General features: G+C 72.8%; 53 protein-coding genes and 1 pseudogene (1 of these 54 cut by a window edge). 17 read left to right on the top strand and 37 right to left on the bottom strand.

Features of this window, described 5'->3' with window-relative positions:
* Positions 1 to 669, bottom strand: partial view of a S8 family peptidase gene (locus tag ACFYO8_RS19125; protein WP_354865473.1) — the 5' portion only. It extends 552 nt beyond the left edge of the window; only the first 669 of its 1221 coding nucleotides appear in the window; its start codon is at positions 667 to 669; the stop codon falls past the left edge of the window.
* A gap of 180 nt (positions 670 to 849) precedes the next feature.
* Between ACFYO8_RS19125 and ACFYO8_RS19120 the strand changes: the two genes are divergently transcribed.
* Together ACFYO8_RS19120 and dtd are read left to right on the top strand one after the other, a co-directional pair.
* Positions 850 to 2334, top strand: a complete 1485-nt coding sequence (locus tag ACFYO8_RS19120; protein ID WP_354865475.1) for a methyltransferase — start codon at positions 850 to 852, stop codon at positions 2332 to 2334.
* Positions 2334 to 2756, top strand: a complete 423-nt coding sequence (dtd, locus tag ACFYO8_RS19115) for a D-aminoacyl-tRNA deacylase (protein ID WP_354865477.1) — start codon at positions 2334 to 2336, stop codon at positions 2754 to 2756. Before ACFYO8_RS19120 ends, dtd begins: the two co-directional genes overlap by 1 nt.
* On the opposite strand, the gene ACFYO8_RS19110 is transcribed toward dtd, so the two are convergent.
* Positions 2753 to 3541, bottom strand: a complete 789-nt coding sequence (locus ACFYO8_RS19110) for a sporulation protein (RefSeq protein ID WP_354865479.1) — start codon at positions 3539 to 3541, stop codon at positions 2753 to 2755. The two genes, dtd and ACFYO8_RS19110, sit on opposite strands and share 4 nt — an antisense overlap.
* Positions 3542 to 3762: 221 nt before the next feature.
* Between ACFYO8_RS19110 and sigB the strand changes: the two genes are divergently transcribed.
* Complete coding sequence (sigB, locus tag ACFYO8_RS19105; RefSeq protein ID WP_116504930.1) at positions 3763 to 4749, top strand: RNA polymerase sigma factor SigB; 987 nt, start codon at positions 3763 to 3765, stop codon at positions 4747 to 4749.
* Positions 4750 to 4832: 83 nt separating this feature from the next.
* Positions 4833 to 5240, top strand: a complete 408-nt coding sequence (locus ACFYO8_RS19100; protein WP_357707756.1) for a VOC family protein — start codon at positions 4833 to 4835, stop codon at positions 5238 to 5240.
* A gap of 3 nt (positions 5241 to 5243) precedes the next feature.
* Here the strand turns inward: ACFYO8_RS19100 and ACFYO8_RS19095 are convergent, their stop codons facing one another.
* The 3 genes from ACFYO8_RS19095 to ACFYO8_RS19085 are packed head-to-tail and all read right to left on the bottom strand — an operon-like array spanning position 5244 to position 9908.
* Entirely contained in the window at positions 5244 to 7838 is a 2595-nt protein-coding gene (locus ACFYO8_RS19095) for a GNAT family N-acetyltransferase (protein WP_387187522.1), read from the bottom strand.
* Positions 7825 to 9006 carry an acetoin utilization protein AcuC gene (locus ACFYO8_RS19090; protein ID WP_357707752.1) on the bottom strand — a complete coding sequence of 394 codons (1182 nt, stop codon included), beginning with the start codon at positions 9004 to 9006 and terminating at the stop codon, positions 7825 to 7827. Before ACFYO8_RS19090 ends, ACFYO8_RS19095 begins: the two co-directional genes overlap by 14 nt.
* Positions 9007 to 9053: 47 nt before the next feature.
* Positions 9054 to 9908, bottom strand: a complete 855-nt coding sequence (locus ACFYO8_RS19085; protein ID WP_354865488.1) for a sulfurtransferase — start codon at positions 9906 to 9908, stop codon at positions 9054 to 9056.
* A 97-nt stretch (positions 9909 to 10005) separates the two neighbouring features.
* On the opposite strand from ACFYO8_RS19085, the gene ACFYO8_RS19080 reads away from it, so the two are divergent.
* Complete coding sequence (locus ACFYO8_RS19080) at positions 10006 to 10692, top strand: metal-dependent transcriptional regulator (protein ID WP_354865490.1); 687 nt, start codon at positions 10006 to 10008, stop codon at positions 10690 to 10692.
* A gap of 10 nt (positions 10693 to 10702) precedes the next feature.
* Here ACFYO8_RS19080 and ACFYO8_RS19075 read toward each other — a convergent pair whose 3' ends face one another.
* The 7 genes from ACFYO8_RS19075 to nrdR form a co-directional block, all read right to left on the bottom strand.
* Positions 10703 to 11251, bottom strand: coding sequence for a hypothetical protein (locus tag ACFYO8_RS19075; protein WP_354865492.1), 549 nt, complete (start codon positions 11249 to 11251; stop codon positions 10703 to 10705).
* An 86-nt stretch (positions 11252 to 11337) separates the two neighbouring features.
* Positions 11338 to 11571, bottom strand: a complete 234-nt coding sequence (locus tag ACFYO8_RS19070) for a DUF5522 domain-containing protein (RefSeq protein ID WP_354865494.1) — start codon at positions 11569 to 11571, stop codon at positions 11338 to 11340.
* 61 nt (positions 11572 to 11632) lie between these two features.
* Entirely contained in the window at positions 11633 to 12274 is a 642-nt protein-coding gene (locus ACFYO8_RS19065) for a methyltransferase domain-containing protein (protein WP_354865496.1), read from the bottom strand.
* A gap of 131 nt (positions 12275 to 12405) precedes the next feature.
* Complete coding sequence (locus ACFYO8_RS19060) at positions 12406 to 13341, bottom strand: DUF2332 domain-containing protein (RefSeq protein WP_354865498.1); 936 nt, start codon at positions 13339 to 13341, stop codon at positions 12406 to 12408.
* 58 nt (positions 13342 to 13399) lie between these two features.
* Positions 13400 to 14725, bottom strand: a complete 1326-nt coding sequence (locus tag ACFYO8_RS19055) for a polysaccharide pyruvyl transferase family protein (protein ID WP_354865500.1) — start codon at positions 14723 to 14725, stop codon at positions 13400 to 13402.
* Positions 14726 to 14950: 225 nt separating this feature from the next.
* Positions 14951 to 17839, bottom strand: a complete 2889-nt coding sequence (locus ACFYO8_RS19050) for a vitamin B12-dependent ribonucleotide reductase (RefSeq protein ID WP_387257378.1) — start codon at positions 17837 to 17839, stop codon at positions 14951 to 14953.
* A gap of 44 nt (positions 17840 to 17883) precedes the next feature.
* Positions 17884 to 18384 (bottom strand): transcriptional regulator NrdR, encoded by a 501-nt coding sequence (gene nrdR, locus ACFYO8_RS19045; protein WP_013284751.1) that lies wholly within the window; start codon positions 18382 to 18384, stop codon positions 17884 to 17886.
* A 489-nt stretch (positions 18385 to 18873) separates the two neighbouring features.
* Between nrdR and lexA the strand changes: the two genes are divergently transcribed.
* Complete coding sequence (lexA, locus tag ACFYO8_RS19040) at positions 18874 to 19656, top strand: transcriptional repressor LexA (protein ID WP_013284750.1); 783 nt, start codon at positions 18874 to 18876, stop codon at positions 19654 to 19656.
* 56 nt (positions 19657 to 19712) lie between these two features.
* Here the strand turns inward: lexA and ACFYO8_RS19035 are convergent, their stop codons facing one another.
* Positions 19713 to 21449: a hypothetical protein gene (locus ACFYO8_RS19035; RefSeq protein ID WP_387257371.1), complete on the bottom strand. Its 1737-nt coding sequence runs from the start codon at positions 21447 to 21449 to the stop codon at positions 19713 to 19715.
* Positions 21450 to 21499: 50 nt separating this feature from the next.
* Entirely contained in the window at positions 21500 to 22963 is a 1464-nt protein-coding gene (hflX, locus tag ACFYO8_RS19030) for a GTPase HflX (RefSeq protein ID WP_355094188.1), read from the bottom strand.
* A 196-nt stretch (positions 22964 to 23159) separates the two neighbouring features.
* Between hflX and ACFYO8_RS19025 the strand changes: the two genes are divergently transcribed.
* The gene (locus tag ACFYO8_RS19025; protein WP_354865508.1) at positions 23160 to 24632 is read left to right on the top strand and encodes an NAD-dependent malic enzyme; all 1473 of its coding nucleotides are present in this window, start codon (positions 23160 to 23162) and stop codon (positions 24630 to 24632) included.
* Positions 24633 to 24689: 57 nt separating this feature from the next.
* Here the strand turns inward: ACFYO8_RS19025 and dapF are convergent, their stop codons facing one another.
* The 3 genes from dapF to ACFYO8_RS19010 are packed head-to-tail and all read right to left on the bottom strand — an operon-like array spanning position 24690 to position 27167.
* A complete protein-coding gene (gene dapF, locus ACFYO8_RS19020) occupies positions 24690 to 25538 on the bottom strand; it encodes a diaminopimelate epimerase (RefSeq protein WP_354865510.1) in 849 nt (282 codons plus the stop codon).
* Positions 25539 to 25545: 7 nt separating this feature from the next.
* Positions 25546 to 26451 (bottom strand): tRNA (adenosine(37)-N6)-dimethylallyltransferase MiaA, encoded by a 906-nt coding sequence (miaA, locus tag ACFYO8_RS19015; RefSeq protein ID WP_354865512.1) that lies wholly within the window; start codon positions 26449 to 26451, stop codon positions 25546 to 25548.
* Entirely contained in the window at positions 26448 to 27167 is a 720-nt protein-coding gene (locus tag ACFYO8_RS19010; RefSeq protein WP_354865514.1) for a hypothetical protein, read from the bottom strand. Before ACFYO8_RS19010 ends, miaA begins: the two co-directional genes overlap by 4 nt.
* 206 nt (positions 27168 to 27373) lie before the next feature.
* Here ACFYO8_RS19010 and ACFYO8_RS19005 point away from each other — a divergent pair, with 206 nt between their 5' ends.
* Together ACFYO8_RS19005 and ACFYO8_RS19000 are read left to right on the top strand one after the other, a co-directional pair.
* On the top strand, positions 27374 to 28582 hold the full coding sequence (locus ACFYO8_RS19005) for a DUF349 domain-containing protein (RefSeq protein WP_354865516.1): 1209 nt from the start codon (positions 27374 to 27376) through the stop codon (positions 28580 to 28582).
* Positions 28583 to 28897: 315 nt separating this feature from the next.
* Complete coding sequence (locus ACFYO8_RS19000; protein ID WP_354865518.1) at positions 28898 to 30517, top strand: cellulase family glycosylhydrolase; 1620 nt, start codon at positions 28898 to 28900, stop codon at positions 30515 to 30517.
* 67 nt (positions 30518 to 30584) lie between these two features.
* Here the strand turns inward: ACFYO8_RS19000 and miaB are convergent, their stop codons facing one another.
* Positions 30585 to 32084 carry a tRNA (N6-isopentenyl adenosine(37)-C2)-methylthiotransferase MiaB gene (gene miaB / locus ACFYO8_RS18995; protein WP_354865520.1) on the bottom strand — a complete coding sequence of 500 codons (1500 nt, stop codon included), beginning with the start codon at positions 32082 to 32084 and terminating at the stop codon, positions 30585 to 30587.
* 20 nt (positions 32085 to 32104) lie between these two features.
* Between miaB and ACFYO8_RS18990 the strand changes: the two genes are divergently transcribed.
* Positions 32105 to 32254 (top strand): DUF2277 family protein, encoded by a 150-nt coding sequence (locus ACFYO8_RS18990; protein ID WP_354865522.1) that lies wholly within the window; start codon positions 32105 to 32107, stop codon positions 32252 to 32254.
* 85 nt (positions 32255 to 32339) lie between these two features.
* Here the strand turns inward: ACFYO8_RS18990 and ACFYO8_RS18985 are convergent, their stop codons facing one another.
* Both ACFYO8_RS18985 and selD read right to left on the bottom strand, forming a co-directional pair.
* A complete protein-coding gene (locus tag ACFYO8_RS18985; protein ID WP_354865524.1) occupies positions 32340 to 32819 on the bottom strand; it encodes a hypothetical protein in 480 nt (159 codons plus the stop codon).
* Positions 32820 to 33032: 213 nt separating this feature from the next.
* On the bottom strand, positions 33033 to 34022 hold the full coding sequence (gene selD / locus ACFYO8_RS18980; protein WP_354865526.1) for a selenide, water dikinase SelD: 990 nt from the start codon (positions 34020 to 34022) through the stop codon (positions 33033 to 33035).
* A 198-nt stretch (positions 34023 to 34220) separates the two neighbouring features.
* Here selD and ACFYO8_RS18975 point away from each other — a divergent pair, with 198 nt between their 5' ends.
* The 4 genes from ACFYO8_RS18975 to ACFYO8_RS18960 all read left to right on the top strand — a co-directional run bounded on the left by ACFYO8_RS18975 (position 34221) and on the right by ACFYO8_RS18960 (position 37571).
* Positions 34221 to 34976, top strand: a complete 756-nt coding sequence (locus ACFYO8_RS18975) for an amino acid ABC transporter ATP-binding protein (protein WP_354865528.1) — start codon at positions 34221 to 34223, stop codon at positions 34974 to 34976.
* Positions 34977 to 35028: 52 nt separating this feature from the next.
* Positions 35029 to 35964 (top strand): glutamate ABC transporter substrate-binding protein, encoded by a 936-nt coding sequence (locus ACFYO8_RS18970; protein WP_354865530.1) that lies wholly within the window; start codon positions 35029 to 35031, stop codon positions 35962 to 35964.
* A 78-nt stretch (positions 35965 to 36042) separates the two neighbouring features.
* Positions 36043 to 36699: an amino acid ABC transporter permease gene (locus ACFYO8_RS18965; protein WP_354865532.1), complete on the top strand. Its 657-nt coding sequence runs from the start codon at positions 36043 to 36045 to the stop codon at positions 36697 to 36699.
* Entirely contained in the window at positions 36696 to 37571 is an 876-nt protein-coding gene (locus ACFYO8_RS18960; RefSeq protein ID WP_355096652.1) for an amino acid ABC transporter permease, read from the top strand. Before ACFYO8_RS18965 ends, ACFYO8_RS18960 begins: the two co-directional genes overlap by 4 nt.
* Before the next feature lie 67 nt (positions 37572 to 37638).
* Here ACFYO8_RS18960 and rny read toward each other — a convergent pair whose 3' ends face one another.
* From rny to ACFYO8_RS18925, 7 genes are all read right to left on the bottom strand, one after another.
* A complete protein-coding gene (rny, locus tag ACFYO8_RS18955; RefSeq protein ID WP_354865536.1) occupies positions 37639 to 39405 on the bottom strand; it encodes a ribonuclease Y in 1767 nt (588 codons plus the stop codon).
* Positions 39406 to 40109: 704 nt separating this feature from the next.
* Positions 40110 to 40847: a 3-keto-5-aminohexanoate cleavage protein gene (locus ACFYO8_RS18950; RefSeq protein WP_354865538.1), complete on the bottom strand. Its 738-nt coding sequence runs from the start codon at positions 40845 to 40847 to the stop codon at positions 40110 to 40112.
* A gap of 47 nt (positions 40848 to 40894) precedes the next feature.
* Complete coding sequence (locus tag ACFYO8_RS18945) at positions 40895 to 41587, bottom strand: regulatory protein RecX (protein ID WP_354865540.1); 693 nt, start codon at positions 41585 to 41587, stop codon at positions 40895 to 40897.
* 11 nt (positions 41588 to 41598) lie between these two features.
* The gene (gene recA / locus ACFYO8_RS18940) at positions 41599 to 42648 is read right to left on the bottom strand and encodes a recombinase RecA (RefSeq protein WP_354865542.1); all 1050 of its coding nucleotides are present in this window, start codon (positions 42646 to 42648) and stop codon (positions 41599 to 41601) included.
* Between the two features lie 185 nt (positions 42649 to 42833).
* Complete coding sequence (locus ACFYO8_RS18935; protein WP_354865544.1) at positions 42834 to 43034, bottom strand: DUF3046 domain-containing protein; 201 nt, start codon at positions 43032 to 43034, stop codon at positions 42834 to 42836.
* A 4-nt stretch (positions 43035 to 43038) separates the two neighbouring features.
* Positions 43039 to 44337: an MFS transporter gene (locus ACFYO8_RS18930; RefSeq protein WP_354865546.1), complete on the bottom strand. Its 1299-nt coding sequence runs from the start codon at positions 44335 to 44337 to the stop codon at positions 43039 to 43041.
* A gap of 69 nt (positions 44338 to 44406) precedes the next feature.
* The gene (locus ACFYO8_RS18925; protein ID WP_354865998.1) at positions 44407 to 45549 is read right to left on the bottom strand and encodes an acyl-CoA dehydrogenase family protein; all 1143 of its coding nucleotides are present in this window, start codon (positions 45547 to 45549) and stop codon (positions 44407 to 44409) included.
* Positions 45550 to 45867: 318 nt separating this feature from the next.
* Between ACFYO8_RS18925 and ACFYO8_RS18920 the strand changes: the two genes are divergently transcribed.
* Positions 45868 to 46242 (top strand): VOC family protein, encoded by a 375-nt coding sequence (locus ACFYO8_RS18920; protein ID WP_354866000.1) that lies wholly within the window; start codon positions 45868 to 45870, stop codon positions 46240 to 46242.
* A gap of 222 nt (positions 46243 to 46464) precedes the next feature.
* Here ACFYO8_RS18920 and ACFYO8_RS18915 read toward each other — a convergent pair.
* Both ACFYO8_RS18915 and ACFYO8_RS18910 read right to left on the bottom strand, forming a co-directional pair.
* Positions 46465 to 46759, bottom strand: a pseudogene (locus ACFYO8_RS18915) (uracil-DNA glycosylase family protein); the annotation flags it as partial.
* Between the two features lie 89 nt (positions 46760 to 46848).
* Complete coding sequence (locus ACFYO8_RS18910; protein ID WP_354865548.1) at positions 46849 to 48186, bottom strand: aminotransferase class I/II-fold pyridoxal phosphate-dependent enzyme; 1338 nt, start codon at positions 48184 to 48186, stop codon at positions 46849 to 46851.
* A gap of 38 nt (positions 48187 to 48224) precedes the next feature.
* Here ACFYO8_RS18910 and ACFYO8_RS18905 point away from each other — a divergent pair, with 38 nt between their 5' ends.
* Both ACFYO8_RS18905 and leuE read left to right on the top strand, forming a co-directional pair.
* Entirely contained in the window at positions 48225 to 49472 is a 1248-nt protein-coding gene (locus ACFYO8_RS18905) for a bifunctional pyridoxamine 5'-phosphate oxidase family protein/GNAT family N-acetyltransferase (RefSeq protein WP_387257368.1), read from the top strand.
* A complete protein-coding gene (leuE, locus tag ACFYO8_RS18900) occupies positions 49469 to 50131 on the top strand; it encodes a leucine efflux protein LeuE (protein WP_354865552.1) in 663 nt (220 codons plus the stop codon). Before ACFYO8_RS18905 ends, leuE begins: the two co-directional genes overlap by 4 nt.
* Positions 50132 to 50173: 42 nt before the next feature.
* Here the strand turns inward: leuE and ACFYO8_RS18895 are convergent, their stop codons facing one another.
* The 8 genes from ACFYO8_RS18895 to ACFYO8_RS18860 form a co-directional block, all read right to left on the bottom strand.
* Positions 50174 to 51103 (bottom strand): sporulation protein, encoded by a 930-nt coding sequence (locus tag ACFYO8_RS18895; RefSeq protein ID WP_354865554.1) that lies wholly within the window; start codon positions 51101 to 51103, stop codon positions 50174 to 50176.
* A 100-nt stretch (positions 51104 to 51203) separates the two neighbouring features.
* Entirely contained in the window at positions 51204 to 52268 is a 1065-nt protein-coding gene (locus ACFYO8_RS18890; RefSeq protein ID WP_354865556.1) for a hemolysin family protein, read from the bottom strand.
* Positions 52265 to 53620 carry a hemolysin family protein gene (locus ACFYO8_RS18885; RefSeq protein WP_354865558.1) on the bottom strand — a complete coding sequence of 452 codons (1356 nt, stop codon included), beginning with the start codon at positions 53618 to 53620 and terminating at the stop codon, positions 52265 to 52267. The genes ACFYO8_RS18890 and ACFYO8_RS18885 overlap by 4 nt, the downstream gene beginning before the upstream one ends.
* A 163-nt stretch (positions 53621 to 53783) precedes the next feature.
* Positions 53784 to 54116: a monovalent cation/H(+) antiporter subunit G gene (mnhG, locus tag ACFYO8_RS18880; protein WP_354865560.1), complete on the bottom strand. Its 333-nt coding sequence runs from the start codon at positions 54114 to 54116 to the stop codon at positions 53784 to 53786.
* Positions 54117 to 54177: 61 nt separating this feature from the next.
* Positions 54178 to 54441 (bottom strand): monovalent cation/H+ antiporter complex subunit F, encoded by a 264-nt coding sequence (locus tag ACFYO8_RS18875; RefSeq protein ID WP_013284715.1) that lies wholly within the window; start codon positions 54439 to 54441, stop codon positions 54178 to 54180.
* A gap of 11 nt (positions 54442 to 54452) precedes the next feature.
* A complete protein-coding gene (locus tag ACFYO8_RS18870) occupies positions 54453 to 55085 on the bottom strand; it encodes a Na+/H+ antiporter subunit E (protein WP_354865563.1) in 633 nt (210 codons plus the stop codon).
* The gene (locus tag ACFYO8_RS18865) at positions 55082 to 56587 is read right to left on the bottom strand and encodes a Na+/H+ antiporter subunit D (protein WP_354865565.1); all 1506 of its coding nucleotides are present in this window, start codon (positions 56585 to 56587) and stop codon (positions 55082 to 55084) included. Before ACFYO8_RS18865 ends, ACFYO8_RS18870 begins: the two co-directional genes overlap by 4 nt.
* Positions 56584 to 57063: a Na(+)/H(+) antiporter subunit C gene (locus tag ACFYO8_RS18860; RefSeq protein ID WP_387189102.1), complete on the bottom strand. Its 480-nt coding sequence runs from the start codon at positions 57061 to 57063 to the stop codon at positions 56584 to 56586. Before ACFYO8_RS18860 ends, ACFYO8_RS18865 begins: the two co-directional genes overlap by 4 nt.
* Positions 57064 to 57085: the final 22 nt, after the last annotated feature.

The following is a 57085-nucleotide window of genomic DNA, read 5'->3' as shown; positions in this document are numbered from 1 at the left end:
GGCCACCAGACGCACACCCTTGGCCACGCCGTACTTGGTGCCGCCGACAGTGCCGGCGACGTGCGTGCCGTGGCCGTTGCAGTCGGTGTTGTTGGTGTCCACCGTGTTGGTGCCCCAGGTGGCCCGGCCGCCGAAGTCGCTGTGCGTGGTGCGGATGCCGGTGTCGATGATGTAGGCGCGCACGTTGCTGGCGGTGTTCGGGTAGGTGTAGGTGCTGTTCAGCGGCAGGTTCCGCTGGTCGATCCGGTCCAGGCCCCAGGTGGCCCCGGTCTGGGTGCCCTGGGTGGTCATGACGCGGTCCTGCTCGACGTACGCGACGGCCGGGTCGGCGGCCAGCCGGCGAGCCTGGGCGGGGGTCATCTTGGCGCTGTAGCCGGTGAGAGCGGAGCTCCACACCGTGCCGACGTTGCCGCCGTAGCGCTTGGCCAGCCCGGCGGCCCGGTCCGGCACCGCGGTGCGGGCGGCGAGGGTGTTCGCGGTGCCGACCGCGTCGCCCTTGAGCACGACCACGTAGCTGCCGCTGATGGCGTCGGCGGCACCGGCGTACCGGATCTCCCCGGTGGGCGCGGCGAGAGCGGGCGTGGAGGCGGCGGCGGCGAAGGCCGCGGCGGCGGCCGTGACGGCGAGCGCACGCAGCGCGCGCCGCCGGGGAAGGGACACGTCGGGCATCGTCTGGCTCCCTACCGGGGCGGCCCGGTTTGTGTCCGGATCACCCCATCGACGGATGTTGGCAGGAATGCTAACCAGAGATCGACACACATGAAAGAGATAGCTGCCAATAGATGCGGTTCACGTTATGGATCGGCGGGTGCGCGCCGCGCCGGACCGCGTCCGAGGCAGGATGAACACGTGGACCGTCACGACATGCTGCTCTCCCCCGCCGGGGTCGACGCGCTGCGCACCGCGCTGACGCTTGCCCGCTTCACCGCCAACGGCATCGCCGACCGCCTGGGCCCGCAGGGCACCGGCGCGGTGGCCCGCAACGACTACCGGGCCGCGCTGCGCGCCACCGAGGACCGGGACCGGCTGGCCACGCTGATCCGGGTCTTCATCTGCGACCAGACCGAACCGGAGGCGGCGGTGGCCGCCGCGCTGGCCCCGCTCGCCGTGGACGAGGCGCTGGCCGGGGGCATCGTCGAGCGGCACGGCGACGGCCTGCGCGCCGGGGTGGACCTGGAGCCGTACGGGGACGACTGGTGGGTGCTCGCCGACGTGCCCGCCAGTGCCCGGCCCGGACAGCCGCTGCACGCCGAGCACGTGCTGGGCATCGGCGGCGCCACCCAGACGCTGATCTCGGCCACCGTGCGTCCGACCGTGGACACCGCGCTCGACCTCGGCACCGGCTCCGGCGTCCAGGCGCTGCACCTGGGCACCCACGCGCGCCGGGTCACCGCCACCGACGTCTCCGAGCGGGCGCTGCGGTTCGCCGCGACCACCGCCGCGCTCAACGGGCAGGACTGGGAGCTGCTGCGCGGCGACATGGTCGCCCCGGTGGCCGGGCGCCGCTTCGACCTGGTGGTCAGCAACCCGCCGTTCGTGGTCGGCCCGGGCACCACCACGCACGTCTACCGGGACTCCGGGCGGGTCGGCGACGCGATCGGCGCGGAGCTGGCCGCCGCCGCGCCAGACCTGCTCACCGAGGGCGGCACCATGCAGTACCTGGCGAACTGGGTGCACGTCACCGGCGAGGACTGGGCCGAGCGGGTCACCGGCTGGTTCGCCGGCACCGGCCTGGACGCCTGGGTGATCCAGCGCGAGGTGGCCGACCCGATGGCGTACGTGAACCTCTGGCTCACCGACGTCGGCGAGAGCGCCGACCCGCAGCGGATGGCGGCGTGGCTGGACTGGTTCGACGCGCACAAGGTGGAGGCGATCGGCTTCGGCATCGTCTCGCTGCGCCGCTCCGGCCACGAACAGCCGATCGTCCGGGTGGAGGACCTGCGCCAGCGGGTCGAGCCGCCGCTCGGCGACCGGATCGGTGAGTGGTTCACCAGGCAGGACTGGCTGCGCGCCCGGGGCGCCGAGGGTCTGCTGGCCGCCCGGTACCGCGCCGCCGAAGGGCTCCAGCTGCGGCAGGAGGCCACCATGGGCGACGAGGGCTGGGCGGTGGACCGGCAGGTCCTGGCCATGCCGCGCGGACTGCGCTGGTCGGAGGAGATCGACCCGCTGGTGCTCGCCCTGGTCGGCGGCGCCGACGGCCGGTTGCCGCTGCGCGACCAGCTCGCCCTGCTGGCCGCCGCGCACGACGTGACGCCGGACGAGCTGGCCGAGGCGGCCGGGCCGATCGTGGCGCACCTGGTCGAGCGCGGCATCGTCGAGCCGGTGACCGACTGATGCGCGCTGTGGTGCAGACCGTCGGCCGGGCCCGGGTGACCGTCGACGACGAGGTGACCGGTGAGATCACCGACGGGCTGCTGGTGCTGCTCGGCGTCACCCACACCGACACCCCGCAGGTGGCCGCCACGATGGCCCGCAAGCTGCACGAGCTGCGCATCCTCGACGACGAGCGCAGCGCCGCCGACGTCGGGGCACCGCTGCTCGTGGTGAGCCAGTTCACGCTCTACGGCGACGCCCGCAAGGGCCGGCGGCCGAGCTGGACCGCCGCCGCGCCCGCCCAGGTGGCCGAACCCCTGGTGGACGCGGTGGTCGAGCAGTTGCGCGCCCGGGGCGCGAAGGTGGAGACCGGCCGTTTCCGCGCCCACATGCTGGTGGAGAGCGTCAACGTCGGTCCCCGGACCCTCGTGCTCGACCTCTAGGAGAACAGCCCGCGGCGGGACAGCGACTGCCGCAACCAGCCGTCGAGCTGGGCGGCCCAGTCGGTGCGGTCCGCCGTGGCGTGGTCCACGGTGAACCGGCCGAACGCGTCACGTCCCTCGGTGAACAGCCCGCCGCGCTTGTCCAGCTCCAGCACCACGTGGACCTGGCGCGGATCGGTCACGAAGGTGACCTCCAGCTGGTTCATCGCGCCCGCGTACTGCGACGCCGGGTAGAACTCGATCTCCTGGTAGAACGGCAGCTGCTGGTGCAGCCCGTAGATGTGTCCACGCTCGACGTCGGCGCGCGCGAAGCGGAAGCCCAGCCGCAGCAGCGCCTCCAGCAGCCGCTCGTGGGCCGGCAGCGGGTGCACCGCCACGGCGTCCATGTCGCCCTTGTCCACCGCCCGCGCCACCTCCAGCTCGGTACGCAGACCCATGGTCATGCCGTGCAGGTGCTGGCCGTACAGGTCGGTCAGCGGCGTCTCCCAGGGCACCTGGTAGCGGAACGGCACATCGTGGCGCTGCCCCGGCTCCAGCCGGAACGCGCCGGTCATCTGGGCCCGGCCGAACTCCTGGTTGACGTCGTACTCCGAATCGGAGCTCTCCACCTCGACCCGCGTGACCAGACCGAGCGCGAGGTAGCTCACGTCCACCGGGTGCTCGCCCCCGACCACCTGGATCCGGCCCTCCAGAACGCCGCCCGGGCGGCAGTTCGGGTTGGCGAGCACCGTCTCCACCGACGGCCCGCCCACACCCATCGCCTGCATGAGCCGCTTGAAGACCACCGCGTTCTCCGATCATCAGTGCCGTGCCGGCCCCGACGGCCGGTCGCTGGCACGGTAACCGCGCCGGGCAAGCGGCCGCGGGATTCCACACCGGAATCCTGTCGGTTCCCCGATCGCCTCACTCCCGTCTCACGCCCCGACCGCCAAGCTGTTTGTCATCGGCCACCACGGCGTAGGCGGCACGGGGCCGGTACGGCACGTCGGACACGGGGAGAACAGAGATGACCCAGCAGATGATCGAGCACCAGGACATGGACGTCACCCTCACGGACCTCGACGCCACCGACGAGCGCGGCGTCTCCACCGACCTGGTCCGGGCGTACCTGAACGGCATCGGCCGCACCAAGCTGCTCACCGCGGCGCAGGAGGTCGAGCTGAGCAAGCGGATCGAGGCCGGCCTCTTCGCCGAGGAGAAGCTGTCCACCTGCACCCCCGTCTCCGCCGAGCTGCGCGCGGACCTGGCGCTGATCGCGGCCGAGGGCCGCGCCGCCAAGGACCACCTGCTGGAGGCGAACCTGCGGCTGGTGGTGAGCATCGCCAAGCGTTACACCGGCCGTGGCATGGCCTTCCTCGACCTCATCCAGGAGGGCAACCTCGGCCTCATCCGCGCCGTCGAGAAGTTCGACTACACCAAGGGCTACAAGTTCTCCACCTACGCCACCTGGTGGATCCGCCAGGCCATCACCCGCGCCATGGCCGACCAGGCCCGCACCATCCGCATCCCCGTGCACATGGTCGAGCAGGTCAACCGGATGGTCCGGGTACGCCGCGAGCTGTCGGTGTCGCTGGGTCGCGAGCCCACCGTCAGCGAGGTGGCCAAGGCGCTGGAGATCCCCGAGTTCCAGGTGATCGAGCTGATCTCCTACGACCGGGAGCCGGTCAGCCTGGACCAGGCCGTCGGCGAGGACGGCGAGAGCGCGCTCGGCGACTTCGTCGCCGCCGTGGACCCGCGTACCGAGCCCGGCGACGCCGCCACCAACGGCGAGCTGCGCAACGAGGTCCGCATCGTGCTGGCCACGCTGTCCCAGCGGGAGCAGGCGGTGATCCGGCTGCGCTTCGGCCTGGACGACGGCCGGCAGCGCACGCTGGACGAGGTCGGCCGCGAGTTCGGCCTGTCCCGGGAGCGGATCCGGCAGATCGAGAAGGTCACGCTGCTGAAGCTGCGCGACCCGGAGCGGGCGAACCGGCTGGAGGCGTACGCCTGCTGACCCACCCTGCCCCGAAAGGCCCCGGCGGTTCGCCGGGGCCTTTCGCGCTTGATGTGGCCGCCTCGGGCGACCACCCTGGGGCCATGAACTGGACGCTGGAAGTGGTGGTCGTACCGGTCTCCGACGTGGACCGGGCCAAGGAGTTCTACGCGCGGCGGCTCGGCTTCGCCGTCGACCACGACACCGACCTGGGCGGCGCGGGGCGGATCGTCCAGCTCACACCGCCGGGCTCCGGCTGCTCGATCGTCCTCGGCCGGGGCGTCGTACCGGAGATGCCACCCGGCTCGCTCAAGGGCCTGCAACTCGTCGTGCCGGACCTGGAGCGGGCCCGCGCCGAACTGGTCGAGCGGGGCGTCGAGGTGAGCGAGATCCAGGTGCTCGGCCAGAACCCGCGCCCGGTGCCGCACCCGCTGGACAACGTCGGCTTCGTCTTCCTCCGCGACCCGGACGGCAACGAGTGGGCGGTGCAGCAGATCTCCGCGCGCGGCTGAGGTCTACAGCCTTCGAGGGCCGGTGTCCGGGCGGGCGGCCTCCGCGCCGGTGCGGACCGTGGCGTGCAGCACCGAGATGCCGTCCGGCCGGGCCAGCACCGGGTTGAGCGTGAGCGACCGCACCCGGGGCTGCTCGTCGGCGAGCCGGCCGATCCGCACCAGCAGGTCGACCAGGGCCGCCCGGTCCACCGGCGCGGCGCCCCGGTGCCCGCGCAGCAGCGGCGCCGCGCGGGGCTCGTCGACCAGCTCGGCGGCGTCCCGGTCGGTCAGCGGCACCGCACGCCAGGCCCGGTCGCCCAGCAGCTCGGTCGCCACGCCGCCCAGCCCGAACCCGACCACCGGCCCGAACGCCGGGTCCTCCACCAGCTCCACCACGCACGCCACGCCCGGCGCGACCATCGGCTGGACCAGCACCTCCGCGCCGAACACCGGCGCCATCTCGGCGTACGCGCGGCGCAGCGCGGCGGCGTCGGCCAGGTCGAGGCGTACCGCGCCGAGGTCGAGGCGGTGCCGCAGCCCGGGGGCGGCGGCCTTGAGCGCCACCGGCCAGCCGAGCCGATCGGCCGCGGCCAGCACCTCGTCGACGGTTCCGGCCGGCACCGACTCCACCACGTCGATCCCGTACGCGCGCAGCAACGCCGCCGAGTCGGCGCCGCCCGGGCGCAGCGCGGCGTGCCCGGCCGCCCGGTCCACGTCGGCCAGTTCCGGCAGCACACCGGGCGGCCGGCGCAGCCAGTCCGCGTACGCGGTGACCCGGCCCAGCGCGCGTACCGCCTCCTCCACGCTCGGGTACGCCGGCACCCCGGCCGGCACCAGCCCGGCCAGGAACGTCGCCACCACCGGCTTGCCGGTGACCCGCGCGTCGGGCAGCGCCGCCGCGAAGTCGGCCCCCGGATCGGCGAGCTGGCCGGGCAGCGGCGGCGCGAACACCGCCACCACGGCGTCCACCCGCTCGTCTGCACCCGCGTCGCGGAGCGCGGCGGCGTACGCGGCGGCCCCGGCGCTCGGCCCGACGTCCTGCGGGTAGCCGTCGGCCACGGTCAGCCCCTGGGCGGCGCAGGCGGTCGCGGCCAGCCCGGTCAGCGCCGACGAGTTGCCCACCACCGCCACCCGGCGTCCGGCCGGTAGCGGCTGGTGAGCCAGCAGCACGCCCACGTCGAGCAGTTCGGAGACGGTGTCCACCCGGATCACCCCGGACTGGGCGAACAGCGCGCTCACCGCCGCCGCGTCCAGCGCGGGCGCCTCCCCCACGCCCGGCGGCCGGGCCAGCGAGGCGAGCGCCACCACCGGCTTGCTGCGGCCGATGCGCCGGGCCAGCCGGGCGAACTTGCGCGGGTTGCCGAACGTCTCCAGGTAGAGCGTGATGACGTCGGTGGACGGGTCGTCCTGCCAGTACTGGAGCAGGTCGTTGCCGGACACGTCGGCCCGGTTGCCGGCCGACACGAAGCTGGACAGGCCGAGCCCACGGCGGGACGCCTCGGCGAGCAGCGCCACCCCGAACGCGCCGGACTGGCTGAACACGCCGACCCGGCCCGCCGCGGGCAGCACCGGGGCGAGCGTGGCGTTGAGGCGTACCGCCGGGTCGGTGTTGGCGACGCCGAGACAGTTCGGGCCGACCACCCGCATGCCGGCCAGGTGCGCGGCGCGGACCAGTGCGCGCTGCGCCGCCGCACCGGCCGGGCCGGACTCGGCGAACCCGGCCGAGATCACCACGAGGCCGTGCGCGCCCGCGCGGGCCGCGTCGCGCACCACGTCGGTCACCGCGTCCGGCGGGACCGCCACCACGGCGAGGTCGACGTCCTGACCGGCGTCGGCCGCCGACGGGTACGCGGGCAGCCCCGCCACTGTCGACGCGCTCGGGTGCACCGGCACGATCGCGCCGGTGAACCCCCCGTCGCGCAGGTGCCCGAGCAGCGCCGCGCCGACGCCCTGGCCGGTGGTGCTGGCGCCGTAGACGGCGATGCCGCGCGGCGCGAGCAACCGGGCGATCGAGCGCGCCTCGGTGCGGTGCTCCCGGCCGCGCTGCACCTCCAGGGTCGCCTCGGTCGGCGCGACCGGGAAGCTCAGGTGCACCACGCCGTCGGCGTACTGGCGCTGGACCTGGTAGCCGAAATCGGCGAAGACGCGCAGCATGGTGCCGTTCGCGGGCAGCACCTCCGCGACGAAGTGCACGATGCCGTGCCGGCCGGCCGCGTCGGCCAGGTGCTCCAGCAGCACCGAGCCGATGCCCCGGCCCTGGTAGGCGTCCTCGACCACGAACGCCACCTCGGCCTCCGGCGAGGCGGGGCCGAGGCGCTCGTACCGGCCGACGGCGACGATCCGCTCGCCGGCGAGCACCACGAACGCCTCCCGGTCGCGGTGGTCGACGTTGACGAAGCGCTTCAGGTCGCGTTCCGGAATGCGCGGGTACGGCGAGAAGTACCGCAGGTAGCGGGTGCGCTCCGAGAAACGGCCGTGCATGGCCACGATCTCGGGCGCGTCCTCGGGACGGATCTGTCGCAGCTGGACGGTCGTGCCGTCGCTGAGCAGCACGTCCAGCGGTTGTTCGACGGTGGTCACCGGTCGGTCCTCCCCTGCCGCCGGCTCAGTCGCGCGGATCGTGCGGGTCGAGCCCGAGCAGCGGGAAGACGGCCTTGCGGGTGGCCGCGACGGCCCGGTCCACCGCGTTCGGCTCGCCGCTGGGCTGCCACGGCAGGTACGACGGGTCGACGTCGTCGGTCATCCGCAGCGGGACCTCGTGCCCGGGTCGCCGCCGCGCGGCCAGGTCCCGCCAGCCCGGCGGGGTGAGCGTGGCCGGGTCGATCGGCTCACCGGTGGCGATCGCGAGCAGGTGCGTCCAGGCCCGGGGCACCACCTCGACGAGCGCGTACCCGCCGCCGCCGGTGGCGATCCAGCGCCCCTCGCACAGTTCGTCGGCGAGCGCCCGCAGCGTGCGGTAGGTGGCCCGCTGCCCGTCCACCGACAGGCGCAGGTCGGCCAGCGGGTCGCTGCGGTGCCCGTCGGCGCCGCACTGGGTGACCAGCACCTGCGGCCGGAACGCGCGCAGCACCGACGGCACGACCGCGTGGAACGCGCGCTGCCAACCGGCGTCGCCGACCCCGGGCGGCAGCGGCACGTTCACGGCGGTGCCCTCCGCGCCCGGCCCGCCGGTCTCGTCCGGGAAGCCGGTGCCGGGGAACAGCGCGAGCGGCGTCTCGTGCAGGCTGATGGTGAGCACCCGGGGGTCGCGGTAGAAGATCTCCTGCACGCCGTCGCCGTGGTGCACGTCCACGTCCACGTACGCGATCCGCTGCGCGCCGAGGTCGAGCAGGCGGGCGATGGCCACCGCCGGGTCGTTGTAGACGCAGAAGCCGGCGGCGCGGGCGGGCATCGCGTGGTGCAGCCCGCCGGCCACGTTCACCGCCCGGCGGGCCTCGCCGCGCCAGACCGCCTCGGCGGCGGCGACCGTGGCGCCGGCGATCAGCGCGCTCGCCTCGTGCATGCCGTCGAAGACCGGATTGTCCGACGTGCCCAGACCGAACCCGGCGAACAGCGGGTCGCGCGGCGCGGCCCGCACCGCGTCCAGATAGGCCGGATCGTGTACGCGGGTGAGCAGCGCGTCGTCGGCCGGCTCGGGCTTGACCAGCCGCACGCCGGGCCGGTCCAGCACACCCAGCTCGCGGGCGAGCGCCATGGTCAGCTCGACCCGCACCGGGTCGAGCGGATGGTCGCCCATGTCGTAGGTGAGGAGAGCCTCGTCCCACACCACCACCGTGTCGTCGGCCATGCGGCCATCGTCGCACGTGGGCCCCGGTGCGCCCACCCGACGTACGCTCACCGGCCGGACGGGCCGCCGGTCGCGACCGGACGGTCCGGGTCGGCCACCCACTCGCTCCACGAGCCGACGTACAACGCGGCGTCCGGACGGCCGGCCAGGTGCAACGCGAACACCGCCTGCGCGGCGGTCACCCCGGAGCCGCAGTACGCGCCGACCGGCTCGTCCGGGGCCACCCCGGCGGCGGCGAACCGATCCCGCAGCGCCTCGACGGCGGGGAACCGGCCCTGCGTGACGTACTCCGGTGCGGGCACGTTGACCGCGCCCGGCACGTGCCCGGCCACCGGGTCGACCGGCTCCTGCTCGCCCCGGTAGCGCGGGGCGGCCCGCACGTCGAGCAGCACACCGGGCCCGGCGGCGAGCCGGGCGGCAGCCGCGGCGTCGAGCACCGGCAACGCCCCGGGCGCCACCGTCACGTCGCCGGGCACCGGGGCGGGCAGGCCGGTGTCGACCGGCAGACCGGCGGCCGACCAGGCCGGGAAGCCGCCGTGCAGCACCCGCACCTGCCGGTGCCCGGCCCAGCGCAGCGTCCACCAGGCACGGGCGGCGGACATGCCGTCGCCGCCGTCGTACACCACCACGGGATGACCCGCGCGGACGCCCGCGGCCCGCAGCGCGGCCTGCAACGCCGCCGGGTCCGGCAGCGGATGCCGCCCGGCGGCACCCGGCCGTCCGCACAGCTCGGTGTCCAGGTCGACGAAGACCGCGCCGGGCAGATGATCGACGGCGTAGTCCTCGCGGCCGGGCGGCCCGGTCAGCCGCCAGCGGACGTCGAGCAGGGTCGGCGGGTCGGCGTGGTCGAGCTCGGCGGCGAGCCGGTCGGGCTCGACCAGCAGATCTGCGGTCGCGGGCATGCGGCCCAGTCAACACCATCCGGGCCGCCACCTCCGGCTTCGCCTGCGTCGATGGCCGGTGGGAGCGGGTACCATCGGAGGCCGGGAGGCCGTAGACGTGAAGCACGACCTTGTTGACACCACCGAGATGTACCTGCGCACCATCCTCGAACTCGAGGAGGAGGGGGTGCCGCCGCTTCGCGCCCGCATCGCCGAGCGGCTGAAGCAGAGTGGCCCGACCGTCAGCCAGACCGTCGCCCGCATGGAGCGCGACGGCCTGCTCACCGTCGAGGGCGACCGGCACCTGACCCTCACGCCGCAGGGCCGCAGCTCCGCCGTGTCGGTGATGCGCAAGCACCGGCTGGCCGAGCTGCTGCTGGTAAACGTCATCGGGATGCCCTACGAGGAGGCCCACGAGGAGGCCTGCCGGTGGGAGCACGTGATGAGCGACGCGGTCGAGAAGCGGGTCTTCGACCTGCTCAACCGCCCGACCCGCTCGCCGTACGGCAACCCGATTCCGGGTCTGGAGGAGCTGGGTGACCCCGGCCACGCGCCGGCCGAGGCCAGCGAGAGCGAGCGCAACCTGGCCTTCCCCGGCCTGTCCGGCCAGGTCGTGGTGCGGCGGATCTGTGAGAGCGTGCAGACCGACTCGGACGTGCTCCGGCAGTTGCACGCGGCCGGTGTCGACCCGGGCGCGACGGTGACCGTGGCGCAGGAACGCGACGGCGTCTCCATCGACCGCTCCGGCGACCGGGTGCGCCTGCCCCGCGAGGTGGCGTCCCGGGTGTTCGTCGCGGCCCGCTGAGGCGACCCTCCTAGAGCTGCCTGGTGTCGATCACCTGCGCCAGCGTGACCAGCTTGCCTGCCGTCTTGTCCGCCTCGCCCTTCGCGGTGCCGGCCGGGGCGGTCCAGCGCAGGGTGGCGAGCCGGCCCTCGGTGTCCAGCCAGCCGACCTCGGCGACCGGGCCGGACTTCGCGGTCTTGGGCAGCGTGCGCCGGTAGGCGGCCTTGCCCAGCTTGCTGATCTTCGCCGCGCCCCTGGGCTGCACGTCGAGGGCGAACGTGGCCGCGTCGATCGACGTGTCGGTCACCGACAGCGTCAGCTCCGGGAGCACCGCCCCGGCCGCGCGGACCACACAGGTGTACGTGTCGCCCCGCTCGGTGGCCGCCGCCACGTCGAACGTGCCGCCGGTGTGCTCGGCGATCACCGCGAAGTCGAGCAGCCGGCACGCCCCGCCCGAGGACGCCGCCACGACCGCGACCGGCGGGGGCGGATCCGGCGGCCCGGCCACGGTCGGCGCCTCCTCGGCGCAGCCGGCGGCGAGCAGGACGGCCGGAACGGCCAGCCAGGTTCGGGCACGCACGGGAGACCTCCGCGGTCGGCGGCGGGTCCGACCCGCCGGAGTTCCGTCGGACACCGTACGGCGTGCCCAGGCGGGGACGGAAGCCCCTAATCGGCCACGTACGGACAGTGCCGGCACCCTCGCCCGCAGCACGTGCCGCGCCGGGCCAGGAACCCGGCGCTGAGCACGAACAGCCCGGTCTCCGGGTCCAGGTAGCCGGCCTCCCCGGCCGTTAGGGCGGCGGCGTGCACGGCCAGGATCCGCTCCCGCCCGGGGTGACCCGGCGACAACCGCGACGGGTGCGGTTCGGTCAGGGGCCGGTCCGCCAGCTCGTCACGCACCGCTGGAGTCTACGGATCGGGTGTGACAGGGGTCGGTGGCCCGGGTCAGTCGCATCGAGGCTCAGCCGGCCGGACGCTGGGCGAGCAGGAATGCCTGGGACTGACGCTCGCCCTCGACCGGCTCTCGGACCGTCGTGGCGGTGACGGTGAGCCCGGCGGCGGTGAGCTGCGCGGCCAGCCGCTGCGGCGACAGCCAGTAGATGTCGTACCCGACCTGGTGGCCGTACGCCCGCTCCCGCCGGTCCCGCCGGTCGCCGGCCTTGACCGCGAGCAGCAGGTGACCACCGGGGGCGAGCACCCGGTGGAAGCCCGCGAACACCTCGGGCAGCAGCTCCGGCGGCAGGTGGATCACCGAGTACCAGGAGACCAGCCCGGCCAGCGACTCGTCCGGCGCGGTGAGCTCGGTGAGCGAGCCGACCTCGAAGCGCAGGTCCGGGTATGTCCGGCGGGCCACCGCCACCATCCCGGGCGAGAGATCGACGCCGTCGATGTCGAGGCCGAGCCGGTGCAGGTGGGCGGTGACCCGGCCGGTGCCGCAGCCCACCTCCAGCACCGGCCGTCCCGGCCCGACCAGCTCCGCGAACGCGGCCAGCAGCGCGCGGTCCAGCGGCGGCTCCACCACGTCGGGCAGCAGCCGCGCGTAGTCCTCGGCGACGGTGTCGTAGGCGGCGCGGGTCTCCACCAGCCAGCTCGGTTCGTTCACGATCACCGAACCTAGTCAACGCCTGTCCGCCCTCGCCCGGCCTTCGTCGACCATGAGGTTGGCGGCCGTCAGGGTCGGCGTGTCGCGCCGTCAACTTCATGATCGCCGGGGACGAGGGCGGGGTGGGTGGGTCAGCGGAACCAGGTGAGGGCCTGGCCGTGGCCTCTCGTCCAGGCGAGCGGGCGGCCGTCGAGGGCCAGCACGTTGTGGAGACCGTCTGCGGGCGGCTCGGGCAGCGCCGCGTGCGGCAGCACTGACTGGTCCTCGTTGGCTATCCAGTGGCCGGGCAGCGTCCGGACCAGCGCGGTGAAGGCGTCCCGGCGCGCCTTCGGCACCTGGTAGAGCACCGAGCTGTGGAACACCACGAGCGTCGCCCCGGCCGGAGCTTGCGCCGCCAGCGCCGGCAGGTCGTCGACCAGGTCACCGCGTACCAGCAGCGGCGGATCCGCGGCGGCGACCGCCGCCGCCGCGCGCAGCCGGTCCCGGCGGTGCCGGTGTTCCGGCCAGATCAGCGCGTCCAGCCAGGCCAGGGCGGCCGGGTCGGTGACGTCGAGCGGGTTCACGTCCAGCCCGGCGCGCCACACCACCTCCGGCAGCCGCTGCGGCGGCTCGGTACCGGTCAGGTCACAGTCGAGCACCGGCTCGCCGTCGCCGATCCGCCGGTCGCCGTAGCGGTAGGCGTACCGGTCCGGGTAGAGGCACAGCCCGGCGGACGCGCCGACCTCCAGCAACGCCAGCGGCTGCGGCAACGCGGCGAGCACCGGAAGCAGCAGCGCGCAACGGCCGGCCTCGTTCGTCTGCGTCGCCCGCACCCGCATCTGCGCCGCCACGTCCGGCCAGTGCGCCAGCACGTACGCGCGGAACGCCGCCGGGTCGTCCACCGGCCCGCCGCCCAGCCGCACCACACCGAACAGCAGGTTCGGCTGGCGCTTCGCCGGTGGCAGCGTGTCGAGCAGCGCGAGCAGCTTCCGGTCGCGCGCCACCGCCCGCGACAACCGCTCGTACGCCGGGGACACGCCGCGCGCCTCGCGCTCGGCGAACGCCAGATAGATGTCGGCCGTGCTCATCCCCCGAGCATTCCACTCGCGTACACGATGGGCTGTGACCGCGAGCACGGTACGACGGTCAGCGCGACAGCATCCGGCGAACCCGTCCGCCCACCGCCTGCTTGACCCGCTCACGCACGGGCTGCGCGCGGAGTGCCTTGAGGTCCTGCCGCAGCGTCCGGTTCTCGGCCCGCAGCCACTGCATGCGCGCCAGCAGTTCATCGGCGGTGTAGGCGGAGGCCGGCCGGACCGCCTGCGGGTAGACGGTTCGGCGGACCTGCTCGTCGAAGCGGGCGGCGCTGTCCCCGTCGGCGAACGAAAGGCCGAGGTCGTGCTTGGCGAGGAACCCGGTGATTCGCGCGAAGCGCTCCTTGTGGCCCTCATTCAGAGCCGTGTAGTCGGCTTCCTCGTAGAGTTGGGCGGCGTCGACGTCGGCCGGTACGTCGCGCATCAACCGGTGCGGGATGTCGAAGTAGCGGGCCAGTTCCAGGGTGCGCGAGTCGTGTGCGAGGAGATATCCGGGAGTGCCGGAGACCAGCGCCGTGATGGTGCCGTGGATCCGGGTGCCGAAGGCGAAGTCGAATCCGGACAGATATTCCATCCAGGGCCACGGGTCCACGAACATCCGCACCTTGTCCTCGACGAAGAGCGGGTGTGAGGTGTGGATCGGCATGTCGTCGGTCTTGCCGCTCAAATGTGGTGCGTCGCCATAGAGCAGGGTGCCGAGGGTGTACAGGCCCTGCGCCAGGTAGCGCAGGTTCGGGTAACGCTGGTGGTGGTGATGGACGATCGGGGCCAACGCGCGGACGTATGGCGAGATGACGAACGCGAGCCGATCCTCGGTGCCCAGGGTCGCCTTCGCCTTCTCGACCCGCAAGCTGTCGCCGTGCAGGAACATCGACGGGCAGCCGATCTGCTCGACGGCGGAGAAACCCAGCGTACGCAGGTAGCTTTCGCTGATCTCGCCGCGTACGCCGATGCTGTGCGATCGGTTCAGCACCGCCCGGCAGAACGCCTTCACCGGCTCGTCGATCGGGCGCAGGTACTCCCGGTCGCCGTCCACGTCGGTCTGCACCCCGACCCCGAGCACCACCACCGGGATCTTGAGCCGCTCGATCAGCCGGGTCATCGACATCAGCCGGTTCGCGTAGTCGTGGCGAAACGCGTTCGCCAGCGGGATCACAAAGACGTCGTACTTCTCGTTGATCTCGTCGGCATCGCGCGGATCCGCCCGGAACCGCGACGGGGTGATCTCCGCCGCCGAGGTGGACAGCAGCTTGTGCGCGGCGTGGCTGAAGACCAGGTTGCCGCTGTTCTTGCCGATCCAGTCCCGCTCGTAGGTCTCCTCGGCGGTGACGACGTCGAACGGGCCCTTGCGGGCGCGCAACAGGATCCGCTGGTGCATCCCGGGTGTCCACCCTTCGTCCCGAACGCCACGGCGCCCGGCGAGGCCGAAGCGGCGCGACCGGCCGAGCACGACCCCGTTCCGTGCAGAAGCCGATATCCTACGCCGTCTCCACGATTGATCTGCGGCCTGGTGTCGTGCTGATTCTGCACGTCAGTGCCGCAGCGACCGCCCGACCCCTACAGGATCGGGCGGTCGCTGTCCTTCAGGCGACTCAGCCCAGTTTCAGCTGCAGCCGCTGGTGGAGCCGCAGCCCTCGCAGACGTAGCAGCTACCGGCGGGCCGCATCTTCGTGCCGCAGGTGAAGCAGAGCGGCGCGTCCGCGGCCTTGCCGATCACGGCCTCCAGCAGTTCGGTGCTGGAACCCACGGCCGGGGCCGGCTTGACGGCCGCGACGTCGGCCATCTCCCGGGCCGGCTGCGCGATCGGGCCGGTCTTCGGCTCCGGCGCCTCGACCGGGGCGGAGGAGGCCATCGCGGTGAGGTCCGCACCGCTCGCCTCCGCCTCCGCCTCGGCCGCGAGCTGGGCGGCCCGCTCCTTGGCGGTGAAGATGCCCAGTTCGGCGCGGCGGTCGTACGGCAGGAAGTCCAGCGCCAGGCGACGGAAGATGTAGTCCATCACCGAGGCGGCCATGCGCACGTCCGGGTCGTCGGTCATGCCGGCCGGCTCGAAGCGCATGTTGGTGAACTTGCTGACGTACGTCTCCAGCGGGACGCCGTACTGGAGACCGATGGAGATGGCCACCGAGAAGGCGTCCATCACGCCGGCCAGGGTCGAGCCCTGCTTCGACATCTTGAGGAAGACCTCGCCGAGGCCGTCGTCCGGGTAGGACGAGGCGGTGAGGTAGCCCTCCGCGCCGCCGACCGAGAACGAGATGGTCTCCGACGGGCGCTTCTTCGGCAGCCGCTTGCGTACCGGGCGGTACTCGACGACCTTCTCCACGACCTTCTCCGGCGCGGCCTGCGCGACGGCGGTCGTGTCCGCCTTGGCCTCCGGCTTCTTCGCCACCGACAGCGGCTGGCCGACCTTGCAGTTGTCCCGGTAGATCGCCAGCGCCTTCAGGCCGAGCTTCCAGCCCTCGAAGTAGATCTTCTCGACGTCCTCGACGGTGGCCTGCTCCGGCATGTTCACCGTCTTGGAGATGGCGCCGGAGATGAACGGCTGGACCGCCGCCATCATCCGTACGTGGCCCATCGGCGCGATCGAGCGCTCGCCCATGGCGCAGTCGAAGACCGGGTAGTGCTCCGGCTTCAGGCCCGGGGCGTCGATCACGTGCCCGTGCTCGGCGATGTGCTCGACGATCGCCTCGACCTGCTCCTCGGGGTAGCCGAGGCTGCGCAGGGCGCGCGGCACGGTCTGGTTGACGATCTGCATCGAGCCGCCGCCGACCAGCTTCTTGAACTTCACCAGCGCCAGGTCCGGCTCGACTCCGGTGGTGTCGCAGTCCATCATCAGGCCGATGGTGCCGGTCGGGGCGAGGACGCTGGCCTGCGAGTTGCGCCAGCCGAACTTGTCGCCCAGCTTGTTGCCGAGCGTCCACTGCTTGGTCGCCTCGCGCTGCACGGCGGTGCCCACCGTGCCGATCGGCTTGATCGCGTCGTTGGCGGCGGCGTGCTTGCGCATGACCCGCTTGTGCGGCTCGGCGTTGCGGGCGTAGCCGTCGTACGGGCCGACGATGCCGGCCAGCTCCGCGGAGCGGCGGTAGGCGGTGCCGGTCATCAGCGAGGTGATCGCGGCGGACACCTCCCGGCCCTGCTCCGAGTCGTACGGCAGGCCGGAGGCCATCAGCAGCGCGCCCAGGTTGGCGTACCCGATGCCGAGCTGCCGGTAGGCGCGGGTGGTCTCACCGATCTTCTCGGTCGGAAAGTCGGCGAAGCAGATCGAGATGTCCATCGCGGTGATGACGAACTCGACCGACTTGACGAACTTCTCCACCTCGAAGCCGCCGTCGGCGCGGAGGAACTTCATCAGGTTCAGCGAGGCCAGGTTGCACGAGGAGTTGTCCAGGTGCAGGTACTCCGAGCACGGGTTCGACGCGGTGATCCGCCCGGTCTCCGGGCAGGTGTGCCAGTCGTTGATGATGTCGTCGTACTGCAGGCCCGGGTCGGCGCACTCCCACGCGGCCTGGGAGATGGTGTGGAACAGCTCCTTGGCGTCGATCGTCTCGATCGTCTGCCCGTCGAGCCGGCCGCGCAGGTCGAAGCTGCCGCCGTTCTCCACGGCGGTCATGAACTCGTCGGAGACGCGGACCGAGTTGTTGGCGTTCTGGTACTGCACGCTGACGATGTCGGCGCCGCCCAGGTCCATGTCGAACCCGGCGTCGCGCAGCGCGCGGATCTTGTCCTCCTCGCGCGCCTTGGTCGCCACGAACTCCTCGATGTCCGGGTGGTCGACGTCGAGGATGACCATCTTCGCCGCGCGCCGGGTGGCGCCGCCGGACTTGATGGTGCCGGCGGAGGCGTCCGCGCCGCGCATGAAGCTGACCGGGCCGGAGGCGGTGCCGCCGGAGGAGAGCAGCTCCTTCGAGGAACGGATCCGGGAGAGGTTGACCCCGGCGCCGGAGCCGCCCTGGAAGATCCGCCCCTCCTCCTTGTACCAGTCGAGGATCGAGTCCATCGAGTCGTCGACGGAGAGGATGAAGCAGGCGCTGACCTGCTGCGGCGACGGCGTGCCGACGTTGAACCACACCGGCGAGTTGAAGCTGAACACCTGGTGCAGCAGCATCCAGGTCAGCTCGTGCGCGAACACCTCGGCGTCGGCCGGGGTGGCGAAGTAGCCGTACTCCTCACCGGCGGTGCGGTAGGTCTCGACCACCCGGTCGATCAGCTGCCGCAGCGACCACTCCCGCTCCGGGGTCCCGACCGCGCCCCGGAAGTACTTGGTGGTCACGATGTTCGCCGCGTTCACCGACCAGGACTCGGGGAACTCCACCCCGCGCTGCTCGAAGTTGATCGAGCCGTCCCGCCAGTTCGTCATGACGACGTCGCGGCGCTCCCAGGCGACCTCGTCGTAGGGATGCACCCCCTCGGTCGTCCAGACACGCTCGATCTTCAGCCCCGCCCCGGCCTTGTTCCGCGACTTACTGGTCGTCACGCTCGCCCCCCTCGTCGGCACGGTCACCCACCGCGCCTCGTGTACCTGTCAGAAAAACCGAAATGTCAGCTGATCGCGCCGGCGGCGTCCGCCGCACCGGCACCGGCGCCCTCCCGGGCGCGTGCGGCGGCCCGCAGCGTCTCGATCTCGCGCTCGAAGTCGGCGAGCGAGTCGAAGGACCGGTAGACGCTGGCGAACCGCATGTAGGCCACCTCGTCGAGGTCACGCAACGGGCCGAGGATGGCCAGGCCCACCTCGTGGCTGGGGATCTCGGCCGCCCCCTTGGCCCGTACGGTCTCCTCGACCTTCTGGGCCAGCAGCGCGATCGAGTCGTCGTCGACCGGCCGCCCCTGGCACGCCTTGCGCACCCCACCGATGATCTTCGTACGGCTGAACGGCTCGGTCACCCCGCTGCGCTTGACCACCGCGAGGACCGCCTCCTCGACGGTGGTGAACCGCTTGCCGCACTCCGGGCAGGACCGTCGCCGCCGGATGAGCTGGCCGTCGTCGGCCTCCCGCGAGTCGACCACCCGGGAGTCGGCGTGCCGGCAGTACGGACACCGCATTCGCCCGACCTCCTCAGTCGATCGCGGGCACAACTGCCGGCTCCCGGGCACGCGTCGACACGGCGGGGCCATCGTCCGATGACCGTCGCCGGGTGCGCGGTGCGGGAGTGCGTTCGGTAGTCGAACCCAACCTGTAGGCAACTTACGCCCGTGTGACTACTACATCTAGGGGTCGACCGTAGGCCGAACCCCAAGCGAGGTCAAGTTGCCGGGCGTGTCCGGCGCGTCATCAGGATCACGCCCGGCACGACGCCGCCGCCGAGCCCAACGGACGGCCTCCCGTGCTAGTCACGGGCAGCCGGGATAGAACACCCGTTCGAGCGGCGTACCCTTCTATCAGAACACCAGTTCGGAAATCCAGGAATTCGGCGCGACACGCCGACAGCAGGTCGTACAGATGTTTGAAAATGGCCGATCTCACCTATACGGTCAGACCACACGCACCACGAGCCGACGAGGCACCCCAGCGCCGACCAGGGAGGGACGGACGTGACCGAGGACCGGGCCAGCCGGCAGAAGAACCCGCAGCCGAACGACGGGGCGGGTCCTCCGGCGACCCGTCGCCCCCGCACCGCCCGCAGTCGCACCGCCCCCGCGGCGGTGCGTCCGGTCACCCCGGTGGTGAGCAGCTTCCCCGACCCGGCCACTGTCGACCTGACCGCCCGGCAGCGGCGGATCCTGGAGTTCATCCGTAACTGGGTCGAGCGCCACGGCTACCCGCCGAGCGTGCGCGAGATCGGCGAGGCGGTCGGGCTGGTGTCCCCGTCCAGCGTCGCCTACCAGCTCAAGGAGCTGGAGAAGAAGGGCTTCCTGCGCCGCGACCCGAACCGGCCGCGCGCCGTCGACGTCCGCGCGCCGGGCGAGGCCGACGACGAGGCGGCCCGTGCGCAGCGGCCCGCCCCGGCGTACGTGCCGATGCTGGGTCGCATCGCCGCCGGTGGGCCGATCCTGGCCGAGCAGGCCGTGGAGGACATCTTCCCCCTCCCCCGCGAGCTGGTCGGCGAAGGCGAGGTCTTCATGCTCCAGGTCAAGGGCGACTCGATGCTCGACGCGGCGATCTGTGACGGCGACTGGGTGGTCGTCCGGCAGCAGCCCAACGCCGAGGTCGGCGACATCGTGGCCGCGATGCTCGACGGTGAGGCGACGGTGAAGACCTACCGGCGCCGCGACGGGCACGTCTGGCTGATGCCGCAGAACCCGGCCTTCGACCCGATCCCCGGCGACGACGCCACCATCATGGGTCGCGTGGTGGCGGTGCTGCGCCGCATCTGACCGACAGCGACGAAGAGGGGGTGACCGGCGACCGGTCACCCCCTCTTCGCGTCGTCTCAGTAGCGGTCGCCGCGGTACTCCCGGCCGCCGGGCACCGGGCCGTACCGACCCCTGTCGTCGTAGCCGTCGTCGCGCCGCGCGCCACGCGGATCCGATCCGCGACGCGGCGGCTCGGCCCGGCCGCCCTCGCCGCGCGGTCCGCCGCCGTTGGGCTGGCCACGGTGTCCCGGGCCGCCGCCGGAGCCGCCACCCCGGCCGCCCCGGGGGGCACCACCGCCGGGGACACCGGGACCGGCCTGGTCCGCGCCGCCGCCCTGGCCCCCGCCGCGCCCACCGCCGGCCGGGGCGCCGCCGTAGACGCCACCACCCTGCGGACGGTCAGGACCCGGGGGACGGTCAGGACCCGGGGGACGGCCACCACCCGGAGGACGGCCACCGCCCTGTGGGCCGCCGCCCTGGGGTCGGCCGCCGTACACGCCGCCGCCCGGCTGGCCGCCGCCGTAGACACCGCCACCCTGGGGACGGTCGCCGTTCGCGGCGCCGCCGTACACGCCGCCCTGGCCACCGCCTCCGTAGACCGCGCCTCTGGGCGGGACGTCCGGCCGTTCCGCCGACGGGAAGCCGCTGTTGACCGGGAACTCGCCGCTGCGCTCGGGCTCGTCGGCGGGCGCCCGGGGCGCCGGCTTGCGCCGCGCCCGCAGGATGCCGAAGACCCCCGCGCCGACCAGGAGCGCGCCGAGCACCCCGACCGCCGCGATCAGGTACGTGATCTCGTCGAGCGAGAGCCCTGCGAGCCAGGACTGCTTGGCTGCCGGTTTGGTCGGGGCCTCGCCGCCGTTGGGAAGCGCCTCCGCGCCCTTCGTGGACGGGGTGTAGCTGAGGATGTCGATCGGGTCCGAGTCGTCGAGCGTGCCGCCGTCGGAGACGGTGACGAACGCCTTGCCGTCCGGCGTGTAGGAGATCGCCTCGCCGAACGGATCGGCGAGCGGCGTGACCCGGGGCTTGCCCGTGGTGATCGCCTTGACGATGTCGCCGCCGGTGACGTCGAACTCGAACGCGTCGGCGTACGTGCGCAGCACCACCTTGCCGCCGTCGGGTGAGCGGGCGGCGCCGGTGACCAGCACCCGGCCCGGCCCGCCGAGCTTGTTGTCGGTGCTGGTCTTCGGGAGCGTGACCTCGCCGACCTTCTTCATCGGGATCGGCTCGGGGTCGCCGCCCGCCTTCAGCTTCGCCGTCGGGGTATAGAGCTCCGCCTTGCCCGAGAGCTCCTTCGTGATCACCAACGGCATGTTGTCGTCGCCGACGAGCAGTGCCTCCGCGTCGTGCGGCTCCTTGCCCGGGTAGGTGAGCCGGTGCAGCACCGGCTGCTTCGAGCCGCTCAGCGGCATCGTCCACACCGCGACCCGCTCCCGGCGGGTCTTCTTGTCGATGTTGTCGCCGGTGTCGGCGATCCAGAGCGTCTTGCCGTCCGGCCCGAGCGCCAGGTCCTCGGTGTCGAGCGGGCCGTCACCGGAGTAACGGACCTCCTTGTCCACCTTGCACTTGGAGTCCAGATAGAAGACCCGCTTGCGGGCGGGGTCGTCCGAGCTGTCGTTCACCACGACGTACCCGCCCGCGGTGGCGACGAGCCCGGACAACTCGCGGAGGCGTCCGTCCTCGACCGTGCACTTCTTCTTGGGTGCCGCGGCCAGCACGGGGGCCGCGGCGGGTGCCGCCGGGGCCGGCCCGGCCGGCGCCACGACCGCGCCGACCAGGCCGAGCGCGAGCGTGACCGAGGAGACAACGTGCCGCATGACGCTCAGTGTCGCACGGAGCGGGTTTCCGGCGGGTGACGCCGGACGGCTCACCGCCCGGCACCCACCCGCTCGTCGCTGGTCAGCCGGTCGCCCGCCCGGTAGGGCGCGAGTTCCGCGGCCAGTCCCTCGTTGACCCGTACGTGCAGCAGCGTGCCCTCGGGCAGGTGCGCGGTGCTGAGCACCTCACCCTGCCGGTGCACCCGGGCGACCAGGTCACCCCGGTCGTACGGCAGCACGGCGCGCACCTCGACGGCCGGCCGCGGCAAGCGCCGCTCGACCGTCTCGCGCAACTCGTCGACGCCGCGCCCGCTGTGGGCGGAGACGAAGACCGCATCCGGCCACAGCCGCTTGAGCCGCAGCATCGTCTCCTCGCCGGTGGCGTCGGTCTTGTTCACCACGAGTAGTTCCGGCAGCCGGTCGGCGCCCACCTCGGCGAGCACCTCGCGGACCGCCCGGACCTGCTCCTCCGGGTCCGGGTGGGTGCCGTCGACCACGTGCACCACCAGGTCGGCGTCGGCGACCTCCTCCAGGGTGGAGCGGAACGCCTCGACGATCTGGTGCGGCAGGTGTCGGACGAACCCGACCGTGTCGGACAGCGTGTAGAGCCGCCCGTCGGACGTGGTGGCCCGGCGGGTGGTCGGGTCCAGCGTGGCGAACAGCGCGTTCTCCACCAGTACGCCCGCACCGGTCAGGCGGTTGAGCAGGCTGGACTTGCCGGCGTTCGTGTAGCCGGCGATGGCCACCGCGGGCACCGCGTTACGGGTACGCCGGGCACGCTTGGTCTGGCGTACCGTCGCCATGCTCTTGATCTCGCGGCGCAGCCGCGCGATGCGGTGGCGGATGCGCCGCCGGTCGGTCTCCAGCTTCGTCTCACCGGGACCGCGCAGGCCCACGCCGCCGCCGGCGCCACCGCCGCGGCCGCTACCGCCGGTCTGCCGGGACAGCGTCTCGCCCCAACCGCGCAGGCGCGGCAGCAGGTACTGGAGCTGGGCCAGCTCGACCTGCGCCTTGCCCTCCTTGCTCTTGGCGTGCTGGGCGAAGATGTCCAGGATCAGGGCGGTCCGGTCGACCACCTTGACCTTGGTGCGCTGCTCCAGGTTGCGCAGCTGCGACGGCGACAGCTCACCGTCGCAGATGATCGTGTCGGCGCCGGTGGACAGCACCACCGCGCCCAGGTCGTCGACCTTGCCGCGGCCGATGTACGTGGCCGGGTCGGGCCGGTGCCGGCGCTGGATCAGCCCTTCGAGCACCTGCGAGCCGGCCGTCTCGGCCAGCGCCGCCAGCTCGGTGAGGCTGTTGTCGGCGTCGGACTGGGTGCCCTCGGTCCAGACCCCCACCAGGACGACCCGCTCCAGCCGGAGCTGGCGGTATTCGACCTCGGTGATGTCGGTGAGTTCGGTGGAGAGGCCGGGGACCCGCCGCAGCGCCTGCCGCTCCGACAGCTCGTACTCGCCCGTGGTGGCGTCGAGCTCGTCGTCCTCGTAGGGATGGAAGGTCTCCTGCTCGCGCAAATCGCGTCTCCTGTCCGTTATGTGCATCGCCGAGAATTTTCGGCGCGTGACAGCAATCCTGACATGTGTCAACGCCGGGCGCACCTGTCTTATGCCCGTGACGCTACCGACCGGTAGCGGGGGCGGATGCCGGGCGACCTGGCCAGGCGAGTAGAAATGCCAGTCGAGCCGCTCAGCGCCGACGGAGGAGTTTCTCGTGGCAAACACACGACTGCCGAGTGCCGGATTCTCCATCACCATCCGGATCGCGGTACCCGCCGACGCCTCCTCCATCGGCCGGCTCACCACCGCCGCCGGCGAGGCCGGCGCCATCGTCACCGCGCTCGACGTGGTCGACTCCGACCCGACGAACGTGATCGTCGACCTCACCTGCGACACCGCCGACGCCGGCCACGCCGACCAGGTGGTCGACGCGCTCACCGCGCTCGACGGGGTCGACGTGCGCAAGGTCTCCGACCGGACGTTCCTGCTGCACCTCGGCGGCAAGATCGAGGTCACCCCGAAGATCGCGCTGCGCACCCGTGACGAGCTGTCCCGCGCGTACACCCCGGGGGTCGCCCGGGTCTGCATGGCGATCGCGGAGAACCCGGCCGACGCCCGCCGGCTCACCATCAAGCGCAACACCGTCGCCGTGGTCAGCGACGGCACCGCGGTGCTCGGCCTCGGCAACCTCGGGCCGGCCGCGTCGCTGCCGGTGATGGAGGGCAAGGCGGCCCTGTTCAAGCGCTTCGGCGGGGTGGACGCCTGGCCGGTGGTGCTCGACACCCAGGACACCGACGAGATCGTGGCGATCGTCAAGGCGATCGCGCCCGCGTACGGCGGGATCAACCTGGAGGACATCGCCGCGCCGCGCTGCTTCGAGATCGAGGCCCGACTGCGCGAGGCGCTCGACATCCCGGTCTTCCACGACGACCAGCACGGCACCGCGATCTGCGTGCTGGCCGCGCTGACGAACGCGCTGCGCGTCGTGGGCAAGCAGCTCGCGGACGTCCGGGTCGTGGTCTCCGGCGCCGGCGCCGCCGGCACCGCGATCATGAAGCTGCTGCTGCGTCAGGGCGTGGGCGACATCATCGCGTACGACCGCAGGGGCGCCCTGCACCGCGGACTGCCGGACCTCAACCCGGCGTGGCAGTGGCTGGCCGAGAACACCAACAAGGAGAACTACTCCGGCGACCTGGCCGGTGCGGTACGCGGCGCGGACGTGTTCATCGGCGTGAGCGCGCCGAACCTGCTCACCGGCGACGACGTCGCCGCGATGGCGAAGGACTCGATCGTCTTCGCGCTCGCCAACCCCGACCCGGAGGTGGACCCGCGGGAGGCGCGCAAGTACGCCGCGGTGGTCGCCACCGGCCGCTCGGACCAGCCGAACCAGATCAACAACGTGCTCGCCTTCCCCGGCGTGTTCCGCGGCATGCTCGACGCGCACGCCGAGGAGTTCACCGAGGAGATGGCGATCGCCGCCGCCCGGGCCATCGCGGACGTGGTCGGCGAGGAAAAGATCAACCCGACGGTGATCGTGCCGAGCGTCTTCGACTCCCGGGTCGCCCCGGCGGTGGCCGCGGCGGTACGGGCCGCCGCCCAGAACCCGGCCGCGACGCCGGCCCCGGCGGCCGATCCCGGTCCCGCCGACCTGCCCGAGATCGCCGCCAACGCCAGCGCCACCCCCTGACGCCGTCCCCGCGCCGCCTGGTGCGAGATCACCGGCCCCGGGGCCGGCGGGCGACGGTCAGGGGCGCAGGGCGGCGGGGGTCAGGGTGCCCGTCGCCACCAGGACCGCGGGGCCCGACAGCCAGCAGGAGTCGGCCGTCACGGTGACCGTGAGACGCCCGCCGGGCACGTCCACCGCCACCGCGCCGGTGTCCAGGCCGGCGTCGCGCAACGCCACCGCCGCCACCGCGCACGCGCCGGTGCCGCAGGAGAGCGTCTCGGCGGAGCCGCGCTCGTAGACCCGCATCAGCACGTGCCCGTCGGTGCCGGCGACCGGCTCACCCGGCGTGGTGAACTCGACGTTCACCCCGGCCGGGAACATCGAGGCGTCGACCTCGGGCGCGCGGGTGAGGTCCAGCGCGGCCAGCTCCAGCGCGGCGGGCAGCGGGCACACCAGGTGCGGGTTGCCGACGTCCACCGCGGTGCCGGGCACCGTCAGCCCGCCGAGCGTGGCGGTGGCCGTGTCGTACAGCCGGGGACGGCGCATCTCGACCGCCACGTCGGCGCCCTCGACGCGGGCCCGCACCAGACCGGCGCGGGTGGCGATGGGCAGCGTCCCGCCGGACGGGGCGGCGGCCGGCGAACGGTCCAGCAGGTAGCGGACGAACACGCGGGCCCCGTTGCCGCACATCTCGGCGAACGAGCCGTCGGAGTTCCAGTAGTCCATGAACCACTCGGCCTCGCCGGCCAGCGCGACGCCCTCGGGGTGCTTGGCGGCGCGCACCACGCGCAGCACGCCGTCGGCGCCGAGCCCGCGCCGCCTGTCGCAGAGCGCGGCGACCAGGCCGGGTGTCAGGTCGAGGGCGCCGTCCGGGTCGGGCAGGATGACGAAGTCGTTGCCGGTGCCGTGCCCCTTTGTGAACTCCACGCCCCCATCATCGCCGATGCTCGGCGACCACCCGCAGGGCAGTGTCGAGAAACCCGGGCGAGGCCGAGTCCAGCCAGGTGACGCGCGGGTCACGCCGGAACCAGGAGCGCTGCCGCCGGACGAAACGGCGGGTGGCGCGGATCGTCTCCTCGTACGCTTCGGTCTCGGTCAGCTCACCGGCCAGGAACCGCAGCACCTGCTGGTAGCCGAGCGCCCGGCTGGCCGTCCGTCCCTCGGGCAGCCCCTCGCCGACCAGCGCCCGCACCTCGTCGACCAGCCCGTCGGCCCACATCCGGTCCACCCGCAGCGCGATCCGCTCGTCCAGGCGCGCGGTGTCCAGGTCCACACCGAGCTGGACGGACGGGTAGTACGGCGTGGGCGACGGCAGCGAGGCGGTGAACGGGGCGCCGGTCAGCTCGATCACCTCCAGTGCCCGTACGATCCGGCGGCCGTTGGTGGGCAGGATGCTCGCCGCCGCGCCCGGGTCCGCCTCGGCCAGCCGCGCGTGCAGCGGCAGGGGGCCGACCGCCGCCAGTTCCGCCTCCAGCCGCTCCCGCAGCGCCGGGTCGGTGCCGGGGAACTCGAACCGCTCCAGCACCGCCCGCACGTACAGCCCCGAACCGCCCACCAGCAGCGGCACCCGCCCCCGGGCCAGGATGTCGTCGACCGCCGCGCGGGCCAGCGTCTGGTACTCGGCGACGCTGGCCGGCTCGGTCACCGGCCAGATGTCCAGCAGGTGGTGCGGCACGCCCTCGCGCTCGGCCGGTGTCAGCTTCGCGGTGCCGATGTCCATGCCCCGGTAGAGCTGCATCGAGTCGGCGTTGACCACCTCGCCGCCGAGCGCGTGCGCCAGTGCGATGCTCAGCGCCGACTTCCCGGCCGCGGTCGGCCCGACCACCGCCACGACGGTCATGACTGCTCCCAGTTCGCCACGAAGTAGGCCACGCCGTAGGGGGCACTGTGGTAGCTCAGGTCACCACGCCAGTCGCCGCCCGCCGCCTCGACGGCGCCGGCCAGCACCTGCCACGGCGCCCGCCCGGCGACCCGCAGCTGCGCCGAGAGCACCGGGTCCAGGCCGCGCAGCGCCTCCGCGTCCGCGCCGGCCAGGGCCGCGGCGACCCCCTCGTCGTACGCCTCGGCGCGCGGGTCGTCGTACCCCGGCGCGGTGACGCCCCGGCACGCGGACCCGTCACCGAGCACGAGCAGCCCGACCGGCGGGTCCTCGTCGTGGAGCAGGCCCGCGCCGAAGGCCGCGCACTCGGCCGGGGTGGCGTCGTGGGCCACCGCCCGGGCGAAGCGGGGCAGGGCGGTGCCGGAGCGGTCGAGCAGCCAGGCGCCGATGGTCAGGCTCAACGGCAGACGCACACCACCCTCGCAGTTGACCTTCCAGAGCCGCACGTGGCGGTTCAGCCCGTACGGGCGCAGCGAGCCGTGCTCGGCGGTGCTGAACCGGACGGTCTCCCACCCGCCGCCGACGAGCAGGATCGCCTCGGGTCCGGCGGCGAGCAGCCGGGCCACCGCGGCGTCGGTGGCGGCGCGCAGGTCGTCCAGCTCGGGCGCGGCGGCGCCGGCCAGCTCGGGCACGATCAACGGCGGGTGGGGGCAGACGGCGGCGGCGACCAGTGGCACGCCCCCAAACCTATCGCCGATCCCCCGGTGCGTCCCCGCGCCGATCCGGCCATCGAGGGCGTACAACACCGTATGGTCACGGTCGGCGACAGGCGCTCGACACGGACGGGGGCGGACCTGTGACAATGCCGGGAGAAAGTTTGCTGCGCCGTGGCGGCGAGCGAGGGGGGCTGTCCCCTCGACGCCGGGAGAACGAGGATGGGCACATGAGCGACTGGACTGCCTACGGACGGGTCGACGAGGACGGCACCGTCTACGTCAAGACCGCCGAGGGCGAGCGGGTGGTCGGATCCTGGCAGGCAGGTGCACCGGAGGAAGGGCTCGCCCACTTCGCCCGGCGCTACGCCGACCTGGTGACCGAGGTCGATCTGACCGAGGCCCGGCTCAACTCGGGCGCTGCTGACGCCGGCCACTCCCTGACCACCATCCGCCGGATCCGTGGGTCGCTGGCCGAGGCGCACGTGGTCGGTGACATCGACGCCCTTGCCGCCCGCCTGGACAAGCTGGCCGCCGTCGCCGAGGAGAAGGCCGGCGAGGCCAAGGCGGCCCGCGAGGCCGCCCGGGTCGAGGCGCTGGCGCGCAAGACCGCCCTGGTCGAGGAGGCCGAGAAGCTGGCCGCCGAGTCGACCGGCTGGAAGACCGCCGGTGACCGGCTCAAGGAGATCCTCGACGAGTGGAAGACCATCCGCGGCGTCGACAAGAAGACCGACGGTGAGCTGTGGAAGCGGTTCGCCGCCGCCCGGGACGGCTTCACCCGTCGCCGGGGCGCCCACTTCGCCACCCTGGACCAGCAGCGCAAGCAGGCGCAGACGGTCAAGGAGGAGCTGGTCGCCGAGGCGGAGAAGCTCAAGGACTCCAGCGACTGGGGTGTCACCGCCGGTCAGCTCAAGGACCTGATGGCCCAGTGGAAGGCCGCGCCGCGCGCCGCCAAGGAGGCCGAGCAGAAGCTCTGGGAACGGTTCCGGGCCGCGCAGGACGAGTTCTTCACCCGCCGCAGCGAGGTCTTCTCGGCCCGCGACAACGAGCAGCGCGCCAACCTGGAGCGCAAGGAGGCGCTGCTGGCCGAGGCCGAGGCGCTCGACGTCGACGGCGACCCGAAGGGCGCCCAGGCGAAGCTGCGGGAGATCCAGGCGCAGTGGCACGAGGCCGGCCGGGTGCCCCGCGAGGCCGCCGCCGGGCTGGAGCGCCGGCTGCGGGCCGTGGACGACAAGGTCCGCCAGGTGATGGACTCGGCGTGGCGGCGGACCACCAAGGAGGACAACCCGCTGCTGGCGCAGATGCGCGCCCAGGTCGCCGAGGCCGAGGACCGGCTGGCCCGGGCCCAGGCCGCCGGTGACGCCCGGCGGGTCAAGGAGGCGGAGCAGGCGCTCGCCTCGAAGCGGCAGTTCCTCCAGCTCGCCGAGCAGGCCGGCTGACGCAAGCACCCAGCGACACACACCAGGTGAGCCCCCGGCCGGGTCGGCCGGGGGCTCACCTGCGTCCGGGGCCGGGTTGACGCATCGAGGCAGGCTGATCAGAATGAGCGGCGGAGCCAGGTTCCGGCACCGGCACGAGGGCATCGACGGCTGATCTTCGCCGTCGACGATCGCCGGCGCGCATTCCCGCGAGTGGCCGTCCACGTGACCGGCCCGGCGCGCGCTGTCGCGCGTACTCGATGAGGAGCGGGCCGATCCTCCTGGTCCTGCCGCCCGCGGCGCCCATGCGGCGCGGGCATCCGAAGTGGAGCTCCCATGCACCGACGCACCGCCCTCGGCGGCGCCCTGACGGCGCTCGCCACCGCCGCGGCCGGCGTTCTCGTCGCCGCCGCCGTCTCCACCGCACCGGCCGCCGCTGCGGCCGGTGGCACCGGCACCGGCTACCTGCACACCAGCGGCAACAAGATCGTCGACAGTACGGGCGCCACCGTCCGGCTGACCGGCATCAACTGGTTCGGGATGGAGACCGACAACAAGACGTTCCACGGCCTGTGGTCGAGCAACCCGTGGCGTTCCCAGCTCGACACCATGGCCCGGCTGGGCTACAACACGCTGCGGCTCCCGTACTCGAACGACGCGCTGAAGCCCGGCGCGACCGCGACCGGCATCAACGACTTCGTCAACCCGGACCTGATCGGGCTCTCCCCGCTGCAGATCCTCGACAAGGTCATCGACTACGCGGGCAGCAAGGGGATGCGGGTCATCCTGGACCGGCACCGGCCGACGTCGGCCGGGCAGTCGCCGCTCTGGTACACCTCGACGGTCTCCGAGGCGACCTGGATCAACGACTGGAAGATGCTGGCCCAGCGGTACGCCGGCAACACCACTGTGATCGGCGCGGACCTGCACAACGAGCCGCACGCCGAGGGCACCAACCCGGCCGCCACCGGCGCCTGCTGGGGCTGCGGCGACACCGCCCGGGACTGGCGGCTGGCCGCCGAGCGGGCCGGCAACGCGGTCCTCGGCGTGCAGCCGAACTGGCTGATCTTCGTGGAGGGGGTGAGTTGCCCGAGCGGCGGCCTGTCGAACGTCTGGGACAACGACCCCAGCAACGACGAGGACTGCGGCTGGTGGGGCGGCAACCTGTCCAAGGCCGGGCAGTTCCCGGTCCGGCTGAACGTGGCCAACCGGCTGGTCTACTCGCCGCACGAGTACGCCACCTCGGTGTACCGCCAGGCGTGGTTCGACGACCCGTCGTACCCGGCGAACATGCCGGCCATCTGGGACAAGTACTGGGGCTACCTCTACAAGCAGAACATCGCGCCGATCATGATGGGCGAGTTCGGCACCACGCTCCAGGACCCCAAGGACAAGATCTGGCTGCAGAACCTGATGGCGTACACCGGCACCGGGGTGAACGGCATGTCGTTCACGTACTGGTCGTGGAACCCGAACTCCGGTGACACCGGTGGCATCGCCAACGACGACTGGACCACGATCAACCAGCCGAAGCAGGACATCCTCACGCCGTACCTGATCCCGCCGACCGGCGGTGGCGGCACCACCAGCCCGTCCCCCACCGGCACGCCGAACACCTCGCCGGCGCCCACGACCCCGCCGCCGCCCACCGGTGGCTGCACCGCGAGCTACAAGCAGATCAACTCCTGGGCGGGTGGCTTCCAGGGCGAGCTGACCGTGAAGAACACCGGCACCGCCGCGGTGAACCCGTGGTCGGCCACCTGGACCTGGCCGTCCGGGGTGACGCTGGCCAGCGGCTGGAACGCCACAGTCACGCAGTCCGGCACCACCGTGACGGCCGCCGCGCCGACCTGGGCGTCGTCGCTGGCGCCGGGCGCGTCGGTCACCGTCGGCTTCACCGCCAACGGCACCGCCGCCACGCCGGGCAGCGTGAAGCTCAACGGCACCGCCTGCTGACGGTCTCCGGTAGCGGAAGGGCCCTCTTCAACACCGAGTGTTGAAGAGGGCCCTTCCTTACCCGAGGTCAGTGGGCGGCGCAGCCGCCGACCGGGGCGGGCGCGGCGGCCGGCGCACCGACCGTCGGCAGTCCGAGCAGCACCCCTGGGGTACGCGGGACCTGTCCCGCCTCGGCCGCGTCCCCGGCCCGGGTGCGCCGGTGCGCCGCCGGCGCACCGTCGGCGTTCAGGTGGTGCGGGGCGGCGTACGTGACGGCTGTGTGCACGATGTCGCCGGGGCGGATCCGCCCGGCCAGGTCACCGGTCGCGAAGTGCACCAGCCGGCCGTCGCGGGCCCGGCCGGACATCCGGCCGGTGCGCTCGTCCTTGCGGCCCTCGCCGACCGCCACCAGCACCTCGACGGTCTCGCCGACGAGCTTCTTGTTCTCCGCCCAGGTGATCTCCTCGACACAGGCGATCAGCCGCTCGTAGCGCTCCTGCACGACCTGCTTGGGCAGTTGCCCGTCCATCGTGGCGGCCGGTGTGCCGGGTCGCTTGGAGTACTGGAACGTGAACGCCGAGGAGAACCGGGCCTCCCGGACCACGTCGAGCGTGCGGGCGAAGTCGGCCTCGGTCTCGCCGGGGAAGCCGACGATGATGTCTGTGGTGATCGCCGCGTCCGGCATCGCCGCCCGCACCTTCTCGATGATCCCCAGGTAACGCTCCGACCGGTACGAGCGGCGCATCGCCCGCAGCACGTCGTCCGAGCCGGACTGCAACGGCATGTGCAACGAGTGGCAGACGTTCGGCGTCTCGGCCATCGCGGCGATCACGTCGTCGGTGAAGTCCTTCGGGTGCGGGCTGGTGAACCGCACCCGCTCCAGCGCGTCGATGTCCCCGCAGGCGCGCAGCAGCTTGCCGAAGGCGTACCGGTCGCCGAACTCGACGCCGTAGGAGTTGACGTTCTGCCCGAGCAGCGTCACCTCCAGCACGCCGGAGTCGACGAGCGCGCGGACCTCGGAGAGGATGTCACCGGGGCGGCGGTCCTTCTCCTTGCCGCGCAGCGAGGGCACGATGCAGAACGTGCACGTGTTGTTGCAGCCGACGGAGATGGAGACCCATCCGGCGTACGTCGACTCGCGCCGGGTCGGCAGCGTGGAGGGGAAGACCTCCAGCGACTCCAGGATCTCGACCTCGGCCGCGGCGTTGTGCCGCGCCCGGTCCAGCAGCGCCGGCAGCGAGCCGATGTTGTGCGTGCCGAAGACGACGTCCACCCAGGGGGCCTTGCGGACGATGTCGCCGCGATCCTTCTGGGCCAGGCAGCCGCCGACGGCGATCTGCATCCCCGGGTGCTTGGCCTTCACGGGGCGCAGATGACCCAGGTTGCCGTAGAGCCGGTTGTCGGCGTTCTCCCGGACCGCGCAGGTGTTGAACACCACCACGTCGGGCTGATCGTCGGCTTCGGGGGCACGCACGTACCCGGCGTCCTCGAGGAGGCCGGAGATGCGCTCGGAGTCGTGCACGTTCATCTGGCAGCCGTACGTACGCACCTGGTAGGTGCGCGGGCTGCCCGCCGCTGCGGTAGTCATGACCCGGACAGCGTATCCGGGTGGAGTCGATCGGATCGAACGAGGAGGAGACCCCGGCGGCGCACGACGCCGCCGCGTTCGAGGCCGCGGTGGACGCCGTGGCCGCCGCCACCGCGACGCTGCTCGACCATCTCGTGGTGCGGGGACAGCAGCCGGCGGCCCAGGGCTGAGCCGGACGGCCGCGCGCTCGCCGCCGGCCGGGCACGGCGGGCCGGCGTCCACCCGGCGGCGAGCCCCGTCTGAGCGCGGCCGCGCTCAGGCGGCGGCGAGCGCCGGGGCGACCGTGTCCGGGGCCCAGCGGGAGCGGTGGCACTGCGACCAGCCCCGGCAGCGCGCGTCGGCGACCGTGCAGAGCCGGTGGTGGCTGAGCACCTCGCCGTCGTCGGTGTCGGCCACGTCGAAGTGCACCGGCCGGATCGTGCCGTCCGGCGCGACCAGCAGGTGCCGGCCGGCGTCGAGCGTGTCGTCACGCATCAGGCAGTTGCGGCCCAGCAGCCGGGCCAGCGCCGCGAGGGCGGGCAGCTCGGACAGGTTCTCGGGCACCCCGTAACAGTCGACCACCGTGCCGTACAGCCCGGGCGCCTCCCACACGTCGCAGACCACCGCGTACGCGGGGAGCCGGACCGGGTCGGCGACGGCCATGGGCATCACCACCCGGCCGAGTGCCTCGGCCAGCGCCGGGTAGACCTCCACCGGCTCGCCGCCGTCGATTCTCCAGTTCCACAGCTCGGTCATGCCGCCTCCTCGCTGCGCTCGTTCCATCGGCCTCCGGATCGGGCCTTACTGACGATGGTGGAGGGCATTTGCCCTCAGCCGGGCGCAAGTTACCGGTCTGTGACCATTCCGGGCAAAATTCCCTCCGGGCGACGTTGCCCAGAGTATCTGGAAGATGACAGTTTATCGGGTACGGTGCCGCGCCGGCGCACCGGCCACGCCGCGAGTCGAGGCTCAGCGGACCCGGATCAGGTGCTCCGAGGCCGGCAGCAGCTCACCGATCACCGTGCCGCCGGGCACCTCACCGGCGACCAGCAGCCCGCCCGAGGTCTGCGCGTCGGCAAGCAGCAGCCGCTCCCCCTCGTCTGCGCCGCCGAAGTCGGTCCACGGGACGACCCATTCCAGGTTGCGCCGGGTGCCGCCGCTGACGTACCCGTCGCGCAGCGCCTCCCGTGCGCCCGGCAGGTACGGCACCGCCGCCGCGTCGATCGCCACCGTCAGGCGGCTCGCGCGGGCCAGCTTCGAGGCGTGCCCGAGCAGGCCGAAGCCGGTCACGTCGGTGCCGCAGCGGATGCCCGCGGCGATCGCCGCGCGGGCCGCGTCCCGGTTGAGGCGGGCCATCGAATCGACCGCCTCGGGGAAGCGCTGCCCGGTCTGCTTGTGGCGGGTGTTGAGCACGCCCACCCCGAGCGGCTTGGTCAGCGACAGCGGCAGGCCGGCCCGCCCGGCGTCGAGCGTGATCAGCTCGTCCGGCCGGACCACGCCGGTCACCGCCAGGCCGTACTTCGGGCTGTCGTCGTCCACGCTGTGCCCGCCGGCCAGGTGACAGTTCGCCTCCCGGGCCACGTCCAGACCGCCGCGCAGCACCTCGCGGGCCATCTCCGGCGGCAGTACGCCGCGCGGCCAGCAGAGCAGGTTGAGCGCGACCAGCGGGATGCCGCCCATCGCGTACACGTCGGAGAGCGCGTTGGCGGCGGCGATGCGCCCCCAGTCGTAGGCGTCGTCGACCACCGGGGTGAAGAAGTCGGCGGTGCTGACCAGGCCGGTCCGCTCGTCCAGCCGGACCACCGCGGCGTCGTCGCCGTTCTCCAGGCCGACCAGCAGGTCGGCCGAGCCACCGGTGGCGCCGAGACCGGCGACCATCACCTCCAGCTCGCCGGGCGGGATCTTGCAGGCGCAGCCGCCACCGCGGGCGTAGTCGGTCAGCCGGATCGCGTCGGTCACCGCCTCATGATCTCCCGCCTGCGGCGACGGCGCCAGTCGGCCCACCCGACGGTGACGAAATTCGGACGGGCCGGTACGCCGGTGATCGGTGTTACCGCTCCGTGACCATCTGAGTTGCGTTCTGCCACGTCACCCCGCCTACAGTTGCCCAACCGGGGGTCGACCGACCCCCGAGTTCCGCCATGGACGACAGGGACGGTGGACGACGTGACGACGGGCGACCCGCTGATCGTGCTCGACGGGGTCAACAAGTGGTTCGGGCCGCTGCACGTGCTCGACGACGTGTCCCTCTCCGTCGAACGGGGCGAGGTGGTCGTGGTCATCGGCCCGTCCGGCTCCGGCAAGTCGACGCTCTGCCGCACCATCAACCGGCTGGAGCCGATCGACAAGGGCACCATCACCTTCGACGGGCAGCCGCTGCCGGCCGAGGGCAAGCCCCTGGCCAAGCTGCGCAGCGAGGTCGGCATGGTGTTCCAGTCGTTCAACCTCTTCGCGCACAAGACCATCCTGGAGAACGTCACGCTGGGGCCGGTCAAGGTCCGCAAGGAGAAGCCGGCCGCCGCCCGTGAACGCGGGCTGGCGCTGCTGGACCGCGTCGGCATCGCCAACCAGGCCGACAAGTACCCCGCGCAGCTCTCCGGCGGCCAGCAGCAGCGGGCGGCGATCGCCCGCGCGCTGGCCATGCAGCCCAAGGCGATGCTGTTCGACGAGCCGACGAGCGCCCTGGACCCGGAGATGGTCGGCGAGGTGCTGGACGTGATGACGTCGCTGGCCCGCGAGGGCATGACCATGGTCGTGGTCACCCACGAGATGGGCTTCGCCCGGCACGCGGCCAACCGGGTCATCTTCATGGCCGACGGCAAGCTGGTCGAGGACGCGCCGCCGACCGAGTTCTTCGCGAACCCGCGCAGCGAGCGGGCCAAGGACTTCCTCTCCAAAATCCTCACCCACTGAGCGCCCGTATGTGGAGCCACGACGTCGGCTCCATCGAAGAAGGAGAATGAGTATGCGTTTCAAGCGCGTGGCGGCGGTGGCCGTGATGGCCTCGCTCGCCCTGTCCGCGGCGGCCTGCGGCAAGGAGGGGGACCCCGCCCCCAGCGGCGGCGGCAACGCCAGCGGCGGTGCGCAGGGTGACAGCTGCACCAGCTCGGGTGTCACCTTCACCCCCAAGACGGACGCCGCCGTCGCCGGCAGCCCGGCCTTCGAGAAGATCAAGTCGGCCGGCAAGGTCGTCATCGGCGTCAAGTTCGACCAGCCGAACCTCGGCTACAAGGACGCCCAGGGCAAGCGCTGCGGCTTCGACATCGAGATCGCCCAGTACGTCGCCAGCACGCTCGGCGTCGACCCGGCGAAGATCGAGTACAAGGAGATCGCGTCCGCCAACCGGGAGACCGCCATCAAGGGTGGCGAGATCGACTACTACGTCGGCACGTACTCGATCACCGACAAGCGCAAGAACGACGTCTCCTTCGCCGGCCCGTACTTCGTCGCCGGCCAGGACCTGCTGGTCCGCAAGGACGAGTCGTCGATCACCGGCAAGGACACCCTCAAGGGCAAGAAGGTCTGCTCGGTCACCGGCTCCACGCCGATTCAGAAGGTCCGCGACGAGGGCCTGACCGAGGGCGAGAACATCGTCGAGTTCAAGACCTACTCCGAGTGCGTCTCGCAGCTGCTCGACAAGAAGGTCGACGCGGTGACCACCGACGACGCCATCCTCAAGGGCTACGCCGCGCAGAACCCGGACGAGCTCAAGGTCGTCGGCCAGCCGTTCAGCACCGAGAAGTACGGCATCGGCCTGCCCAAGGACGACAAGGCGCTGCGTGACTACGTGAACAACCAGATCGAGGCCGCGTTCACCGACGGCACCTGGAAGAAGGTCTACGACGGCACGCTCGGCAAGTCCGGCTCGCCGGCCACCCCGCCGCAGCTCGAGCGGTACTGACGGTCCGCACCGACGTCGGGCCGGGCGGGGAGGTCGTCCTCCCCGCCCGGCCCCGTCTGGAGAGAGTGAGAGCGAGGTATGGGCGAGTTCTTCCGCGTCCTGACGGACAACGCGAGCCTGTTCCGCGACGGGTTCTACAACACAGTCAAGTTGTTCCTGATCGCCGGCGTGGGCAGCCTCGTCCTCGGCACACTGCTCGGCGCGATGCGGGTGTCCCCGATCCCCGCGCTGCGGGCGTTCGGCGCCACGTACGTCAACCTGGTCCGCAACACCCCACTGACCCTGGTGTTCGCGTTCCTCGTCTTCGCGGTGCCGAAGCTGGACGTGAACATCGACTACTTCAACAGCGCCTGCATCGCGCTGATCGCCTACACGTCGGCGTTCATCTGCGAGGTGATCCGCTCCGGCGTGAACACGGTCGCCACCGGTCAGGCCGAGGCGGCCCGCGCGCTGGGCATGACGTTCGCCCAGGTGCTGACGCTGATCGTGCTGCCGCAGGCGCTGCGGGCCATGGTCCCGCCCATGATGAGCGTGCTCATCGCCATGCTGAAGAACACCACGATCGCGGCGGGCTTCTCGGTGCTGGAGGCGGGCGCCATTCCGGCGTACATGTCGGAACGGGGTGAGCCGCAGTTCATCGTGCTCACCTGGATCGTGATCGGCTTCCTCATCCTGATCCTCCCGCTGGTGGTGCTCCAGCGGTTCCTCGAGCGCAAGTGGGCGGTGGCCCGATGAGCAGCAACAGCATCCTCTACGACATCCCCGGCCCGAAGGCCCGGCTGCGCAACCGGATCCTCGGCATCGTCTCGATCGCCGCGATCGTCGCGCTGCTCGCGTTCGTGGTCTACAAGTTCGACCAGACCGGCCAGTTCGAGGCCCGCAAGTGGGAGCAGTTCCAGTACGCGGCCGTGCAGCGCGAGCTGCTCAACGGCCTCTGGGCCACGCTGAAGGTCGCCGCCGTCGCCACCGTGCTGGCACTGCTGTTCGGCGCGTTCTTCGCCAGCGCCCGGCTCAGCGACAAGGTGTTGTTCCGCGCTCCGGCCACGTTCGTGGTGGAGCTGTTCCGCGCGATCCCCCTGCTGATCCTGATCTTCTTCGGCTACTACGTGCCGCTGCAGTACGGCTGGCCGATCGACAAGTTCTGGGCGCTGGTCATCGGATTGACGCTCTACAACGGCTCGGTGCTCGCGGAGATCTTCCGCGCCGGCGTCAACGCCGTGCCGTACGGGCAGTCCGAGGGCGCGTACGCGGTGGGCATGCGCAAGAACCAGGTGCTGCGGCTGATCCTGCTGCCGCAGGCGTTCCGGTCGATGCTCCCGGCGATCGTGAGCCAGCTCGTCGTCCTGCTCAAGGACACCGCGCTCGGCTTCATCATCACGTACCCGGAGCTGCTGTTCGTGGGCAAGCAGATCGGCGGCCGGCTGGCGTTCGGCCTGCCGTACGTGCCGACGTACCTGATCGTCGCGGCCATCTACATCAGCATCTGCGGCCTGCTGTCGGTGCTGGCCTGGTGGTTGCAGAAGCGGCTGACCCGGCTGCCGCGCAGCGCCGCCAAGCCGCTGCCGGCGACGCAGACCGACGGCGGCACCGGCGTCACGCCTCTGTGAGTCGACGGACACGAAGCGGGCGGGTGGGGTTCCACCCCCACCCGCCCGTTCTTCGTCTCGCCGCCGCTCAGCGGGCGATCTCGGTGACCCGCGACTCGCGCACCACGGTCACCCGGATCTGCCCCGGGTAGGTCAGCTCCTCCTCGATCTGCTTGGCCACGTCCCGGGCCAGCACCGCCGCGCCGATGTCGTCCACGTCGTCCGGCTTGACCATCACCCGGATCTCCCGGCCCGCCTGCATGGCGAAGACCTTCTCCACACCCAGCTTGCCGGCCGCGATCTCCTCGATCCGCTCCAGCCGCTTCACGTACGCCTCAAGGCTCTCCCGCCGCGCGCCCGGTCGCCCGCCCGAGCAGGCGTCCGACGCCTGGGTCAGCACCGCCTCGATGGTCTGCGGCGGCACCTCGTTGTGGTGCGCCTCGATGGCGTGCACCACGTCCTCGCTCTCGCCGTACTTGCGGGCCACGTCCGCGCCGATGATCGCGTGGCTGCCCTCCACCTCGTGGGTGAGCGCCTTGCCGATGTCGTGCAGGAACGCGCACCGCTTGATCGTCGGCACGTCCAGCCGCAGCTCGGCGGCCATCACGCCGGCGATGTGCGCGGTCTCCACCAGGTGTTTGAGCACGTTCTGCCCGTACGACGTGCGATAGCGCAACCGGCCCAGCAGCGTCACCAGCTCCGGGTGGATCTCGGTGATGCCGACCTCGACCAGCGCGTCCTCGGCGGCCCGGTGGCACAGCTCCTCCACCTCCTGCCGGGCCAGGTCGTAGACCTCCTCGATCCGGTGCGGGTGGATGCGGCCGTCCAGCACCAGCTTCTCCAGCGTGACCCGGCCGACCTCCCGGCGTACCGGGTCGAAGCAGGACAGCAGCACCGCCTCGGGGGTGTCGTCGATGATCAGGTTGACGCCGGTCACCGACTCGAAGGCGCGGATGTTGCGCCCCTCCCGGCCGATGATGCGTCCCTTCATCTCGTCACCAGGCAGGTGCAGGACGCTGACCACGCTCTCCGCGGTCTGTTCGCTGGCGACCCGCTGGATGGCGTCGACCACGATGTTGCGGGCGCGCTGCTCGGCGCTGCCCCGGGCGTCCGCCTCGATCTCCCGGACCAGCAGCGCGGCCTCCCGCTTCGCCTGCCCCTCGATCGACTCGACCAGCTCGACGCGGGCCGCGTCGGCGGTCAGCCCGGCCACCCGCTCCAGCTCGCGGCGACGCTGCTCCTCCACCTCGGTCAGCGTCCGCTCCCGCTCGGCCAGGGCGGCCTCCCGGGCGGCCAGCGCCGCGGTGGCGGCGGTGAGCTGCCGCTCCCGCTCGGCCAGTCGCTCCACCTCCTCGGTGTGCAGCCGTTCCCGCTCGTCCATCCGGGCGGCACGGCGTTCCACCTCGGCCGCCTGCTCCCGGGTGGTGGCGGCGAGCACCGCCACCTCCCGCTCGCCGCTGCGCCGCGCGGCGGTACGCAGCTGCTCGGCGTCCGCCTCGGCCTGCTTGTGCGCCCGCTCCAGCACCGTGTCGGCCTCGGCACGGGCGTCGTCGAGCACCCGCCGCGCCTCGGCCCGGGCGGCCTTCGCCTCCGCCTTCGCGGCGGCCGCCTCGGCCCGGGCCGCGGAGGCCGCGGACTTCGCCACGTCGATGGTGCTGTTCACCTCGTCGGCGGCCGTCCGCAACGCCGCGAGGGACTGCTCCTGCCGGTCCTTCTCCGCGATGAAGGCCGGATCCTCCGGCGCGGGCGCCAGGCTGAGCCGCTTGAGGGTACGCACGCCGAACAGCACGGCGCCGACCACCACCGCGACGAGCAGCAGCACGACCACGAGGAGGACGATGTCGAAGGCGCTCATCCGGCCGCTCCGAGCCGGTACACGGGCACGTCCGCCCGCCCCGCTTCGACGACCCGCCCGGCGTCGCCGGCCCACCGGGGCGCGGTGGCGGTACGGGGCGTGTCGCCCGTCGCGGAAAGGTCGGGGCCGTGTGGCAGTCCGCCGGTGAACCTGTGCCGCCCTGCCATGGCCGCCTCCCCCTGAACGTCGGCGCCGCAGCACGCGTGAAGGACACGCGCCTGCGGCTCTGTACGCCCGACCGGAGCGGCTGGCCCTGGGCAGCTTTCCGTCGGCGGTGCCCCCCGTGAGGGCACCGCTGACGGCCGGTTGCAGTTGTCGGAGGTTCCGGAGGTTCCCGGAGCGCCCCGTCAAGGGCCGGTGTGGCTGGCCAAAGTGATGCTGTTCTGTTACGAGATCTATGTTGTGCGCTTAGCCTGCGCTGGTCGGGCAAAGTGAGCCTGTATGGCGAGGCTAGGTCGCGAGGGGCCATTCGGTCAACTAGTCATGATCAAACCACCCGGACGGAGAGAAGTTGCGACGTCACTCAGTGGTGATCAGATCCCGGACAGGCCAGGACAAACCTCACCCCGCAAACGCACCAGCCCCGCCTCCCCGACCTGCTCAGCTCTTCCCCACCCTCGCGGGCGCCACACAGCCCCGGCAACCCCGTTGATCAAGGAGCTGACGTCACCCCCAGCCCTCCCACCACACAGCGGGCGGCCGGTTCAGGGCTGGGCCGGGTGGGCGTTGGGGGTGTCGGGGACGGCGGGGTGGGTGCGGGCGGTGGTTACCAGGGTGGCGTTGTCGGGAGCAGTGGTGCCGTCGGGCAGCAGTAGCGTGTCCTCCAGGCCGATCCGGGTGTGCAGGCCGCGCCGGAGCGCGTCGGCGTACACGGGCCAGGTGGCCGGACCCTCACCGTGCAGCAGCACCGGCGGGTGCCCGCCGGGCAGCGCGGCCAGGATCGCCGCCGCGTCGGCGAGTGCCGTCTCGACCTGCTCGGCCATGCACTCGACAAGGATCCGCCCGGTGGGTGCGGACCAGCGGCGCCAGGCGTCGACAGCCGCCAGGGTCCACAGACCGGCCTCGACCATCACGCCGCGCTCGCTCAGGGCGACGGCCACCTCGGCCGCTCCGGGTTCGTGGGCGTTGACCGAGGCGAAGTCGGGCAGCACCGTCCAGGCGCGGACCACGGCGACCCGCTCCGCCGGGTCGGGGACGATCCAGGCGCCGGTGCTCACCCCGACCGGCAGACCGGGACGGGCGGCCCGGATGGCGCTGACCGCCGCGGCGATCGCGGCCGGGTCGAGCGATTCGGCGCCGGCCTCGTCGCGCGGGTGCACGTGCACCGCGGCCACCCCGGCGGTCGCGCAGCGCACCGCGTCGGCGGCCAGTTCGGCCGGGGTGAGCGGCACGGCGGGGTGCTCGTCCCGCCGTCGGGTGCCGTTGAGACACGCCTTCAGCACTGGTGTGCGCCTCTCCCCTCGGGACAGCGGCCGACACGGCCGGTCGGTCAGTCGAGCCGGCGGGAGTCGAGGTCGTGCTCGGCGTCGGCCATCGCGTCGGCGTCGATGTGCTCGGCGAACTCGGCCGCCTCGGCGCTCTGCGCGGCCAGCGCGTCCTTCACCGCCCGGATCGCCACCCCGGGCGGGTAGCCCTTGCGCGCCAGCATGCCGACCAGGCGGCGGAACACCGCGTCCGGCTCGCCCCGGGTGCTGCGCAGTTTCCGTTCCACCAGGGCGCGGGCGGTCTGCGCCTCGGTCTCCTCGTCCAGCCCGTCCAGGGCCGCGCCGGCCACCTCGCCGTCGACACCGCGCTGGCGCAGCTCGTTGGCGAGCGCCCGGCGGGCCAGCCCTCGGCCGGTGTGCCGACTGCTCACCCAGGCGCGGGCGAAGGCGGCGTCGTCGACGATGCCGACCTCGTCGTAGCGGTCGAGGACCTGCTCGGCGACCTCCTCGGAGATGCCCCGACGAGCCAGCGCGCCGGCCAGCTCGGCCCGGGTGCGCGGACGCACCGCGAGCTGCCGAAGGCAGATCTCCCGGGCCAGCTCGGCCTCGTCGCGCGGCGGAGCCGGAGCCTCCCCTGCATCGGGCTCCGCCGCGCGATCACGGCGCCCCCGGCGGGGCCGGGGCGTACCTGTGGCGTCGCCCGTACGAGATGGGCTGGCATCCCAGCCCCGGCCCGTACGGGCGCGTCGTCCTGCCACCGGTCAGCGGATCAGAAGTCGACCGGCGGCAGTTCCGGGCCACCGGCGGCGTCGCCCGCACCACCGGTGCCGACGCCGAGCTTCTCCAGGATCTTCTTCTCGATCTCGGCCGCCACGTCCGGGTTCTCGCGGAGGAACTCGCGGGCCTTCTCCTTGCCCTGGCCGAGCTGGTCGCCGTCGTAGGTGTACCAGGCGCCGGACTTGCGGATGATCGCCTGTTCCACGCCGACGTCGATCAGCGAGCCCTCGCGGGAGATGCCCTTGCCGTACATGATGTCGAACTCGGCCTGCTTGAACGGCGCGGCGACCTTGTTCTTCACGACCTTGACCCGGGTGCGGTTACCGACCACGTCGGTGCCGTCCTTGAGGCTCTCGATGCGGCGCACGTCGAGCCGGACCGAGGCGTAGAACTTCAGCGCCCGGCCACCGGTGGTGGTCTCCGGGCTGCCGAACATCACGCCGATCTTCTCGCGGAGCTGGTTGATGAAGATCGCGGTGGTGCCGGTGTTGTTGAGCACGCCGGTGATCTTCCGCAGCGCCTGGCTCATCAGCCGGGCCTGCAGACCGACGTGGCTGTCGCCCATCTCGCCCTCGATCTCGGCGCGCGGCACCAGGGCAGCCACCGAGTCGATCACGATGATGTCGATCGCGCCGGAGCGGACCAGCATGTCCGCGATCTCCAGCGCCTGCTCGCCGGTGTCCGGCTGGGAGACCAGCAGGGCGTCGGTGTCGACGCCGAGGGCCCGCGCGTAGTCCGGGTCGAGCGCGTGCTCCGCGTCGATGAACGCGGCGATGCCACCGGCCCGCTGGGCGTTGGCCACCGCGTGCAGCGCGACGGTGGTCTTACCGCTGGACTCCGGACCGTAGATCTCGACCACCCGGCCGCGGGGCAGACCGCCCACGCCGAGCGCCACGTCGAGCGCGATGGAGCCGGTCGGGATGACGGCCGTCTGCACGACAGGCCGCTCCCCCAGGCGCATCACCGAACCCTTGCCGAACTGCTTGTCGATCTGAGCGAGAGCAAGGTCGAGCGCCTTCTCCCGGTCAGGCCCTGCTGCCATCGTTGCCACCCCTGCCTTCGCCGGCGTCTTTCCTGAGCTTCGCGTCACGCGGGACACGCTAGGCGCTGGGTCCGACAGAAAACCAGCCGACGGGCCGTGAGCTGTGGACGAGCACCCCGCTGTGGACAATAGCCGAACAGGTGTACGACTGGGCAAGCGACACGCGGGATCGACGAAAAGGCTGCTCAGCGTAGCCGGGCGGGCACCCGGTCGGGATATGCGGCGACCACGGCACGCCACACCACGTGCGTTTCCTCACCGGCGGCGAGGGCCTGCTCGATGGTCCGCCCGCCGAGCTGGGACAGCACCTGGTCGCTGGCGATGCTGGCCGCGTACCCCGGGCCGAACGCATTCTCCAGCCGCGTCCAGAAGTCGGTCAGCCGCACGTGTTCAGTCCTCCTCGTCGAGTGGCGCCGTGGCGGGACGGCGCAGCGCCAGCGCCACCAGCGGCACCACGGCGATCGCCGCCAGCAGGGTGAGCGTCGGGTACCCCACGGCCCGCATGACGAACCCGCTCGCCGCCGCCGCGCCCGCCCCGGCCAGCCCCATGAGCAGGTCGGACAGGCCCTGCACACCGGGCCGGTCGGCGGTCGGCACCGACTCCGACAGCAGCGTCGAGCCCGCCACCATCGTGCCCGACCAGCCCAGCCCGAGCAGCGTCAGCCCCACCGACAGCAGCGCTGTGTGGTGCCCGGCGGTGCCGGAGACCGCGCACGCGGCCAGCAGCAGCGCGACCCCGCCGAGGATCACCGGGCGCCGGCCGAACCGGTCGGTGAGCCACCCCACCACCGGCGACAGCGCGTACATGCCGGCGATGTGCAGGCTCAGCACCAGGCCGACCACCGGCAACACGTCCTCGTCGGAGTGCCACTCGCCGAGGTGCACCGGGGTCATCGACATCACCGCGACCATCACCAGGTGCCCCACCGCGACAGCGGCGATGCCGAGACGGGCGGCCGGCCTGCGGCGTACCGTGCGCCACGCGGCGGCCATGCCACCGCGGCGGGCGACCGCCGGCGCGGAGTCCGGCGCGGGCTCGGCCGCCGCCAGCCGGCGCGCGGTGAGCAGCGGGTCCGGCCGGAGCAGGACCAGGATTACGACGGCGGCCAGCGTGAACGCGACGGCGCTGAAGGCGAACGGCCCGGACAGCGCCGGCAGGCCCCAGCCCCGGGTGGTGTCGTCGGCGAGCGCGGCGAAGTTCGGCGCGGCCACCGCGCCGATGGTGGTGGCCCAGACCACCATCGAGAGCTGCCGCCCCCGGCGGTGCGGCTCGGCCAGGTCCACCGCCGTGTAACGGGCCTGGAGGTTGGCCGCCGTGCCGCCGCCGAACAGCAGCATGCCGACGAAGAGCAACGGGACCGCCCCCGTCACGGCGGCGACCACCACCAGCACGCCGCCGACCGCACCGACTGTGTACGCGAGGACCAGGCCGGGCCGCCGGCCACGGGCGGCCATGAGCCGGGTGACCGGGATGGCCAGCAGCGCGGCGCCGACCACCCCGGCGCTCTGCGCCAGCCCGGCCAGCGCGGTGCCGGCGACCCGGGCGGCGAGCAGCGCGCCGACCGAGATGCCGATGGTGACGCCGATCCCGCCGATGATCTGGGTGAGGAACAGCAGCCGGACGGTACGCCGCTGGACGCGGGCGACGTCGGGCCGGGGCGGGGCCGGCGCGGTCAGGCCGATGGACATGCTGCGCTCCTGGTGGGGGTGGGTGTCTCATCCTCCCGCACCACTCCGACCGGCTGGCACCCGGTTTAGCTACAGGCCGAGGCCCCGGCCGATGATCTCCTTCATGATCTCGGTGGTGCCGCCGTAGATGGTCTGCACCCGGCTGTCCAGCCACGCCTTCGCCACCGGGTACTCCGCCATGAAGCCGTAACCGCCGTGCAGCTGCACGCACCGGTCGGCGACCTTGGTCTGCAACTCGGTGGTCCACCACTTGGCCTTCGCCGCGTCGGTGACCGAGAGGCGGCCCGCGTTGAACTCGGTGACGCAGTGGTTGACGAACGTCCGCGCGATGGTGACCTCGGTGTCCAGCTCGGCCAGCAGGAACCGGTTGTGCTGGAACCGGCCGATCGGCCGGCCGAACGCCTCCCGGGAGCGGGCGTACTCGATGGTGAGCGCGAGCAGCTTCTCGCAGGCTGCCACCGCGGCCACGGCGATGCTCAGCCGCTCCCGGGGCAGGTTGGCCATCAGGTGGTAGAAGCCCTGGTTCTCGGCGCCGATCAGGTTCTCCGCCGGCACCCGGCAGTCGTCGAAGAACAGCTCGGCGGTGTCGTTCGCCTTCAGGCCGACCTTCGCCAGGCGGCGGCCCCTGGCGAAACCCGGCGTGCCGGTCTCCACCACGACCAGGCTCACCCCGTGCGCGCCCTGCTCCGGCGCGGTCTTGACCACCACGACCACCAGGTCGGCCATCTCACCGTTGGTGATGAACGTCTTCTGCCCGTTGAGGACCAGGCTGTCGCCGTCGCGGACCGCCGTGGTGCGGATGCCGGCCAGGTCGCTGCCCGCGCCCGGCTCGCTCATCGCGATGGCGGTGACCAGGTCGCCGGAGCAGAAGCCCGGCAGCCACCGCTTGCGCTGGTCGTCGGTGGTCAGCTCGGTCAGGTACGGGGCGACCACGTCGTTGTGCAGCCCGAACCCCAGACCGGTGCACCCGGCCGCGACGATCTCCTCGTCCAGCACCGCGTTGAACCGGAAGTCGCGCTGCCCGCCGCCGCCGTACTCGGGGTCGACGTCCGGGCCGAGCAGCCCGGCCGCGCCGGCGGCCCGCCACACCTGCCGGTCGACGATCCCGTCGGCCTCCCAGCGCTCGTGGTGCGGCACCGCCTCCCGGGTCAGGAAACGGCGGCACAGGTCGCGGAACTCGTCGTGGACGGGCTCGTAGAGATGCTGCTCCATGGCGGCAAGTCTGACACCGCTCACCCGCCCCGGACAGGGGCGAGCGCCGCGCGCAGCCGGCGCTCGCGGCGGCCGGTGCGTACGGCCACCGCCAGCACAAGCCAGAGGACTCCGGAGAACGCCATGGGGCCACGTAGGGGCCGGGAGCGCCGAACCGGAGAAGCTCCACGCGAGGCCGGGGTTCCGCCGATGCCGGAGCCGTACCCCCGCGCCGTTGGGTAATCCTCTATGGAGGATGGCGACCGGACGGAGCGCACGCCAGGATGGCCGGATGAGCACACTCACGGGGAAACAGGTGGCCGAGGCCGGGCTGGACGGGTGGACGTACCTGCGGCCGGGCTGGCCCGCCTGGAACTCGCGCTGGACACCCCGGAGCACGCGGCCGTGCTGCCGTTCTGGCGGGCGGTCCTGACCTGGCAGTCGCCCGACGGCCGGGGCCCGGACGACGACGAGGTACGTGACCCCGACGGCGTGCTGCCCACGCTCTGGTTTCAGCGCTCCGGCCGGGACGAACCGCGGCAGCGGTGGCACCCGGACGTGTGGGTGGATCCGGCCGAGGTGGACGCGCGGATCGCCGCCGCGCTGGCGGCCGGCGGCACCCTCGTCAGCGACGCGGAGGCGCCGAATTTCTGGGTGCTCGCCGACCCGGACGGCAACCGCGTCTGCCTCTGCACCTGGCAGCAGCGCGCCTGACTCAGCGCAGCGCCTCGGCGGCCACCTTGAGGTCGGCGACCAGGCCCTCGTACGCGACGTCCTGGTTGTCGGCGCGCAGCACCGCCGACGGGTGGATGGTGGCGAGCAGCCGGGCCGCCGGGGCGTCGGCGACGTCGCCGGCCCGGTCCACCGGCACCCGCTGGCGGCTGTCGCGCCGAGCACCACCACGATCTCCGGGCGCAGCCGGGCGAACTCGGCGACCAGCCAGGGCCGGCAGGCGGTGACGTGCACCCGGTCCGGGGTCTGGTGGACTGCGCAGCAGCCGACCGGCCGGGCCGACGAACGGCAGTCCCTTCTGGTCCTCGATGTCGCCCGGCTGCTCGCCGACGAAGACCACGCGCGCGTGTTCGTCGCCGCGACCGAAGACGGTCTGGGTGGCGTCCCGGTACAGCTCGCAGCCCCGGCATCCGCCGGCGGCGGCGCGCAGCGCGTCGATGGTGTCCGCGCCGGGCGGGATGAACTCCTGCGCTCCGGGGGCGGTCTCGGTCTCGGCCATGCCGACGTTCTACCCCGTCCGCCGCCGCCCACGCGAGCGGCCCGCCGCGCTGTCCGCCCGCCGGGCGGCCGGGGATTGTCAACAGGGACCTATACCGAATGCGTCAACAGGGGGCCCTTCCCCACCGCGGCGAGCGCGTCGGCCAGCGCGGGGATGTCGGCCTCGTCCAGCGCGCTCACCGAGACGCGCACGGCGGGGTCGGCGGCGATCCGGTAGAGCCCGCCGGGGGCGAGCGCCCACCCCGCGTCGCGCAGTGTCGTGACCGCCACCGTCTCGTCGGGCACCGTCACCCAGACGTTGATCCCGGTGCGCCCGTGCGCGGTCACACCCCGTGCGGCCAGCGCCTCGACCAACCCGTCGCGCCGCCGGTCGTAGCTGTCCGCCGCACGCCGCACCAGCTCGGCGGTGGCCGGGTCGCGCCAGAGCGACACGACCAGGCGTTGCAGCACAGTGGAGACCCAGCCGGCGCCGACCCGTGCCCGCCCGGCCACCCGGGCCACAGTGGCCTCGTCGCCGGTCAGCACCGCGAGCCGCAGGTCGGGCCCGTAGGGCTTGCTCACCGACCGGACGAAGGCCCACGCCGGGGTCGCCCCGGCGAGCGGATGCAGGGGTACGCGGGCCAGTTCGGCGGCGTGGTCGTCCTCGATCAGCAGCAGGTCGGCCCGGCCGGCCAGCAGCGTGCGCAGCGCGTCGGCGCGGTCGGCGGAGACGGCCGCGCCGGTCGGGTTCTGCGCCCGGCTGGTCACCACCAGCGCCCGGACCCCGGCGGCGAGCGCCGACCGCACCCCGGCCACGGTGGGGCCCTCGTCGTCCACCGGCACCCCGACGGTACGCAGCCCGAGCGCCGCGATCAGGTCGAGCAGGTTGGCCCAGCCGGGGTCCTCCACCGCCACCGCGTCGCCGGGGCGCAGGTGGGCGGCGAGTAGCCGTTCGATGCCGTCGAGCGCCCCGCCGGTGACGGTCAGCTCGCCGGCCGGGACCCGATCGGCGGCTAGCCGTTCCCGGGCCAGGGCGGCCAGGTCGGGCAGCACGGCGTCGGTCGCGTACCCGCCGGGGGGTCCGATCTCGGCGGCGAGCGCGGCGAGGTGCGGCCCGAGCGGGGGCAGCAGCCGGGGATCGGGTTGTCCGGCGGAGAGGTCGTGGCCGCCGGTGCGCGGCGGAGGCAGCAGCGCGGCGCGGCGGGCGGCGACCGGTGGGCGGGGACGGACCCGGGTGCCGTGCCGGCCGGCGGTCACGACCAGGCCGCGTTGCCGCAGCTCCTGGTACGCCTTCGCGACGGTGGCCGGGCTGACGCCGAGGTCGGCGGCGAGCGCGCGCACGGCGGGCAGGGCGTCGCCGGGGGCGAGGGCGCCGGTGCGGATGCCGGATTCGACGCTTGCCGAAATCGCGGCGGAGGCGGACCCGGCGATCTGATAATGTGCTGCCACAGTTTAGAGATTGTACTAGAACAAAGGTGGGATGTCACGTGTACCCTCCGACCGAACGCACCACGGCCACCCGCACCCGCGACCGGATGTCCTACGACCGGGCCACCGCGCACGCGCTACTGGACGAGGCGTACCACTGCGCGCTGGCGTTCACGGTGGACGGCGAGCCGCGCCTCCTGCCGACCCTGCACGTCCGTATCGGCGACACGCTCTACCTGCACGGGTCCACCGGCAGCCGGCCGCTGCTCGCCGCCCGGGGCGAGGCCGGGCTGCCGGTCTGCGTCGCCGTCACCCACCTCGACGGGCTGATCTACGCCCGCTCCCAGTTCCACCACAGCGCGAACTACCGGTCGGTGGTGGCGCACGGCACCGCCCGCCTGGTCGAGGACGCGGACGAGAAGGCCGCGGTGCTGACCGCGCTGGTGGAGAAGGTGGCCGCCGGCCGGTCCGCCGAGAGCCGCCCGCCGAACCGGCGTGAGCTGGCCGAGACGGCGGTGCTGGCGCTGCCGCTGCGCGAGGTGTCGGTACGGATGCGTACCGGCGGCGTCAAGGACGAGCCCGCCGACGAGGCGCTGCCGTACTGGGCCGGCGTGGTGCCACTGCGGCTCACGCCGGGCCGCCCCGAACCCGCGCCCGGGGTGGGCACGCCGGTGCCGGCGTACCTGCGGGCAGCCCGCTCGCCCTGGCACGAGCCGGCGGTGCTGCGCGGCGCGCACGTGGTGCTGGAGCCACTCGACCTCGCCCACGCCGACGAGCTGTACGCCGCCACCGCCGACCCGCAGGTGTGGCGGCACCTGGGCGGCGTCCAGCCGGCCGACGCCGCCGAGATGCGCCGGCTTGTGGCCGGCTACCTCGACGCGCAGGAACGCGGCGAGCAGGTGTGCTGGGTCCAGCGCTGCGCCACCACCGGCGCGGTGATCGGCACGACCTCCTACTACGAGATCGACCCGGTACGCCGGTCACTGGCGATCGGCTACACCTGGCTGGGCCGCCCGTGGTGGCGTACCGGCGTGAACACCGAGGCGAAGCTGCTGCTGCTCGGCCGGGCATTCGACGAGTTGGACGCGGTCCGCGTGGTCTGGCACACCGACCTCCGCAACGAACGCTCCCAGCGGGCCATCGAACGGCTCGGCGCGAGCCGGGAGGGCGTGCTGCGGCAGCACAAGCAGCGCGCCGACGGCTCCTGGCGGGACACCGTCCAGTACTCCATGCTCGCGCAGGAGTGGCCGACGGCACAGGTCAGCCTGCGGGAAAGGCTTCGCCCGGCGGTGGGCGCGGCGTCATGATGTCCGGCGTGCTGGGGATCACCGACATCTGGACGTACGTGCTGGGCACCGTGGCGATCGTGCTGCTGCCCGGCCCGAACTCGATCTTCGTGCTGGCCACCGCCGCCCGCCGGGGCGTGGCCACCGGTTACCGGGCGGCGGCCGGGGTGTTCGTCGGCGACGCGGTGCTGATGGTCCTCTCCGCCGCCGGGGTGGCCTCACTGCTCCAGGCGTACCCGCCGCTCTACCTGGTGATCAAGTACGCCGGCGCGGCGTACCTCGGGTATCTGGGGCTGGCCATGCTGCGCGGCGCGTGGCGGCGCTGGCGCGACCGCAACGACCCGGCCACGCCGCGCCTGATCGACGAGGTGGAGCCGGCCGAGCAGCGGGAGCCCTTCCGGCGTGCGCTGGTGATCAGCCTGCTCAACCCGAAGGCGATCCTGTTCTTCGTCTCGTTCTTCATCCAGTTCGTCGACCCCTCGTACGCGTGGCCGGCGCTGTCGTTCCTGCTGCTCGGTCTGATCGCACAGGTCGCCAGCGCGCTCTACCTGACCGTGCTGATCTTCACCGGCACCTACCTGGCGGCCCAGTTCCGGCAGCGCCGCCGGCTCGCCGCGAGCGGCACCACAGCCGTCGCGGTGCTGTTCCTCGGCTTCAGCCTCAAGCTTGCCGCCGGCTGAGGTGTAAGGGGAGGGCTCTTACACCGGCAGCGGCGGCGCTGCTCACGTGCCGTCGCCGCCTCCGCCACCACCGCCGATGCCCGCGCCGCCGGCCGTGCCCCCGAGTCCGTAGCCCGGCGCAACCGGACGGTCGGGGCGGCGGCTGACGTGCGCCGACTCGCGGATCGTGGCCGACCAGTCGGCGTGCGCGGCGGCCGCCGCGTGCCTGTCGATGGCGTGCCGCAGCCAGCCGTCCACGGTGGCCACCCAGTCGCGCTCGTCGGCTCCGGCGTGCCAGACCCGGAACCGGCTGATGCTCTGGTGGGTGATTCCGGCCAGGGAGAGCCGCCGGTCCAGCCAGAGCAGCACCTCCATGCCGGCCGAGTCGGTCAGCATGATCATTTCGAGTTCGGTCATCGGACCGGCGTAGAGCGGGGCGGCCCAGAACCCGTACCACTGCTGGAACGGCAGCGTCTGCTCCACCCCCGGGAGCCGCCCCTCTCGCAGGCCCGCCTGCCGGATCGCGAAGCCGAGCGTGTCCAGCGCGGCGAGCACGTGCTCCTGGGCGGGCAGCGGATGGATCAGCACCGGCACCATCGAGCCCTGATCCACCTCCGGATCCACCGACACCTCGGTCCGCAGCCCGGTACGCAGGCTCAGCAACGGCACCCCGCCGTACGTGGTCACCGGTGACTCCCACGACAGAGGCACGGCGAAGTCGACAGCGCGCCGCCGCCCGGCCGGCACCACGAACCGCGCCGCGATCGTCCACGTCTGGAACTGCACCAGGCGGCGGGGCGCCTCCGGATCCTCCGGCTCGACCTGGGTCACCAGCCCGAGCCGGATGTGCCGGACCGGCACGTCCGATCCGCCCGCGCTGAGCGTCACCCGGCCGGGCAGGCGCAGGCCGGGCCGGGTGCTCGGGTTGGGCACCGTGGTGCTCACCGACAGCCCGGTCCAGGCGGAGTCCCGCGACACGCCGGTCAACCGCATGCCGTGGCTTTCCCGCTGCCCGCCCGCCCATGCCAGGCCGAAACGGACGCCGGCCCGGCGAGGTGTCCCCACCTCGCCGGGCCGGCGTGAATCATGACGCTCAGCGCATCCGGCGGCCCCGCGGCACCGGGTCGGTCTCGTCGTCGAACTCGCCGATGACCTCCTCCAGCAGGTCCTCCAGCGCGACGAACCCGATCGGCCGGGTCGGCCCACCGCCGTTGCTCACCAGCGCGAGCTGCGCCTGCTGCGCCCGCATGGAGGTCACCGCCTCGGTCACCGACGCCTCGGCCGGCAGCGTGAAGGCGCTTGTCATCAGCTCCTCCGCGGTCGCCGGGCGGCCGATGGTGACGGCGCGCACCGCCTCGCGTACGTGCACCAGGCCGCACACCTCGCCACCGGCGTCGACAACGGCCAGCCGGGACCGGCCGCTGTCGCGTGAGACGTGCTCGATCCGCTCGGCGGTCTCGCCCCGGCCCACAGTGACGATCTGGTCGAACGGCTCCATCACCTGGGCGACAGTGGTGCCCTGAAGCTCCAGCATGCTGGTCAGCAACTGGTGCTGCTCGGCACCGAGCAGGCCGTGCTCCCGGGACTGCTCCAGCAGTATGCGCAGCTCGTCCGGGCCGTGCACCTGGGCCAACTGGTCCTGCTGCTGCACCCCGACCAGGCGCAGCATCGCGTTCGCCAGCCCGTTGAGCACGGACAGCACCGGCCGGGCGATCCGGGCGAACGCCCGGAACGGCAGCGCCAGCAGCGTCGCCGAACGCTCGGCGTCGGTGATCGCCCACGACTTCGGGGCCATCTCGCCGACCACCAGGTGCAGGAACGTCACCAGCGACAGCGCGAACACCAGCGCCACCACGTGACTGACCGCATCGGGCAGGCCGACCGCGTGCAGCAGCGGGCTGAGCAGGTGCTCGATGGCCGGTTCGGCCAGCGCGCCCAGACCCAGCGTGCACAGCGTGATGCCGAGCTGCGCGCCCGCCAGCATCAGACTCAGCTCGCGGACGCCGTCCAGCGCCGCGCGGGCCGCCCGGCCGCCGCCGGCCGCCGCCTGTTCCAGCCGGTACCGCTTGGCCGCGACGAGCGCGAACTCGGCGGCCACGAAGAACCCGTTGAGCGCCAGCAGCCCCACGGAGAAGAACAACGCGAACCCGGGGCTCATGCGGCACCCTCCCCGGACACGTCGGCGGTGGACCGCAGCCGCACCGAGTCGGCCACGTGCCGGTCCACCGCCAGCACCTCGACCAGCACCCGGGGGCCGGCGGCCGGCTCGTCGCCGTCCGTGGCGACCGGGATCTCCAGCAGGTCACCGACCTCGGGCACCCGGCCCAGCTCCCGCATCACCAGACCGGAGAGCGTGTCGTACTCGGGGCGCTCGGGCAGCTCGATGCCGGTGCTGTCGGCGACCTCGTCGATGCGCCAGCGCGCCGGGACCACCCAGGAGCCGTCCTCCTGCCGCGCCGCGGCCCGGTCCGGCGGGTCGTCCTCGTCGCGGATCGGCCCGACCAGCTCCTCGGCCAGATCCTCCAGCGTGATCACGCCGGCGAAGCCGCCGTACTCGTCGACCACGCAGGCGAGCTGCCGGTGCCCGGACCGCAGGCGGTCCAGCACCGTCGGCAGCGGCAGCGTCTCGGGCACCAGCAACGGGGGTACGGCCACCGCGTCGACCCGGGTGGTCGCGCGCTGCGCCGGGGGCACCCCGAGCACATCGGCGATGCCGACCACGCCGATCAGGTCGTCGACGCCCTCGGCGCCGCTCACCGGAAACCGGGAGTGGCCGGTGTCCAGCAGCTCGACGATGCGGCTGACCGGCTCGTCCGCCCGGATGGTGTGCACGTCGACGCGCGGCACCATCGCCTCCCCGGCGGTCAGCTCCCGGAAGTCCAGACCCCGGTCCAGCAGGTCGGACATCTCGGCGTCGAGGTGCCCCTCCTCCCGGGACTCGGCGATGATCTGTTCCAGGTCCTGCGGGGTGGCGCCGCTGGGCAGCTCCTCGATCGGCTCGATGCCGAGCCGGCGGAGCAGCCGAACGGCCGCCCTGTCGAACAGCGTGATCAGCGGACCGGCGATCTTCAGGTAGAGCAGGGTGGACGGCGCCAGCGCCCGGGCGAGCCGTTCCGCCCGCGCGATGGCCAGGTTCTTCGGGGCCAGCTCGCCGAGGACCATCTGCACCACTGTGGCGATGGTCAGGGCGAGGGCCACCGACAGCGGCAGCGTGACCGCGCTGGACAGCCCGGCCAGGCCGAGCAGATCGGCCAGCCCGGCACCCAGGAACGGCTCGGCGACGTAACCGACCAGCAGGGCGGTCACTGTGATGCCGAGCTGGGCGCCGGACAGCATGAAGGAGAGCCGCGCGGTCACCTCCAGGGCCCGGGCCGCGGGACGATCGCCACCGTCGGCGAGCTGCTTGAGCTTGCCACGGTCCACGGCGACGTAACCGAACTCCTGGGCCACGAAGTAACCGGTGGCGGCGGTGAGGACGGTGATGAGAAGGAGACCGACGAGGATCAACACGGGAGGTTCAGGGCTCCCGGGGTCGTCGGGGAGGGAATTCGCCGGGTATTACCCGGCCGGCTACTGCTGCCCTCCGGGGCAGGAGAGTCGATCATGCGGCCCATTTTATCGGTAGCCGCTGGACGTTCGCTGAGGGTGCCGGGAAGCCTCCCGTGCGTCCGGTTCACCGTCCGGCCAGTTCGTCGGCGTCCAGCAGCGTCCGGTCGACCCGTCCGGAACGGTACGCGGCCCGGCCGATCATCTGCGCGGCCACCGGCGCGGTGGCGAGCTGGAAGATCGCCACCAGGACCAGCATGCCCAGGTCCGAGGGGGTACGCAGACGCAGCGCCAGCCCGGCCAGCAGCAGCAGGACGCCCAGCACCTGCGGCTTGGTGGCCGCGTGCATGCGGTCCAGCACGTCCGGGAAACGCACCAGCCCGATGCCGGCGATCAGGGCCAGCGCCGCCCCGGCCAGCAGCAGCACCCCACCCACCCAGTCCACGATCGTGCCGACCATCAGGTTGAACCTCCTTCCGTTCGCGACTGCGGGGCTCGCAAGACCGGCTCACTCCTCGCGCTCACGCTTCAGCCCGGACCGCGAAGCGCACCAGCGACACCGACCCGATGAAGCCGAGCAGGGAGAGCACCACCAGGACGGGCAGCGTGGTGGCGTGCCGGTTCACCGCCGCCTCCGCCCCCACCGCGGCGAGCATCGCCGACAGCAGCAGGTCGGCGCCGACGACCCGGTCGAGCAGGGACGGTCCGCGGTAGATCCGGGCCAGAGCGAGCAACGCGGTGGCCGAGAGCAGCACGGTGAGCGCGACGGCGAGCAGGACTGTCACTGGTTCCTCCGTTACACGGGTTCGGGGCCGAGGCGGCGTACCTCGGCGGGAGATCCGATGGCACGCACGATGCGCCGTTCGACGGCGAGCACGCGCTCGCGGCTGCCGACCAGGTCCTCGGGTCCGCGCACGTCGAGCACGTGCACGTAGAGCACGCCCTCCGCCCTGTCGACGTCGATGATCAGCGTGCCCGGCACCAGCGAGATCGCCTCGGCGGTGAGTGTCAGGTTGAGGTCGGTGCGCACGCGCAGCGGCACCGCGATGATCGCGCCGCGCGGGCGGTAGCCGAAGCGCAGCGCCACGGCTGCCACGTGGATGCTGGCGCTGACCAGCTCAGCGACGAACGTGGCCACGAACACCAGCAGCGCGCGGGGGCGTACCCGGCCGCCGAACGTGACCGACGGCAGCGGGAAGAACAGCAGCACCGCCACGCCGACCACCAGGCCGGCGACCAGGTTGCCCCAGGACACGTCGCCCCACAGCAGCATCCACACGACGACCAGCCAGCCGAGCGCGACCGCCTGGTCCCGCCGCCGCCCGCCCCGGCCGGTGGTCGGGGCGGGCGCGTCCGGGGCGGGCGCCGCCCGGGGAACGCCCGCGGGCTCTCCGGCCGCGCCCCCGCCCGGGGGCAGGTGGTCGCTCACGGCACGTCCCCGGGCAGGACCGCCCGCACGTACGGGGTGCGTTCGCGCAGGTCGGTGGCCGCGTCCGCGGTGACCTGGAACAGCGGCCCGGCCGCCAGCGTGAACAGCACCCCCAGCGCCACCAGGGCGGTGGTCGCGCCGACCATCAGCCCGGGCAGCCGGGCCGGCGGGGTGGCGGTGGCCAGCCGGGGCTCCCGCCAGAACGCGATGTTCCACACCCGGGAAGCGGCGTAGAGGGTGAGCAGGCTGGTGAGCGTGCCAGCCGCGACGAGCACGGCGGGCAGCACGCCGCCGGCCGCCACGCCGGCCTGGAGCAGGCCGAGCTTGCCGAGGAAGCCGGAGAACGGCGGGATGCCGGCGAGGTTCATCGCGGGGACGAAGAAGAGCACGCCGAGGGTCGGGGCGACCCGCGCCAAGCCGCCGATGCGACGCAGGTCGGTGCTGCCTGCGCGTTCCTCGACCAGGCCGGCGACCAGGAACAGCGTGGTCTGGATGGTGATGTGGTGCACCACGTAGAAGATCGCCCCGGACAGGCCGGCGACACTGCTCAGCGCCACCCCGAAGATCATGTACCCGATGTGGCTGACCAGCGTGAACGACAGCAGCCGCTTCAGGTCCGACTGCGCCACCGCGCCGAGGATGCCGACCACCATGGTCAGCCCGGCCACCACCATCAGCAGCGTGGCGACCTGGCCGCCGGGGAACAGCAACGTCTCGGCACGGATGATCGCGTACACGCCGACCTTGGTGAGCAGGCCCGCGAAGACCGCTGTCACCGGGGCGGGCGCGGTCGGGTAGCTGTCCGGCAGCCACGCCGACAGCGGGAACACCGCCGCCTTGATCCCGAACGCGAGCAGCAGCATCAGTTGCAGGGTCAGGCGTACGCCCGACGGCAACGCGTCCAGCCGGCCGGCGAGCTGCGCCATGTTCAGCGTGCCGGTGGCCGCGTACACCAGTCCCACCGCGGACAGGAACAGCAGTGACGACAGGATGCTGACCACCACGTACGTCGATCCGGTCCGCAGCCGCACCTCGGTGCCGCCCAGCGTGATCAGCACGAAGCTCGCGGCCAGCAGGATCTCGAAGCCGACGAAGAGGTTGAACAGGTCCCCGGCGAGGAAGGCGTTCGTGACGCCGGCGGTCAGCACCAGGTACGTGGGGTGGTAGATGCTCACCGGCGCTGTCTCCCCGGTCTCGCCCCGGCCCTGCCCGATCGAGTAGAGCAGCACGCACAGCGTCACCGCCGAGGAGACGAGCACCATCAGCGCCGCCAACTGGTCCGCCACCAGCACGATGCCCGCCGGCGCCGGCCAGCCGCCCACGTGCACCACCACCGGCCCGAACCGGTACGCCTCCACCAGCAGCGCCGCCGCCACCACAAGGACGCTGGACAGGCACAGCACGCTTATCCACCGTTGCAACCCGGGCCGGCCGGACAGCAGGAGGGTGAGGGCCGCGCCGAGCAGCGGCACCACCACCGGCAGCGGAACCAGCGCGGTCATGAGGCGTCCCCGCGATGCAACCGCCGCCGGGCCGGCTCCGGGTCCACCTGCTCCGGGTCGTCGTCCGGGCCCTCACCGCCGTGGTCCGCGGTGGACACCTCGTTGCTCTCGGCGAGCCGGACGATCTGCCGGTCCTCCAGGTCGTCCTGCACCTCGTCGTCGCCGCTGGTGTACCAGCTCCGGTAGGCGACAGCGAGCAGGAACGCGGTCAGCCCGAACGTGATCACCACGGCGGTGAGCACCATGGCCTGCGGCAGCGCGTCGCTCATCTCGCCCTGCGAGGCGGAACCGACGAGCGGTGCGGCGCCGGACCGCCCACCGAGCAGGATGAGCAGGTTCACGCCGTTGCCGAGCAGGATGATGCCGAGCAGGATCCGGGTCAGGCTGCGTTCCAGCAACAGCATGACGCCGGTGGCGACGAGCACCCCGACGGCCAGCACCAGCACCAGCGTCGGCCCGGCCGCGCTCCTCGTCACTGAGCCACCTCTGTTCGCGACT

The organism is Micromonospora sp. NPDC005257 (assembly GCF_042872445.1).
Classification (GTDB): Bacteria; Actinomycetota; Actinomycetes; order Mycobacteriales; family Micromonosporaceae; genus Micromonospora.
Note: the sequence above shows the minus strand (reverse complement) of the source record. Positions and strands in the feature narration are given on the sequence as shown.

Bases quoted from the DNA above. Each gene is read 5' to 3' on its own strand.
- leuE (WP_354865552.1), top strand. From the start codon at position 49,469: ATGATGTCCGGCGTGCTGGGGATCACCGACATCTGGACGTACGTGCTG.
- ACFYO8_RS18960 (WP_355096652.1), top strand. From the start codon at position 36,696: ATGAGCAGCAACAGCATCCTCTACGACATCCCCGGCCCGAAGGCCCGG.
- mnhG (WP_354865560.1), bottom strand. From the start codon at position 54,116: ATGGTCGGCACGATCGTGGACTGGGTGGGTGGGGTGCTGCTGCTGGCC.
- ACFYO8_RS18985 (WP_354865524.1), bottom strand. From the start codon at position 32,819: ATGACCGAGCTGTGGAACTGGAGAATCGACGGCGGCGAGCCGGTGGAG.
- ACFYO8_RS19000 (WP_354865518.1), top strand. From the start codon at position 28,898: ATGCACCGACGCACCGCCCTCGGCGGCGCCCTGACGGCGCTCGCCACC.
- ACFYO8_RS18930 (WP_354865546.1), bottom strand. From the start codon at position 44,337: ATGTCCATCGGCCTGACCGCGCCGGCCCCGCCCCGGCCCGACGTCGCC.
- ACFYO8_RS18965 (WP_354865532.1), top strand. From the start codon at position 36,043: ATGGGCGAGTTCTTCCGCGTCCTGACGGACAACGCGAGCCTGTTCCGC.
- ACFYO8_RS18890 (WP_354865556.1), bottom strand. From the start codon at position 52,268: ATGAGCCCCGGGTTCGCGTTGTTCTTCTCCGTGGGGCTGCTGGCGCTC.
- ACFYO8_RS19035 (WP_387257371.1), bottom strand. From the start codon at position 21,449: ATGCGGCACGTTGTCTCCTCGGTCACGCTCGCGCTCGGCCTGGTCGGC.
- recA (WP_354865542.1), bottom strand. From the start codon at position 42,648: ATGGCAGCAGGGCCTGACCGGGAGAAGGCGCTCGACCTTGCTCTCGCT.
- ACFYO8_RS18895 (WP_354865554.1), bottom strand. From the start codon at position 51,103: ATGCGGTTGACCGGCGTGTCGCGGGACTCCGCCTGGACCGGGCTGTCG.
- ACFYO8_RS18865 (WP_354865565.1), bottom strand. From the start codon at position 56,587: ATGACCGCGCTGGTTCCGCTGCCGGTGGTGGTGCCGCTGCTCGGCGCG.
- ACFYO8_RS19005 (WP_354865516.1), top strand. From the start codon at position 27,374: ATGAGCGACTGGACTGCCTACGGACGGGTCGACGAGGACGGCACCGTC.
- ACFYO8_RS19090 (WP_357707752.1), bottom strand. From the start codon at position 9,006: ATGGCCGACGACACGGTGGTGGTGTGGGACGAGGCTCTCCTCACCTAC.
- ACFYO8_RS19100 (WP_357707756.1), top strand. From the start codon at position 4,833: ATGAACTGGACGCTGGAAGTGGTGGTCGTACCGGTCTCCGACGTGGAC.
- sigB (WP_116504930.1), top strand. From the start codon at position 3,763: ATGACCCAGCAGATGATCGAGCACCAGGACATGGACGTCACCCTCACG.
- ACFYO8_RS19060 (WP_354865498.1), bottom strand. From the start codon at position 13,341: ATGAGCACGGCCGACATCTATCTGGCGTTCGCCGAGCGCGAGGCGCGC.
- miaB (WP_354865520.1), bottom strand. From the start codon at position 32,084: ATGACTACCGCAGCGGCGGGCAGCCCGCGCACCTACCAGGTGCGTACG.
- dtd (WP_354865477.1), top strand. From the start codon at position 2,334: ATGCGCGCTGTGGTGCAGACCGTCGGCCGGGCCCGGGTGACCGTCGAC.
- miaA (WP_354865512.1), bottom strand. From the start codon at position 26,451: ATGACCGTCGTGGCGGTGGTCGGGCCGACCGCGGCCGGGAAGTCGGCG.
- ACFYO8_RS19055 (WP_354865500.1), bottom strand. From the start codon at position 14,725: ATGCACCAGCGGATCCTGTTGCGCGCCCGCAAGGGCCCGTTCGACGTC.
- nrdR (WP_013284751.1), bottom strand. From the start codon at position 18,384: ATGCGGTGTCCGTACTGCCGGCACGCCGACTCCCGGGTGGTCGACTCG.
- ACFYO8_RS18970 (WP_354865530.1), top strand. From the start codon at position 35,029: ATGCGTTTCAAGCGCGTGGCGGCGGTGGCCGTGATGGCCTCGCTCGCC.
- ACFYO8_RS19085 (WP_354865488.1), bottom strand. From the start codon at position 9,908: ATGCCCGCGACCGCAGATCTGCTGGTCGAGCCCGACCGGCTCGCCGCC.
- rny (WP_354865536.1), bottom strand. From the start codon at position 39,405: ATGAGCGCCTTCGACATCGTCCTCCTCGTGGTCGTGCTGCTGCTCGTC.
- ACFYO8_RS18925 (WP_354865998.1), bottom strand. From the start codon at position 45,549: ATGGAGCAGCATCTCTACGAGCCCGTCCACGACGAGTTCCGCGACCTG.